Origin of the sequence: uncultured Campylobacter sp. (assembly GCF_938045345.1) — a bacterium.
Classification (GTDB): Bacteria; Campylobacterota; Campylobacteria; order Campylobacterales; family Campylobacteraceae; genus Campylobacter_B.
Genome location: NZ_CALIMS010000035.1, coordinates 1 through 57,546, shown reverse-complemented (window position 1 = coordinate 57,546; position 57,546 = coordinate 1). Strand labels below are relative to the sequence as shown.

55 protein-coding genes (1 of these 55 only partly in view) are annotated in these 57,546 nt (G+C 48.0%); 22 read left to right on the top strand and 33 right to left on the bottom strand.

All coding sequences use genetic code 11. The features are described from left to right. Positions 1–71, bottom strand: the 5' end (the start) of a protein-coding gene (locus Q0144_RS06820; protein ID WP_295152076.1) for a S4 domain-containing protein. 175 nt of this gene lie to the left of the window's left edge; 71 of the gene's 246 nt are visible here — the first part of the coding sequence; its start codon is at positions 69–71; its stop codon lies off the left edge, out of view. Between the two features lie 88 nt (positions 72–159). On the opposite strand from Q0144_RS06820, the gene Q0144_RS06815 reads away from it, so the two are divergent. From Q0144_RS06815 to Q0144_RS06730, 18 genes are all read left to right on the top strand, one after another. Next, on the top strand, positions 160–1,383 hold the full coding sequence (locus Q0144_RS06815; protein WP_298062781.1) for an argininosuccinate synthase: 1,224 nt from the start codon (positions 160–162) through the stop codon (positions 1,381–1,383). A gap of 179 nt (positions 1,384–1,562) precedes the next feature. Continuing rightward, positions 1,563–2,006 carry a 50S ribosomal protein L9 gene (gene rplI / locus Q0144_RS06810; protein WP_295152082.1) on the top strand — a complete coding sequence of 148 codons (444 nt, stop codon included), beginning with the start codon at positions 1,563–1,565 and terminating at the stop codon, positions 2,004–2,006. Further along, positions 1,999–2,547: an ATP-dependent protease subunit HslV gene (gene hslV, locus Q0144_RS06805; protein WP_297904003.1), complete on the top strand. Its 549-nt coding sequence runs from the start codon at positions 1,999–2,001 to the stop codon at positions 2,545–2,547. The genes rplI and hslV overlap by 8 nt, the downstream gene beginning before the upstream one ends. Then, a complete protein-coding gene (hslU, locus tag Q0144_RS06800) occupies positions 2,544–3,863 on the top strand; it encodes an HslU--HslV peptidase ATPase subunit (RefSeq protein WP_298062779.1) in 1,320 nt (439 codons plus the stop codon). Before hslV ends, hslU begins: the two co-directional genes overlap by 4 nt. Positions 3,864–4,362: 499 nt before the next feature. Next, a complete protein-coding gene (era, locus tag Q0144_RS06795) occupies positions 4,363–5,232 on the top strand; it encodes a GTPase Era (protein WP_298062777.1) in 870 nt (289 codons plus the stop codon). Positions 5,233–5,294: 62 nt separating this feature from the next. Further along, a complete protein-coding gene (locus Q0144_RS06790; protein WP_297942316.1) occupies positions 5,295–6,815 on the top strand; it encodes a hypothetical protein in 1,521 nt (506 codons plus the stop codon). Beyond that, positions 6,815–7,468, top strand: coding sequence for a hypothetical protein (locus tag Q0144_RS06785; protein WP_298062775.1), 654 nt, complete (start codon positions 6,815–6,817; stop codon positions 7,466–7,468). The genes Q0144_RS06790 and Q0144_RS06785 overlap by 1 nt, the downstream gene beginning before the upstream one ends. A 23-nt stretch (positions 7,469–7,491) precedes the next feature. Further along, positions 7,492–7,896 carry a hypothetical protein gene (locus Q0144_RS06780; protein ID WP_291937386.1) on the top strand — a complete coding sequence of 135 codons (405 nt, stop codon included), beginning with the start codon at positions 7,492–7,494 and terminating at the stop codon, positions 7,894–7,896. Further along, on the top strand, positions 7,874–9,382 hold the full coding sequence (gene mshL / locus Q0144_RS06775) for a pilus (MSHA type) biogenesis protein MshL (RefSeq protein ID WP_297894751.1): 1,509 nt from the start codon (positions 7,874–7,876) through the stop codon (positions 9,380–9,382). The genes Q0144_RS06780 and mshL overlap by 23 nt, the downstream gene beginning before the upstream one ends. Next, on the top strand, positions 9,375–10,205 hold the full coding sequence (locus Q0144_RS06770; protein ID WP_005870282.1) for an ATP-binding protein: 831 nt from the start codon (positions 9,375–9,377) through the stop codon (positions 10,203–10,205). The genes mshL and Q0144_RS06770 overlap by 8 nt, the downstream gene beginning before the upstream one ends. Then, entirely contained in the window at positions 10,198–11,211 is a 1,014-nt protein-coding gene (locus tag Q0144_RS06765) for a hypothetical protein (protein WP_298062773.1), read from the top strand. The genes Q0144_RS06770 and Q0144_RS06765 overlap by 8 nt, the downstream gene beginning before the upstream one ends. Beyond that, positions 11,208–11,747 (top strand): hypothetical protein, encoded by a 540-nt coding sequence (locus Q0144_RS06760; RefSeq protein WP_177389145.1) that lies wholly within the window; start codon positions 11,208–11,210, stop codon positions 11,745–11,747. Before Q0144_RS06765 ends, Q0144_RS06760 begins: the two co-directional genes overlap by 4 nt. A 5-nt stretch (positions 11,748–11,752) precedes the next feature. Then, complete coding sequence (locus Q0144_RS06755; protein ID WP_177389147.1) at positions 11,753–13,501, top strand: GspE/PulE family protein; 1,749 nt, start codon at positions 11,753–11,755, stop codon at positions 13,499–13,501. Next, a complete protein-coding gene (locus tag Q0144_RS06750) occupies positions 13,498–14,742 on the top strand; it encodes a type II secretion system F family protein (protein WP_298062771.1) in 1,245 nt (414 codons plus the stop codon). Before Q0144_RS06755 ends, Q0144_RS06750 begins: the two co-directional genes overlap by 4 nt. Before the next feature lie 159 nt (positions 14,743–14,901). After that, positions 14,902–17,145, top strand: coding sequence for a DNA translocase FtsK (locus Q0144_RS06745; protein WP_298062798.1), 2,244 nt, complete (start codon positions 14,902–14,904; stop codon positions 17,143–17,145). 226 nt (positions 17,146–17,371) lie between these two features. Beyond that, entirely contained in the window at positions 17,372–17,500 is a 129-nt protein-coding gene (locus Q0144_RS06740; RefSeq protein WP_298062769.1) for a hypothetical protein, read from the top strand. A gap of 848 nt (positions 17,501–18,348) precedes the next feature. Then, entirely contained in the window at positions 18,349–19,509 is a 1,161-nt protein-coding gene (locus Q0144_RS06735; RefSeq protein WP_177389148.1) for an FtsW/RodA/SpoVE family cell cycle protein, read from the top strand. 136 nt (positions 19,510–19,645) lie between these two features. Then, on the top strand, positions 19,646–20,659 hold the full coding sequence (locus Q0144_RS06730) for a UDP-N-acetylglucosamine--N-acetylmuramyl-(pentapeptide) pyrophosphoryl-undecaprenol N-acetylglucosamine transferase (protein ID WP_298062767.1): 1,014 nt from the start codon (positions 19,646–19,648) through the stop codon (positions 20,657–20,659). Positions 20,660–20,910: 251 nt separating this feature from the next. Here the strand turns inward: Q0144_RS06730 and Q0144_RS06725 are convergent, their stop codons facing one another. The 3 genes from Q0144_RS06725 to Q0144_RS06715 are packed head-to-tail and all read right to left on the bottom strand — an operon-like array spanning position 20,911 to position 21,934. After that, the gene (locus Q0144_RS06725) at positions 20,911–21,276 is read right to left on the bottom strand and encodes a tetratricopeptide repeat protein (protein WP_366111373.1); all 366 of its coding nucleotides are present in this window, start codon (positions 21,274–21,276) and stop codon (positions 20,911–20,913) included. Beyond that, positions 21,216–21,548, bottom strand: coding sequence for a hypothetical protein (locus Q0144_RS06720; protein ID WP_298062765.1), 333 nt, complete (start codon positions 21,546–21,548; stop codon positions 21,216–21,218). Before Q0144_RS06720 ends, Q0144_RS06725 begins: the two co-directional genes overlap by 61 nt. A gap of 17 nt (positions 21,549–21,565) precedes the next feature. Then, on the bottom strand, positions 21,566–21,934 hold the full coding sequence (locus Q0144_RS06715) for a hypothetical protein (RefSeq protein WP_297942299.1): 369 nt from the start codon (positions 21,932–21,934) through the stop codon (positions 21,566–21,568). Positions 21,935–22,370: 436 nt separating this feature from the next. On the opposite strand from Q0144_RS06715, the gene htpG reads away from it, so the two are divergent. Further along, positions 22,371–24,212, top strand: a complete 1,842-nt coding sequence (gene htpG / locus Q0144_RS06710; protein ID WP_298062763.1) for a molecular chaperone HtpG — start codon at positions 22,371–22,373, stop codon at positions 24,210–24,212. A 437-nt stretch (positions 24,213–24,649) separates the two neighbouring features. Further along, the gene (locus Q0144_RS06705) at positions 24,650–26,041 is read left to right on the top strand and encodes an OprD family outer membrane porin (RefSeq protein ID WP_298062761.1); all 1,392 of its coding nucleotides are present in this window, start codon (positions 24,650–24,652) and stop codon (positions 26,039–26,041) included. Positions 26,042–26,764: 723 nt separating this feature from the next. Here the strand turns inward: Q0144_RS06705 and Q0144_RS06700 are convergent. The 3 genes from Q0144_RS06700 to Q0144_RS06690 form a co-directional block, all read right to left on the bottom strand. Further along, positions 26,765–27,436, bottom strand: coding sequence for a NapC/NirT family cytochrome c (locus Q0144_RS06700; protein WP_298062795.1), 672 nt, complete (start codon positions 27,434–27,436; stop codon positions 26,765–26,767). Continuing rightward, the gene (locus Q0144_RS06695; protein ID WP_298062758.1) at positions 27,433–27,864 is read right to left on the bottom strand and encodes a cytochrome c3 family protein; all 432 of its coding nucleotides are present in this window, start codon (positions 27,862–27,864) and stop codon (positions 27,433–27,435) included. The genes Q0144_RS06700 and Q0144_RS06695 overlap by 4 nt, the downstream gene beginning before the upstream one ends. A 79-nt stretch (positions 27,865–27,943) precedes the next feature. Next, positions 27,944–29,485, bottom strand: a complete 1,542-nt coding sequence (locus Q0144_RS06690) for a flavocytochrome c (protein WP_298062756.1) — start codon at positions 29,483–29,485, stop codon at positions 27,944–27,946. Between the two features lie 141 nt (positions 29,486–29,626). On the opposite strand from Q0144_RS06690, the gene Q0144_RS06685 reads away from it, so the two are divergent. After that, complete coding sequence (locus Q0144_RS06685; RefSeq protein ID WP_298062755.1) at positions 29,627–30,538, top strand: LysR family transcriptional regulator; 912 nt, start codon at positions 29,627–29,629, stop codon at positions 30,536–30,538. A 347-nt stretch (positions 30,539–30,885) separates the two neighbouring features. Here Q0144_RS06685 and Q0144_RS06680 read toward each other — a convergent pair whose 3' ends face one another. From Q0144_RS06680 to Q0144_RS06585, 20 genes are all read right to left on the bottom strand, one after another. After that, positions 30,886–33,021 (bottom strand): hypothetical protein, encoded by a 2,136-nt coding sequence (locus Q0144_RS06680; RefSeq protein ID WP_298062753.1) that lies wholly within the window; start codon positions 33,019–33,021, stop codon positions 30,886–30,888. Continuing rightward, positions 33,014–33,541 carry an outer membrane lipoprotein carrier protein LolA gene (locus Q0144_RS06675; protein ID WP_298062751.1) on the bottom strand — a complete coding sequence of 176 codons (528 nt, stop codon included), beginning with the start codon at positions 33,539–33,541 and terminating at the stop codon, positions 33,014–33,016. Before Q0144_RS06675 ends, Q0144_RS06680 begins: the two co-directional genes overlap by 8 nt. A 32-nt stretch (positions 33,542–33,573) precedes the next feature. Then, complete coding sequence (locus tag Q0144_RS06670; RefSeq protein ID WP_298062749.1) at positions 33,574–34,101, bottom strand: thioesterase family protein; 528 nt, start codon at positions 34,099–34,101, stop codon at positions 33,574–33,576. Further along, positions 34,088–35,212 (bottom strand): hypothetical protein, encoded by a 1,125-nt coding sequence (locus Q0144_RS06665; RefSeq protein WP_298062747.1) that lies wholly within the window; start codon positions 35,210–35,212, stop codon positions 34,088–34,090. The genes Q0144_RS06670 and Q0144_RS06665 overlap by 14 nt, the downstream gene beginning before the upstream one ends. Then, the gene (locus Q0144_RS06660; RefSeq protein ID WP_298062745.1) at positions 35,205–36,206 is read right to left on the bottom strand and encodes a glycosyltransferase family 2 protein; all 1,002 of its coding nucleotides are present in this window, start codon (positions 36,204–36,206) and stop codon (positions 35,205–35,207) included. Before Q0144_RS06660 ends, Q0144_RS06665 begins: the two co-directional genes overlap by 8 nt. Next, entirely contained in the window at positions 36,187–38,316 is a 2,130-nt protein-coding gene (locus Q0144_RS06655) for an AMP-binding protein (RefSeq protein ID WP_298062743.1), read from the bottom strand. The genes Q0144_RS06660 and Q0144_RS06655 overlap by 20 nt, the downstream gene beginning before the upstream one ends. Further along, positions 38,297–38,818, bottom strand: coding sequence for a DNA gyrase subunit B (locus tag Q0144_RS06650; RefSeq protein ID WP_298062741.1), 522 nt, complete (start codon positions 38,816–38,818; stop codon positions 38,297–38,299). The genes Q0144_RS06655 and Q0144_RS06650 overlap by 20 nt, the downstream gene beginning before the upstream one ends. A gap of 680 nt (positions 38,819–39,498) precedes the next feature. Then, on the bottom strand, positions 39,499–39,777 hold the full coding sequence (locus Q0144_RS06645) for an acyl carrier protein (RefSeq protein WP_298062739.1): 279 nt from the start codon (positions 39,775–39,777) through the stop codon (positions 39,499–39,501). Next, entirely contained in the window at positions 39,770–40,036 is a 267-nt protein-coding gene (locus tag Q0144_RS06640) for a phosphopantetheine-binding protein (RefSeq protein WP_298062737.1), read from the bottom strand. The genes Q0144_RS06645 and Q0144_RS06640 overlap by 8 nt, the downstream gene beginning before the upstream one ends. Further along, a complete protein-coding gene (locus Q0144_RS06635; RefSeq protein ID WP_298062736.1) occupies positions 40,033–40,788 on the bottom strand; it encodes a lysophospholipid acyltransferase family protein in 756 nt (251 codons plus the stop codon). The genes Q0144_RS06640 and Q0144_RS06635 overlap by 4 nt, the downstream gene beginning before the upstream one ends. After that, positions 40,785–41,798: a hypothetical protein gene (locus Q0144_RS06630; RefSeq protein ID WP_298062734.1), complete on the bottom strand. Its 1,014-nt coding sequence runs from the start codon at positions 41,796–41,798 to the stop codon at positions 40,785–40,787. Before Q0144_RS06630 ends, Q0144_RS06635 begins: the two co-directional genes overlap by 4 nt. Further along, on the bottom strand, positions 41,788–43,323 hold the full coding sequence (locus Q0144_RS06625) for a beta-ketoacyl synthase chain length factor (RefSeq protein ID WP_298062732.1): 1,536 nt from the start codon (positions 43,321–43,323) through the stop codon (positions 41,788–41,790). The genes Q0144_RS06630 and Q0144_RS06625 overlap by 11 nt, the downstream gene beginning before the upstream one ends. Continuing rightward, positions 43,313–43,735 carry an excinuclease ABC subunit A gene (locus Q0144_RS06620; RefSeq protein WP_298027820.1) on the bottom strand — a complete coding sequence of 141 codons (423 nt, stop codon included), beginning with the start codon at positions 43,733–43,735 and terminating at the stop codon, positions 43,313–43,315. The genes Q0144_RS06625 and Q0144_RS06620 overlap by 11 nt, the downstream gene beginning before the upstream one ends. Positions 43,736–43,745: 10 nt before the next feature. Beyond that, complete coding sequence (locus Q0144_RS06615; RefSeq protein WP_298062730.1) at positions 43,746–44,975, bottom strand: beta-ketoacyl-ACP synthase; 1,230 nt, start codon at positions 44,973–44,975, stop codon at positions 43,746–43,748. Continuing rightward, positions 44,969–45,703, bottom strand: a complete 735-nt coding sequence (fabG, locus tag Q0144_RS06610) for a 3-oxoacyl-ACP reductase FabG (RefSeq protein WP_298062728.1) — start codon at positions 45,701–45,703, stop codon at positions 44,969–44,971. Before fabG ends, Q0144_RS06615 begins: the two co-directional genes overlap by 7 nt. Then, a complete protein-coding gene (locus tag Q0144_RS06605) occupies positions 45,696–46,124 on the bottom strand; it encodes a hypothetical protein (RefSeq protein WP_298062725.1) in 429 nt (142 codons plus the stop codon). Before Q0144_RS06605 ends, fabG begins: the two co-directional genes overlap by 8 nt. Then, complete coding sequence (locus tag Q0144_RS06600; protein ID WP_298062723.1) at positions 46,121–47,608, bottom strand: beta-ketoacyl synthase N-terminal-like domain-containing protein; 1,488 nt, start codon at positions 47,606–47,608, stop codon at positions 46,121–46,123. Before Q0144_RS06600 ends, Q0144_RS06605 begins: the two co-directional genes overlap by 4 nt. Further along, positions 47,589–48,005, bottom strand: coding sequence for a hypothetical protein (locus Q0144_RS06595; protein WP_298062721.1), 417 nt, complete (start codon positions 48,003–48,005; stop codon positions 47,589–47,591). Before Q0144_RS06595 ends, Q0144_RS06600 begins: the two co-directional genes overlap by 20 nt. After that, the gene (locus tag Q0144_RS06590) at positions 48,002–48,544 is read right to left on the bottom strand and encodes a 4'-phosphopantetheinyl transferase superfamily protein (RefSeq protein WP_298062719.1); all 543 of its coding nucleotides are present in this window, start codon (positions 48,542–48,544) and stop codon (positions 48,002–48,004) included. Before Q0144_RS06590 ends, Q0144_RS06595 begins: the two co-directional genes overlap by 4 nt. An 824-nt stretch (positions 48,545–49,368) precedes the next feature. Continuing rightward, a complete protein-coding gene (locus tag Q0144_RS06585; RefSeq protein WP_298062718.1) occupies positions 49,369–50,358 on the bottom strand; it encodes a c-type cytochrome in 990 nt (329 codons plus the stop codon). 807 nt (positions 50,359–51,165) lie between these two features. Here Q0144_RS06585 and Q0144_RS06580 point away from each other — a divergent pair. Next, entirely contained in the window at positions 51,166–51,354 is a 189-nt protein-coding gene (locus tag Q0144_RS06580) for a hypothetical protein (protein ID WP_298062716.1), read from the top strand. A 215-nt stretch (positions 51,355–51,569) separates the two neighbouring features. On the opposite strand, the gene Q0144_RS06575 is transcribed toward Q0144_RS06580, so the two are convergent. The 6 genes from Q0144_RS06575 to hisS are packed head-to-tail and all read right to left on the bottom strand — an operon-like array spanning position 51,570 to position 57,241. Continuing rightward, positions 51,570–51,758: a hypothetical protein gene (locus tag Q0144_RS06575; RefSeq protein WP_298062715.1), complete on the bottom strand. Its 189-nt coding sequence runs from the start codon at positions 51,756–51,758 to the stop codon at positions 51,570–51,572. A gap of 49 nt (positions 51,759–51,807) precedes the next feature. Next, positions 51,808–52,986 carry a pyridoxal phosphate-dependent aminotransferase gene (locus tag Q0144_RS06570; protein WP_298062712.1) on the bottom strand — a complete coding sequence of 393 codons (1,179 nt, stop codon included), beginning with the start codon at positions 52,984–52,986 and terminating at the stop codon, positions 51,808–51,810. After that, a complete protein-coding gene (locus Q0144_RS06565) occupies positions 52,983–53,462 on the bottom strand; it encodes a hypothetical protein (RefSeq protein ID WP_298062710.1) in 480 nt (159 codons plus the stop codon). Before Q0144_RS06565 ends, Q0144_RS06570 begins: the two co-directional genes overlap by 4 nt. Before the next feature lie 10 nt (positions 53,463–53,472). Then, on the bottom strand, positions 53,473–54,168 hold the full coding sequence (gene cysE / locus Q0144_RS06560; protein ID WP_298062708.1) for a serine O-acetyltransferase: 696 nt from the start codon (positions 54,166–54,168) through the stop codon (positions 53,473–53,475). Further along, positions 54,165–56,003 (bottom strand): biosynthetic arginine decarboxylase, encoded by a 1,839-nt coding sequence (gene speA, locus Q0144_RS06555; protein ID WP_298062706.1) that lies wholly within the window; start codon positions 56,001–56,003, stop codon positions 54,165–54,167. Before speA ends, cysE begins: the two co-directional genes overlap by 4 nt. Further along, positions 56,000–57,241 (bottom strand): histidine--tRNA ligase, encoded by a 1,242-nt coding sequence (hisS, locus tag Q0144_RS06550; protein ID WP_298062704.1) that lies wholly within the window; start codon positions 57,239–57,241, stop codon positions 56,000–56,002. The genes speA and hisS overlap by 4 nt, the downstream gene beginning before the upstream one ends. Positions 57,242–57,546: the final 305 nt, after the last annotated feature.

The following is a 57,546-nucleotide window of genomic DNA, read 5'->3' as shown; positions in this document are numbered from 1 at the left end:
TTGCACATATCTTCGCTGATGGCGCGCCGCTTGGTGATATTTACTGCGTTTAAAAATTTATCGATTCTCATAGGCGTGAGTTTAGCGATATTTGCCTTAAAAGCAACTATTAAACTATTTTTGGTAGAATTTCGCCAAATTTTACGTAAAGGATTTGAGATGGCAAAAAAAGATGTAAAAAAGGTCGTTTTGGCGTATTCTGGAGGACTTGACACTAGCATTATTTTAAAGTGGCTCGGCGATACTTACGGCTGCGATGTGGTGACTTTCACCGCAGATATCGGTCAGAACGAGGATTTGGAGCCGATCAAAAACAAAGCTGTGAAACTGGGCATCAAAAAGGAAAATATCTTCGTAGAGGATCTGCGCGAGGAATTTGTGCGCGATTACGTATTTCCGATGTTTCGCGCAAACGCCGTTTATGAGGGCGAGTATCTTTTAGGCACATCGATTGCCCGCCCGTTAATTGCTAAAAAACTAGTCGAGATCGCGAAAAAAACTGGCGCGGACGCCGTAAGCCACGGTGCGACCGGCAAGGGTAACGATCAAGTCCGCTTCGAGCTTGGCGCATACGCGCTAAATCCCGATATTAAGGTAATTGCGCCGTGGAGGCTGTGGGATCTGAACTCTCGCGAGAAGCTTCTTGCTTACGCTAAGAAAAACGGCATCGACATCGCCTCAAAGCCAGGCAAATCGCCGTATTCGATGGATGCGAATATCCTTCATATCTCCTACGAGGGCTTGGTGCTGGAAGATCCCGCTCATGCGCCTGAGGAGGATATGTGGCGATGGACCGTGAGCCCTAAAAATGCGCCAGATAAGAGCGAGATCATCGAGATCGAATACAAGCATGGTGATCCTGTAAAGCTAAATGGCAAAGCGCTTAAGCCGCACGAGATGCTAGCAGCGCTTAACGAGCTTGGCGCTAAAAACGGCATCGGCAGGCTCGATCTAGTAGAAAATCGCTACGTCGGCATGAAGAGCCGTGGCTGCTACGAAACTCCGGGCGGCACGATCATGCTAAAGGCCCACCGCGCGATTGAGAGCATCACGCTAGATCGCGGCGCGGCGCATCTAAAAGACGATCTAATGCCGCGCTACGCCGAGCTCATCTACAACGGCTTTTGGTTCAGCCCGGAGCGCTTGCTGCTTCAAGAGCTGATAAACAAATCCCAGGAGCACGTAAACGGCAAGGTTAAGCTAGAGCTTTATAAGGGCAACGTGACCGTGCTGGGCAGGGAAAGCAAGAGCGATAGCTTGTTTAATACCGATTTCGTGACGTTTGAAGAGGATAAGGTTTTCAATCAAAAAGACGGCGACGGATTTATCAAGCTAAGCGCGCTAAGATTTATCATCGCGGGCAAGAACGGACGCAAGCTTTAGATGAAATTTTGCCTATAGCGGCAAGGTGTGCAGGCAAATTTCACAAAACGAAATTTTAAAATTATCGGAAAAGCGCGAGCGGCTGCGGGCGAATTTCATAAAATTTCACGAAATTTTAGATCCGCCCGCGCCGCTTATAAAATTTTATAAATTTAAAGCTAAATTTAAAAGGATAATGGATGAAAGTGTTATTGATCAAAGACGTTAAGGGGCTCGGAAAGGCGGGTGAGGTAAAGGAGGTCAAGGACGGCTACGGCAACAACTTCTTAATCGGCAAAGGCTATGCCAAAGCCGCTACGACTGAGGTTTTGCGTAAATTTGAAGCGGATAAGAAAAAGCAGGCCGAGCTTGAAAAATACGAGGTCGCGAGCTTACAAAAGCTGGCCGAGGAGCTAGCTAAGATCCGCGTAAAGATCGTAAAGCAGACGGGCGAGAGCGGCGCGCTTTTCGGTTCGGTTACCAAAGATGAGATCGCAACCGCGCTAAAAGAGCAAAAGGGGATCGAAATCGATAAGAAAATTTTAGAGACCGAGGCTATCAAAACGACTGGGATCTACGACGTAAATGCTAAGCTAAAGCACGGTATAAGCGCTAAATTTGAGATAGAGGTGGCTAGTGTTTGAAGCGACTACCATTTTAGCCTACAAAGGCGCGAAGGGCTCCGTCATCGGCGGCGACGGACAGGTTACGTTTGGAAACACCGTCTTAAAGGGCAATGCGACTAAAATTAGAAAGATCGGCAAAGATGGGGGCGTCCTAGCGGGCTTTGCGGGCAGCACTGCCGATGCGTTTAATCTTTTTGATATGTTTGAGAAGTGCTTAGATGGCGCAAAGGGCGATCTTTTAAGGGCAGTGATAGAATTTAGCAAACAGTGGCGCAAGGATAAGTATCTGCGAAAGCTCGAAGCGATGATGCTGGTGTTGGACCGCAAAAATATCTTTTTGCTTAGCGGCACGGGCGACGTGGTAGAGCCGGACGACGGCAAGATCGCGGCGATCGGAAGTGGCGGGAATTACGCTCTTAGCGCGGCGCGAGCTTTGGATAAATTTGCTAGCCTAGACGAAGAGGAGCTAGTAAAGCAGAGCCTTAAGATCGCGGGCGAGATTTGTATTTACACAAACGAAAACATCAAAACATACGCAATTTGGGACGAAAAGAGATGATGACGCCAAAGCAGATCGTAGAGAAACTAGACGAATATATAATCGGACAAAATAGCGCTAAACGCACGATAGCGGTGGCTTTGCGAAACAGATACCGCAGAATGGCGCTCGAAGATGAGATGAAAAACGAGGTGATGCCCAAAAACATCCTGATGATCGGCTCTACCGGCGTGGGCAAGACCGAAATCGCGCGCAGGCTTTCGAAGATGTTTGGGCTTCCTTTTATCAAGGTCGAGGCGAGCAAATACACCGAGGTGGGCTTCGTGGGGCGCGACGTAGAGAGCATGGTGCGCGATCTGGTCGCCGCGTCGGTAAATTTAGTGCGCGGCGAGGAATTTGAAAAGAACAAAGACAAGATCGATGATTATATCAAGCGTAAAATTTTAGAAAAAGTCCTTCCGCCGCTTCCGCGCGGAGCGAGCGAGGAGAAGGTCGCAGATTACGAAAAAAGCTACGAAAAGATGGCGGCCAAGCTCGAGCACGGCGATCTGGACGATCTTAGCATCGAGATCGAAGTAAGCGAAAATGCGCTTGAATCAAATCCGAATTTGCCGCCCGAGATGGCGAATATGCAGGAAAGCTTCATCAAGGTAATTGGAATTTCGACGCGCAAAAGCAAAAAAGAGATGAAGGTCAAAGACGCCAAGGTTGCCCTTAAAAGCGAGGCTAGCGAGAAAGTTCTCGATATGGAGAGCATCAAAGCCGAAGCCGTTAGGCGCGCACAAAACGAGGGCATCATCTTTATCGACGAGATCGATAAGGTGGCGGTCTCAAGCGGCAATAGCGGCAGGCAGGATCCGAGCAAAGAGGGCGTGCAGCGCGATCTGCTTCCGATCGTGGAGGGCAGCAGCGTAAGCACGAAATTCGGCAATATCGACACCGATCATATCCTTTTTATCGCCGCGGGCGCCTTTCATATCAGCAAGCCGAGCGATCTAATCCCCGAGCTTCAGGGGCGCTTCCCGCTTCGCGTCGAGCTTGATAGCTTAGATGAGGCAGCGCTGTGTGAAATTTTAACTAAGCCAAAAAATTCGCTCCTTAAGCAGTACTCGGCGCTTTTAAAGACCGAGGGCGTCGAGCTAGAGTTTAGCGAGGACGGGGTCAAAGCGATCGCGAAATTTGCGGCGAGCACGAACGAAAAAGTCGAAGACATCGGCGCTAGAAGGCTACATACGATAATGGAAAAGGTGCTTGAGGATATCAGCTTCGAAGCGGATAAGTTTAAAGGGCAAAAGATCGTCGTGGATGAAAAGCTCGTAAGCGAAAAGCTTGCAGGCATCGCAAGCGACGAGGATCTGGCGAAATATATTTTATAAGGCGGCGCGGCAGTTGCTCTTAGAAAACTGCGGAGCCGCGGAATTTTACGGTTTTTAAATTTGCAAAGCAATTTAGAATTTTAAGTATGAAATTTAGCGAAATTTTAAAATGCGCAGAACTTCGTCCTTTTAAATTTGACGATGCTTTAAAATTTTAAGTCTGTAAAATTTCTAGGATGATTGAATTCTGCGCGGTGCGAGCTGTATGTCAAGCCGTAGCGCATGGCAGGATAAAATTTAAAATTTCTCGATCAATTTATGAAGTCGCAAAATCTATGGCGCGCAGAATTTGAAGTAGATAAAATTTTGCGCCGAGGCGAGTAAAATTGAGCGCTACCGTGCAGCTTGAAATTTTAAAATTTCACCTGTTTGCGCGGCGTGGGAATTTTAAAATTTCTACGCTCGTGCGGAGTCGGCCTGCACAAAACGAGATTTTAAAATTTACCCGTAAGGGCTTAGCGCTGCGGTTGCAAGATAAATTTATAAATTTAAGGAAAATATGAAAAGCGGATTTGTAACGCTCATCGGGCGAACGAATGCGGGCAAGAGCTCGCTGTTAAACTATCTCTGCGGCGAGAAAATTTCGCTCGTCTCACACAAGATCAATGCCACGCGTCGTAAGATTAACGGCATCGCGATGAACGGCGCCGATCAGGTGATTTTCACGGACACGCCCGGGCTGCACGAAAGCGCCAAGCTGATGAATAAACTGATGGTCGAAGTGGCGCTCGGAGCGATTGAGGGCTGCGATTTGGTGCTGTTTTTGGCGCCCGTGCACGACGATACCGCGGAATATGAAAAATTTTTAAATTTAAACGCAGGCACCAAACATATCGTGATTTTAACTAAAATTGACGAAGCAAACGACGAAAAGATCGTGCAAAAGCTGCTGCAATATCAAAAATTTACCGATAAATTTGAGGCAATAATCCCCGTTAGCATCAAAAAAAAGGTCTATAAAAAGCAGGTTTTGGATGAAATTTGTAAAATTTTGCCCGAGCACGAGTATTTTTACGATCCTGAAATTTTAAGCGCGACCAACGAGCGCGAAATTTACCGCGACTTCATACTCGAGGCGATCTTTGAGAGTATGAGCGACGAGATCCCGTATTGCAGCGACGTCGTGATGGAAAAAGTGGTGGAAAAACCTGGTCTAACCTCGGTGTATGCGCGGATCATAACGGACAGCAATTCACACAAAGAGATGTTGATCGGCAAAAACGGCGAGGCGATCAAGCGGATCGGAATTCGAGCAAAAAAGTTAATTTCAAATTTTTCTAAGGTCAAAATTTACTTAAAATTAACAGTTTTTGTAAAAAAAAGCTGGAAAAATGACGAATTTAGGGTAAAAACCGATTTTATCTATTGACATTTTATTTTATTTCTATTAGTATTAGCAGCGTAGAAAATTTCATTTGGAAGTGGAGTGTTATGGCAAAGAATAGTAAAAATGCTAGTTCGATTGTTGCGATTAACAAAGTCACGCAAACCATATTCGGTCTAAGTGAGAATGAAGTTTTCGAGCACGACTTCTCAAAAGCAAATCGTGCGAAGGAAACTTACGTCTCATATATTCCGTATAAGGATATAATGACTGCGACGGTTGAGATAAGCAGATCGGTAGAGGACGCGGATCTTTTAGATGCGATCGTCGTTAAGGTGTATGAGGAGCTGGGGCTTGACACCGCTTTGGATTACAAAATCACCTATAGTGAGGTAATAGGCGCTGGCGGCGATGATAGAATTTTCAACGTCTTTGTCGTAGATAATGCCAAACTCACTTCAGAATTCGATGCGATCGCCGCTAGGACGAACTACATCGACTATGTGGCAATGGCTCCATTTTTATACGAGGGCTTGTATAATAGAGGCGTCCTAACTCGCGACGGAATCGACTGCTTCATCTACTTGCAACGCGACGATGCGTTTTTGGTAGTGTATCAAAACGGCGAATATTTTCAATCTCGTCAAGTAAGATACAACCTAAAATTTTTGCATGAAAAATATGTCGAGCTAGTCGGTAGTAGAGTTGATGAAGAGAGCTTTTATAGATTGCTCTCCAAACAGGGAGTAAATTTAGAAAATCCAACCGAACGCGATTATATGATCCAAATTTTTGACGATATGTTTTACTACATCAACGACGTATTGAACGGTATTAGTAAAATTTACAACGTCAATATTCAAAACGTCTATATCGGAACGGATATTGGTAAAATTCCTGCGATCGAGGTTTTTGTAGAAAATAATCTAAAGCTAAGATACAAAGATTTTAATTTTAACGTTGCAATCAACGCAAAAGATTATCCGCTCACTCAGCTAGATATTTTAATGTTCTTGGTGGGTCAAGATTATTTGGTTACTAAAGACGACGATCACAACTACTCGCCGTTTATGAGACCTCCGCCTTTGACTCAAAGATCAACCGGCAAGCTGATAGGCTATATGTTGCTAGGTTGCTTACTTGGGGCTGTGTATCCTGCGTATAACTTCGGCTACGGCTATTATAATAATATGGTAGCTAATGATAAAACTAGCGAATATCAAGGTTTGGAAGATCAGATGGTTCCTGCTAGAGCAGAAAATGCGCGTTTGGATAAAGAGACTAAAGAGGTAAATGCCCAGGCTGCTAAGAGTGGTAAGGAGCTTAACGACAGGCGCGATCTAATTAATGCCATCTTAGACAAGAAAAACAATTACGCTATGAAGGGTGTTTCTATTTTTGAGCTAACCAATATGGTCGTTAAAAATAAGGGCAATATGGTTAGGATCGGTGATGAGAATAGGACTCTAACTGTTCAGGTGCGCACCAAAAACGATAAGCAGATGACCGAGCTTTTAGAGGATATCAGTAAAAAAGAGGTGTACGGCGTGGATACTAAAACAATCGCGCTACAAGAGGGTAATAAAACCGTCTTTTACGATAGTAATATCAGTGTGGAGGTTAAATAATGAAAAAGAAAAGTTCATTAGATCAACTTGATCAATGGTTTGCCTCCAAGGGAAATAGTGCAAATAACTATTTTTACATAGCTTTGTTGTTTGTAGGTGTGGTAGCTTACTTTATTTTGAGTGGCTATGCGGATCCGTATTTAGAGGAGAGCGAAACAAATCTAAGTACTGCCACTACTAAGCTTGAAGGCGCACAAAGAGAGTATAACGAGTTTTTTGGCGGTGATCCTGATGCTTTTGTTAATAATAAACGCAATATCCTCAATGGTGCTAGGACCAACCTTAACAATATCGTTGAAGAGCGTAAGTATCTAGACGGTAAGCTAAAAGAAATTTCAAAGCTTACCTATAATGAAAAGAACTGGGCTAAATTTATGGATAGCCTCTCAACGATCGCAGAGAATAACAATATTAAAATTTATGCTATTCACAGCGATAGAAGAGAGCCTAGCATCAAACAAATTTTTCAGCCTGAAGCTTTGCTGGATATAGATGTGAAATTTGAAGGAGCATTTTCGAACGTCCTTAGGTATATCAACCTTATCGAACAATCGGAGATGATCGTAGATGTAAATAAGATGGATATCAATGCCACTAAAAATGGCAAAATCGGTGGAAGCATCGGTATATCTATCTGGGGAGTAAATTACTAATGAAAAAGTTAATTTTATGCTCTTTGCTACTTTCTACTGCTCTATTTGCTGTAGATAATAATCAGACGGTGGCGCCTAGTAATGGAGCCTATAAAGCTAAGTACGATGCGATATTCGATGATCTTAGTAAGCCTAGAGTGGGTCTTAGCGATGAGCAGATAGCTTCTTTGCAAGATCCGTTTTATCCTAAAGAAGCTAATGCGCCTAGAGAAGCTAATCAGCAGGTGGATCTAGGTTATCAGCTAGTAGGTATTATGGGCGATAAGGTTAAGCTAAACGATAAGTGGTATGGTTTGGGCGAATATGTAGGCTCATATAAGATCGTGCAAATAACGGGCAATAGCGTTATTATTACCAACGACGATGAAAATAAAGTCGAACTAACACTAAAACAAGGAAGTCAAAATGTCATTATTACATATAAGTAAAAAGCTTAGCATAGCCGCTATGCTTGCTTTGTCTGTTACGGCTACTAGTCTATATGCCGCTCCCGCAACTGCAGGTAACTGCGATAGGAAGGCGCTAAATATCAAGATTAACGATACCGTTACGCTAAACGAGATGCTAACTCAGCTATCCGATATGTGCCGCTTCTCGGTGGTAGCAAAAGATGCTATCGCTCAAGAGGAGATGAGTAAGCCACTGCAAGGCGTAAGCATCAAAGACCTTTCTTTACGCGAAGTTTTAGATCTACTCATAAAAGAGAATAATCTAAGCTATGAGTATTCTCATGGCATATTAAAAATTTCAGCGCTAGAGACTAGGACTTTTAAAGTGGATTACATCACTTCTATTAGAGAAGGTACTGCTGTTACTAAATCTTCTGTCGATTCCGCACCTACGAAAGTGGATGATAGTGACGATAAAGAAAATAAAGAAGATAATAAGATCACTACCAAAGAGAAATTTGATTTTTGGGAGAAGATTAGCGAGGAAATCACCTCTGTTTTAAATAACGGTACCGAAAAATACGTCGCAGTCGCTCCTATTATAAATCAAAATGCCGGTTTAGTAACCGTTACTGCTATGAAGTCTCAGATAGCTCGCGTAGATAGATATCTAAGCGGTATGCAAAAACGCCTTAGTCGCCAAGTCTTGCTAGATGTAAATATCATATCTGTCGAGCTAAATAACGAATACACCACCGGTATAGATTGGAGTAAATTTCAACTAGGATTTAATACCTATGTAGGTGGAGATCCGACTAAACTTTCAGGCTATCATATAGATAACGGCAATAGAGGAAAGGCTAGCGATACTCACGGAACTTGGACGATAGGGGCTAATCTAAATTTTAATATCGACGGTTTGATTAACTTTCTAGAGACTAAAGGTAAAACCAAGATTATTTCAAGCCCTAAAGTAACTACGATGAATAATCAGCCTGCTATTATCTCCGTAGGTGATACTATTAACTACGTATTGAAATCTACTACTACAGGTGATTATCAAGGCGGAGATACTCAGTCGGATGATCAGTATTCGATCTTTGTAGGTATTCTTTTGAATATCTTGCCTGAAATTTCAGATGATAATAGGATTATGCTACGAATCAATCCATCTTTAAGTTCTCTTAAATATGCAGAAGATAATGTAAGAAAAGAAAACGGCAGAAGAGATATCGCACCTGATACTTTGCAAAAGAAACTCTCTAGTGTAGTTTGGGTAGATGATGGCGATACTGTAATTTTAGGCGGTTTGATTGGTGCAACTAAGTCCAAGAATAATACTAGGGTGCCTGTGCTAGCCGAAATTCCATTAATCGGAAATCTTTTCAAAAGTACTGCCGATGTTTTGAGCACGTCGGAGCTAATATTTGTTGTAACTCCACATATCATCGACAATACTGGCGCGCCGCTTGCTACCTCGCTTAAAGAGCTAGGTTACTCAAAGTCCATCTACGAAAATGAGTAATAACTATACGGCGATCAAGGAGATTTTTATCGAGGATAACGAAGTCTCAGACTTCGTTAATCTCGATAAATCTACCCTTGCTTATCATAAAATTTTAAATGCTTTGCAAAAGCCGTTAAAACTCATACTTTTTTACGGCAAACCGGGTTGCGGCAAGACATTTTTGCTTAATAAAATCAAGGTCGATCTTGAAAAAAAGGTAAGAGTTGTATTTGTGCCGCAGCCGTTTTTTGATGAGAAAGAATTTTTCTTAGAGCTGTATTCGCAGATTTTTCATTCAACTCCTAGCGAGCCGATTGATAATTATGAAAATTTTATGCGGGTTTACAGAGAGAGATTTGGAATTTCTACTAACGTAGGAGCGGTAGAGCAGGTCGTTATTTTGCTTGATGAGGCTCAGCTGTATCCCGGGAATTTGATAGAAAAAATTCGTCTTATGGCAGATACTAGATTATTTAAATTTTTATTTACGGTTCATAAGACTGACGAGGAAGATCGCCTCGCAAAGGATTATTTTAAAACCAGAATTTGGGAGAGCATCGAGCTTCCTAATTCAAATTTAGGCGAAGTCAAGCTGTATATTGAAAAAAAGCTTGTGCTTCATGGCTTTCAACAATACTATTTTATGTTTAGCGACGATAATTTCGATTTGATTTTAAATTTAACGGACGGTAATATGAGGAATATCAACAAGCTTATGTATAAGATGTATGAGCTTTTTGAGTATTACGAGGTAAATAAACCTACGGAAATTAGTTTTTCGCAGATTAATAATAAAATCATAGAGATGGCAGCGATAGGCTCGGGGATAATAAATGCTTGAATTTTACGAAGTAAACGAACTTGAAAAAAAATGGGAAGAGTATAACAAAAATAGAAAGCAGTTTTCTTTCCTAAAATCTAAGCCGAATTTCGTATTGAGATTTGACAAGACGATTTTAGGGCTTTTGATATTGATCTCGGTTGCGATCGGAGCGATATTCTGGCTGCTTAAAGATAGCGATAGCGTTAGCATGGCAAGTATCAATCAAAATATTGAAGATAAGGGCGGAGCTACAAATTCTGCTAATGATGCCGAGCAGCAGGCGGCAGATCTTGCAGTGCAAAATAATATCTCCAAAGAAGATTATAATATCAGCGCTCCGAAAGTTGCCCGCACCTCTAACTCTAAACACGAAAAGGAACGTCCAAGCTTAAATTTAAATGACGTAGGCGTGCTATCCAGCGAGGATTCCGGTGGATTTAAGATAACCAATAATTACGAAAATGGCGGAAACTATGGCGGGCAGGCTCAGGCGCAGAATTTCGGCGGTCAAAATTTTGGCAATCAGAATTTTGGCAATCAAAATGCTCCTACGTTTAACGTACCTAATACCAATAACGCAGCTTTTGCAAATCAGCCACCTAAAAATGAGGTTATCGATTTTGGACGCGCTCCATTGCCGCCTAAATCAAATTTCTCTGGAGGTTCTACAAATACCGCAAGTAGCACTCCGCTAAGTTCTAGAATTGAGATAAAAACTTCAAATTTAAGCGAAGATAAGCAGAGCTTGGAGAGCAAATTTTACGCGACGAATAAGATTGAGTATTCGCTATCGCTAGCCGAAGAAGCGTATAATAAGAAAGACTACGACAATGCGATCAAATGGGCTCTTACGTCAAATGAGCTTGATAAGGACAACGTCGCCAGCTGGATAATTTTTGCTAAAGCCAATTATAAAAAAGGTCGTAAGGAAGACGCGCTTTACGCTCTTGAGACCTTTAATGCAAAGGCGAAAAATAGCGAAATTTCTAACCTCATTTCAAAGATAAGAAGCGATAAACTATGAAAATTTTATATATTTTAGCTTTTGCGATCGCGTCGTTATTTGCAGTTAGTGCCGATGACGTGCGCAACTGGGATCAGATCGGTCAGTATAACCGTATCTGCCAAGAAAGCGTGCGAAATTTATTCATCGAGGAGCAGAGCGAGGCGCTTGCAAATATGTATGCCAAAGCGTGCCTGAAGATGGACAAAGTAAATGAGCTTGTAGTGCCTACGGTGATGCTTTATAAAACCAAAGAGGCTCGCGAGAACGCTTCTCTTTATTCGACCATAATTTTTCAAAAAAAGATGCTTTATTTGGCGCTTTGCGACGGTGTAGACATAAGCTATATAAGAACGCCTAAAATTAATTATATTTTGTCTGAAATTTTTGATAAATTTACGGAGAGAGCATACGTAAAAAAGAGTGATACGTATGTCTTTACCCTAGAAAACGGCGAGCGCGCCGAGCTTTTTATCAAAGAAGAAGAAGAGGTAAAAAAGATGGTAATTGCAATTTATGCTGGCGATAAGCTTAGCTCGATTAAAATTTATTGGTGATCGCGATGACAAAGATTGAAGAACAGATCGTTGCGATTTTAATACGAAACAATATCCTTACTAGCACCGTTGTTCCGGAAATCAAGGACAAGATGGATATCGGCTTGACGCTAGGAGAGGTTTTAGTCGGAGATAACTATCTAAGCCAGGATGATTTTTGCTCAATTTTAGTTGAGCTGTACAAGCGTCGTCAGATAGCATTTGACGATATAAGCGAAAAATTTTCGATGGATCCAAAGGAATTTTTGCAAATTCTAGCCAAGAAAATGAACCTGTCGTATATGAATTTAGATGATATCGATATAGACTTCAGGCTATCGGAACGCACTCCTACCGCACAGCTTAAAAGATACGGCGTGATACCGGTTAAAGCGGATGATCTGAATATTTACGTTGCTTTTTCTGATCCGTTTAATCTTGAGTCGCAAGATAAAGCGCAGGCTATGTTTAGCAAACAGCTGCTTAAAATCGTAGTAGCCGATCCAAATCAGGTAAATAAATATCTATCTAAGCTTGAGCTTTCAGAGAGCATTAAAGGGCTCGTAGCGGAGATCCGCAAAGAGCTCGCCAACACCGGCGGTAGCGGAAGCAGCGATGATACCTCGGCGATTTTGAAGCTCATTGAGATGATAATTAGCCAGTCTATTAAGATGCGCGGTAGTGATATTCACATCGAGCCTACCGAGAATAACTGCGTCGTACGTACCAGAATCGACGGAATGCTCGCTGAAATTTTTATCTTTGATAAGGATATCTATCCACCGCTAGTAAGCCGATTGAAGCTACTTTCAAATATGGATATCGCCGAGCGCCGTAAGCCGCAGGACGGTAGATTTAGTATGAAAATTTCAGGTCGCGAATATGATTTTCGTATCTCGACACTGCCTATTATCAACGGTGAATCTACAGTTATGCGTATTCTAGATAAATCCAAAGTTATCATAAGCCTGGAAAAGCTCGGCATGCACCCTGATAGCTTTAAGAAATTTAATAACGCTATGAAGGCTCCATACGGTATTATCTTGGTTACCGGACCTACGGGAAGCGGTAAGTCTACGACGCTATATGCAGCGCTAAACGATATTAAAAATATCGATACTAAGGTTATTACCGTAGAAGATCCAGTCGAGTATCAAGTAAATTTAATCCAACAAGTCCAAGTTAACGAAAAAGCGGGTCTTACCTTTGCTTCAGCATTGCGCTCGATCTTAAGACAAGACCCTGACATCATAATGATCGGTGAGATCCGTGATCAAGAGACCCTTAGGATCGCGATCCAGGCTGCTCTTACTGGACACTTGGTTTTCTCGACCCTACACACCAACGACGCCGTTAGTGCGATCCCGCGAATAGTGGATATGGGTATAGAGGCCTACCTCATAAGTGGTGCGCTCATTGCAGTAGAGGCGCAGCGTCTCGTGCGAAAGCTTTGCCCGCACTGCAAGCAGCCTACAAATCTGCCTAAATCGATGCTTGATCAGCTGAAGGAATTTTTGCCTGAAAAATACACATTTTTCAAGGCTGTAGGTTGCGATCAATGCGGTCAGACGGGCTATATGGGGCGTGAGATGATTAGTGAAATTTTACCTATTACCGATAAAATGCAGAGCTTGATCGCTAACGGCGGCTCAAAGGACGATATGAGGGCCTTGGCGAAGGAGGAGGGTTTTATAGATATGTTTGAAGATGGTGTTATACGTGCTGCGCGCGGAGTAACTAGTATAGAAGAAATTTATAGGGTGGCTAAACAATGAAAAAGCAATTAGAAGTTGAATACAACGCCAAGGGCGCAAGAAAGAAGATGTTTTTGCAAGCTAGCGATAAGGTGCAAGCAAACAACCTAATGAAGCAGCGCGTAGGCGGGACGATTGTAAAAAGAGGTGAAACCCAAGTCGTAGCGAATACGGGCGGCGATTTTAAGGCGCAGGTTTCGCGCATGCTAGGTGGTAGCGGAAGAGTTAGAACGCTGCCGTTAGTAGCGTCGATCCGTCAACTTTCGGTTATGACAAATGCGGGAATTTCAATCCACGACTCGATCAAAGAGGTCGCAAGAGCGGCAGAGGATAAGACGCTAAAAGAAATTTTCAGCGCGATGAACGACGATCTTAACGCAGGTCTTAGCTTGACAGAGTCTACGGAGAAATTTAGAGGTCAGCTCGGTGATGTCGTCGTTGCGATGGTAAGTCTGGGCGAAGCTACCGGTAATATGGCAGAATCTCTAGCCAAGCTTGCCGCTATGCTTCAAGAGCTTTGGGAGAACCAGCGTAAATTTAAAAAGGCGATGCGTTATCCGATGATCCTTATGATCGTTATGGCGATTGCATTTTCGGTCTTGATGATGTATGTCGTGCCGAAATTCCGCGAGATTTTTGAGGATTTGGGCGCGGATTTGCCACTACCTACTAGAATTCTACTTGGCATCGAAAGCACGCTTAATAATTATGGAATTTTTGTTTTAGCGGGTATCATACTTACTATTGTGGGGCTTAGATGGGCGTATCGCAATAACGATGAGTTTAAAAAGGGCTTTGACAAGACGATTTTGAAGGTCTACCTATTTGGCAAGATTATATTTTTCTCTACGATGTCACGATTTATGCTTATTTTTACAGAGCTCGTGCGAGCGGGTATTCCTATCGCAGATGCGCTGGATACATCTGTTTTGATGGTGGATAATCATACGCTAAAAGAGAAGCTCTCTACCGTTAAAATCGCCGTGCAGCAAGGCGTGAGCCTAACAGAGGCGTTTAACAATACAGGGCTTTATGAGAGTATGCTTATTCAGATGATCAGTGCGGGCGAGCAGGCCGGTAACCTCGATAAGATGCTCGGTAACGTCACTGACTATTACAAAGAGAAATTCGACGATATCATCGATAATATCTCAAGCTACGTCGAGCCGATCATGCTATTTTTTATGGCGGGCATGGTTCTTCTTTTGGCTCTTGGTATCTTTATGCCTATGTGGGATCTGGGCAAAGCCGTCAAAAACTAACCCCTTTAATTCCGCGCCTGCGAGGGCGCGGAATTTTATCAAAGCATTAAAATTTCATCCTTCAAATAAAATTTTAACCTTCGTTTGGCTAAAATACCGCTTTAAATTTAAGGATCAATCATAGTTAAAGAAATATATTTTATCGTCATATCGGCTATCATAATATTTTTTGGGCTTGCTACTATTGCGCCCGATTCTGCGCTTGTAGGCAGCGCCGGCAATGCCATCCGCTCATTTAATACCCAGCTATTCGGCTATTTTGCATACATCTATCCGCTATTTTTGCTCGCCTTAGCATACGTAGCCTATAAGCATTTTCGCGGTTTTGACTTTAGATTTTTTGAGTTTAGCATCGGCGCGATTTTGCTATTTTTTACCATTTTGATGGTGCAGTCGAGTCTCTTTGGCGCTAGTGGTGGAGCAGTTGGTAGCTTCGCGGTGAACGGACTTAGGCGAATGATCGGAAGCGTCGGCGTATGGATTTTTAATATTACGATTTTTGTGCTTTCGCTAGTGCTTATATTTGAAGATCGTTTTACCGACATCATCAAAAACTGCTTTATTGGCTCAAGAGATGAAAGCTCGCAGGATGAAATTGGAGACGATTTTGCTAGCGACGCAGATGCAGCACAAAGAGGCGGGCTCGCAAGGTATTCGTCTGCGCAAGGCTTGAGAGGTGCGGAAAATTTTAACGCTTCGAATGACGCTTTGAGCGCAGAGGAAAATTCGGCGAAACAGGGTAATTTTATGGAGCAGGGCGCAAGCGAGCGCGGTTTTGAAGGCGGGCAAAATTTTCAAAATTTAAACGATACTCGCGAGCCTGAAAATGAGCAGAATTTTGGTGACGCGCAGGGTCTGCAGGCTTCCGCTGAATGCGAGCTTAAAATGCCGCAAAAGGGAAAGCCGAGCAGGCTAAAAAGGGTCGAGCGCCTAAGCGAGGTCGCCGAAAATAAAAGGCTTTTGGATCAGCTCGATAAGGGCAGGGTGGCTAAGCCCAAGGATTTTAAGCTGCCGCCGCTTGATTTTTTAAACCCGCCGCCGAAAAAGAAAAGCAATATCGACGAGAGCGAGATCGATCGTAAAATTTACGACCTGCTCGATAAGCTGCGTAAATTTAAGATCGACGGCGACGTGGTGCGGACCTATTCGGGCCCGGTCGTTACGACATTTGAGTTTCGCCCCGCCGCGCATATCAAGGTAAGTAAAATTCTCACGCTGCAAGATGACCTGGCGATGGCTCTTAGGGCGCAGACCATCCGCATCCAAGCGCCGGTTCCGGGCAAAGACGTCGTGGGTATCGAGATCCCGAATCAAAATATCGATACGATCTATCTGCGCGAAATTTTAGAAAGCGACGTGTTTAAAAGCGCTTCCAGTCCGCTTACCATCGTGCTTGGCAAGGACATCGTGGGCCAGCCTTTCGTTACCGATCTTAAAAAGCTGCCGCACCTTCTCATCGCAGGCACCACTGGAAGCGGCAAGAGTGTGGGCATCAACGCCATGCTGCTTAGTCTTTTGTATCGCAACTCGCCCAAGAGCCTGCGCCTAATAATGATCGATCCGAAGATGCTCGAGTTTAGCATCTACAACGACATCCCGCACCTGCTAACGCCCGTCATCACGCAGCCTAAGCAGGCGATCATCGCGCTAAGCAACCTTGTAGCCGAGATGGAGCAGCGCTACTCGCTCATGGCGCAAAACAGGACAAAAAACATCGACAACTACAACGAAAAGATGCTGCGCGAGGGGGGCGAAATTTTGCCTTACATCGTCGTTATCATCGATGAGCTCGCGGATCTGATGATGACGAGCGGCAAGGACGTGGAGCACTATATCGCGCGTCTGGCGCAGATGGCGCGCGCCAGCGGTATCCATCTCATTGTGGCGACGCAGCGCCCTAGCGTGGATGTCGTCACGGGGCTGATAAAGGCGAATCTGCCTAGTCGCATCAGCTTCCGCGTGGGCTCGAAGGTCGACAGCAAGGTGATCTTGGATCAGATGGGCGCGGACAGCCTGCTCGGGCGGGGCGATATGCTCTTTACGCCGCCTACCGCGCCGGGGCTCATCCGCCTACACGCGCCGTTTACGACCGAGAATGAGATCAACAAGATCGCGGAATTTTTAAAAGCGCAAGAAAGCGTCGTTTACGACGAGCGATTTTTGATCGAAAACGAGGGCGCCAAGCAAGAAGGCGGTATAATCAATCCGCAAAATATTGTGCTTGACGAGCTTTACGACGAGGCGAAAGCGATCGTTTTGGAGGAGGAAAAGACCTCGATCAGCTACCTGCAGCGCCGCTTACGTATCGGGTACAACCGCGCCGCGACGATCATCGAGCAGCTAGAACAGATGGGCGTTTTAAGCGAGATCAACGCCAAAGGCCAGCGCGACATAATCAAGTAAATTTCAAAATTTTGATAAAATTTAAGCAGCGAAATTTTGAAATTTATTGGATTTGCGGCGTCGGAATTTTTGAAATTTGATCGGTCTGCATCGGTAAAATTTTGAAATTTATTGGATTTGAAGCGGTGGAATTTTAAAATTTCAGTACCTGTTGCGAATTTTAAATTTTTAAATTTGTATGTCCATGCCCCACAGCTCGCACTTGTATCTCTGCGGCTGAGGCAAAATGGCGACTTGCGCGGATGTGATCGAGGTTTTTTACGGTATGGCGGGGCGCTTTAAGGTAGTGCTCGGCAGGTACAAACAGCGCGTTTTACAGCTCGTTTGCGGTGCACCCGTTTTAGGACGCATTTGAAATTTAAGCGCGGTTTAATTGCGCGCTGTGTTCTTGGCGCTAAATTTGAACCGCGGCGCTAAATTTGAACCGCGGCGCGAAATTTTAAAGTGCAAGCGGAACGAAAATAGAGCGAACTTTAAAAATTTAAAAATTGAGCACTAAAAATTTTGCGATTTTAAATTTTATAAATTTATAGAGCCCTGCAGAATTTAAAATTTTAAAATTTTGCTTCTTTTTGGGCTTTAGAATTTTAGAATTTTAAAATTTTAAAATTTGCTGCAGCGGACCTAAATTTTAAATCGCATCGTGCCAATATGAAATGTCTTGCAACTGCGCAAGCGGGAGAAACTGCCGGAGTATTGGCTTGCCATGCGTGGCGGCTGATTTGCGGCACGAATGCCTATGTGCAATTTTGCATAGTCGCGGTTTACGACCATGCTATAGCGTGCCGAAAGCCGCCGCGATACACCTGCCGGAGCTAGAATGCACCCGCCTGTGTATTAAAAGATAGTGCGGTTGCGCTCTACGGCGTGGCAGCGTGTGTCGAAAGACTGCGCGATGCGCGAGGGTAAAATGCGTACTTGCAAGGCGACGTAGGACGTGCTGTGCTTTACGGTGCGCTATCCCGCAGCGTACGCCGCAAAGCTGCCTATGTGCGAGAATAAAATTTGCGCCACGCGTCAAAGACGCATGATCGCATTACGTGCCAAAAGAGACAATAGGTGGTCGTACCGTACGCTTTTTAAAAGGCGGTGCCACGATCGGCGCCGTGCGGCACGGGTGCGATGCGAGGTTTGAGTCTTGCGTAGCAGACAAAGCGTGCACGGCGCGCGTAAATGCGAATAAATTTTAAAACGGAGAGATGATTGAGAACCGATAAATGGCTATATTACTTCACCTGCGCGCTCATTACGATCGGCATGATATTTTCGCTGTCGCTGAGCTCATATACGGTGCTTCTGCTGGGCGCTACGCCACTGCATTTTTTTTATCGTCAGTGCGCGGTAGGGATTGCCTGCATCGCGGTGATGTGGATCGTCTCGCGCGCCGATCCCGATAAATGCCTAACGCCGGTGTGTATGTCGCTTTTTGCGATAATGGGGATTTTGATGCTCGCGATGGGCTTTTTGCCCAAGTCCTTGGTCGCCGACGTTAACGGCGCGGCGCGCTGGATCAGACTGCCGTTTTTTAATCTCGCGCCAGTGGAATTTTTCAAAGTGGGCTTCATCTACTTTTTGGCGTGGAGCTTCTCGCGCAAGCTTGATCACTCCAAAAAAAGCATCGGGCGCGAGATCGCGACGTTGCTTCCTTACGTAGCACTTTTCGGCTTTGTGGTGATCCTAGTCGCCATCGTGCAAAACGATCTGGGGCAGGTCGCGGTGCTGGGGCTTACGATGATTTTTATGTCGCTTTTTGCGGGCACGAGCTTCAAGCTCATCGGCTTTAGCTTTATGGGGATTTTGGGGCTTGCTTACGTTTTTATCGTCACGAGCGCGCACAGGGTCGATCGCGTGCGTTCGTGGTGGGGCGGCGTGCAGGATTTCGTGCTATCGTTTATGTCGCCCGAAACAGCCGCCGGGCTGCGTATAGAGGACGCTAGCGCGCCGTATCAGGTCGGACACTCGCTAAATGCGATAAACAACGGCGAGTTTTTTGGGCAGGGACTTGGGCTTGGAAGCTTTAAGCTAGGATATCTGAGCGAGGTGCATACCGACTTCGTGCTTGCAGGTATCGCCGAGGAGTGGGGGTTCGTCGGGATTTTACTCATCGTGGCGCTATTTTATGCGATGCTATTTCGCATCTTTCAGACCGCGAGTAAGTCGCCGAGTAATGTAAATTTCCTCTTTTGCCTCGGTATAGGCTTTATGTTTTTCTTTTCGTTCATTATTAACTCCTACGGCATTACGTCGATCTCGCCGGTTAAAGGTATCGCCGTGCCGTTTCTAAGCTACGGCGGCAGCCACCTGCTCGCGGCGTCGTTTGCGGTAGGGCTCGTTTTGATGGCGTCGAAAAGGGCGAAATTCTAAGGCTTTTGCAGGCTTTGAGGCGAACGCGATTTAAATTTAGACGTAAATTTAGAGTCGAATTGCGCTTAAAATTCTACGCCGAAGCGCGCCGAGGCTTAAATTTAAGCGCGAAATTTTATAAATTTAAAGGAAAAGTATGGTCATAGCAATCAGCGGCGGCGGCACCGGTGGGCATCTGATTATCGCTAAAAATTTAGCCGCCCATCTTGCGAAGCAGGGCATCAGAGCGATCTTTATCGGCTCAAACCGCGGGCAGGATCGCGCGTGGTTTGAAAATAGCGAGCTTTTTGCGCACACCTATTTTTTGCAAAGCTCGGGCGTCGTCGATAAAAAGGGCTTTGCCAAGCTAGCCTCGCTGCTAAATATCCTGCGCCTCTCGCTTGCGGCGCGTAAAATTTTAAAGCAAAACGGCGTCCGCGCGCTCATCAGCGTGGGCGGATACAGCTCGGCGCCCGCATCCATCGCGGCGATCCTTTCTCGCGTGCCGTTTTTTATCCACGAGCAAAATGCCGTTTGCGGGCGGCTCAACCGCCTGCTAAGGCCCTTTGCGCGCGCGTTTTACAGCTCCTATGAAAAGCCCGCGTTTGCTTATCCGATCGCGGATATTTTTTTCGAGACGGCGCGGCCGCGCACGGCGCTTAATACGGTCATCTTTTTGGGCGGCTCGCAGGGGGCGAGCTTTATCAACTCGCTTGCCGTGGAGCTTGCACCTAAGCTCTTGAGCCTCGGCTACGGCGTGATCCATCAGTGCGGCGAGCGCGAGTTTGAGCGCATCTCGCATATCTACGCGCAGCAGGGTCTGGATGTACAGCTCGTGGGCTTTTGCAAAAACATGCACGAGCTTATCGCAAGCGCCGATCTTTGCGTCGGGCGTAGCGGCGCCAGCACGCTGTGGGAGCTCTGCGCAAACGGCCTGCCCGCGATATTCGTGCCGTTTCCGTTCGCGGCGGCGGATCATCAGTTTTATAACGCTAAATTTCTTAAGGAGCGCGGGCTTTGCGAAATTTTACGCCAGCAGGACGCAAGCGGCGAGCGGATTTTGGGCTTGATTCAGAGCTTCGACGTGGCGCGCGCGAGCAAAGGACTGCTTGAGCTTGCGGATCGAAACGGCGCACAAGCGATCATTGGCGACGTAATGAGTAAAATTTAAGGCGCCTCCGTTTTTTATGCCCATACTTTGCGCGTAATTTCATCGCAGAGCAGGGCGAATAAAATTAAAATTTTCTCTTTCGCGCGCTCTGCTACGCGGCAAATACGGCTAAAGAGGACAGGATGCGACGTTTTAATAACAAAAAGCAGCGTAAGGATCGGCGAAAACGAGAGTGGCGAAAATTTAAATTTGATTTGGGAAAATTTGAGCGGGTTTACCCGAACGCAAATTCAGCTCGGGTAACTTTAAGTCTATTTTAATTTTTTATACAATTCACAAGTGAGTTGCCAAAAATCTTTATTGCTTGGATTTTGTGCTTCTGAGTCGTTTTTACCCAACTCGCAAGCCTTTTTGTAATATTTAACAGCCGTATTCTTATTGCCTAAAGCAATCTTATATGCACCAAGACTCGAGCATCCTCGCCAATTGTTTTTATTGCAAGCGTATTTATAGCAAGATACGGCTTTTGTTATATCTTTTTTCACGCCATATCCATTATTGTACATTATCCCAAGATTGTTACATGCCATAGGGTCTCCAATATCGCAAGTCACTTTCAATAAGCGAGCCGCTTCTTTATAATTTTGTTCGATCCCGGCAATCCCCTTATAATACATAGCTGCGAGATTTCCGCAGCTTTCAATAAAATATTCATTTTTTTTTGAACAGCTTTGTCCATTTTGCAAACTTTTTCAAAATAGTATTTTGCTTTTTTGTAATCTATCCTTTCTCCGCCAACCATAAAGTAATATTCACCGATTACAGTGCAATACTTTAAATTTCTACCCTCGCACTCTTTATCGAAATATTCGATTTGAGCTTGTGTTAATTCTTCAGCAGAAAACGCCAAATTCGCTAGAACTGCCAAAACCAAAATTACTTTTTTCATTCTTTTCTCATTTGAAATTATTTGTGAATGCAATATGCTAAACACGCAAGTAGAGCCATTATTATGAGCAAAAGAACAATCAGAATAGGAAATCCTATCTTTTTATCTAATTTCTTATCGTGCCAAGTTATTGTTGCATAGACAATAAAGCCCGCTACAGCTATAGTTAATACATTAATCCATAAATCTTTATCTAATATATTAGCCCATGCGCCGCCTACTATACCGCCCAAAATCGATAAAGAAACCTGGACAAAAGCTTCATTTTCTTTATCTTCATTTATATTTTTCGTTTCACTTTCTTTCTTATTGTTGTTCATGCCGTTTTGGGTCAAGGCTTCGTTCCCGTTAATCTTATCCTCAGCTATATTTTTCCTTTCAACCAAAAATTTAGCGCATTCTATCCCCCCCCCCCTTAAAAATCGATAAATTTCATTCTCGTTTTTTTAAGAGATAAATTTTTGATTTTTCCTCTCCGGAAGGAAGCTTCGCTATGATGCGTCGAAATTCTTATCGAAATCCGCGCTTGAAATTTTTGCGGCTTTTGCGATTTTTGCGGATTTTTCGGTTTTCGCGGCGGCGCCTTTGTGTTTGGCACGCCTGAAAACTAGAAGCTTGACGCGCGTAGAAAGTCAAAATTTTACGTCGAGCGAGCGGCTATTTCGTAGGTAGCAAATCGAGCAAAATTCCACGCTAAATTTTAAAACGCACCTCTAAATTTCCAAAACTTGATAGGATTCATATCAAGTTTATTTATTCTTCTCTTGACAAGATTAGCACTCCATGATATAATCTGCCAAAATTTTTAAAAAGGACCGCATAATGGCAAAGAAAAAATTTAAGACCGAAGTGAATGATCTGCTAAATTTGATGATCCATTCGCTTTATTCAAACAAGGAGATTTTCCTGCGCGAGCTGATCTCAAACGCAAGCGACGCGCTGGATAAATTAAACTATTTGTGCCTTACGAACGACGATTACAAGGCGCTTTCGTATGTGCCGCGCATCGATATAAAGATCGACAAAGAGGCCAAAACGCTAAGCATCGGCGACAACGGCATCGGTATGGACGAGGCCGAGCTCGAGAGCAATCTCGGCACTATCGCACGCAGCGGCACTAAGGGCTTTATGGCGAGCCTTAGCGGCGATGCGGCGAAGGACAGCAACCTCATCGGGCAGTTCGGCGTCGGGTTTTATTCGGCGTTTATGGTCGCGGATCGTATCGATGTTATCAGCCGCAAGCCGCTCTCGCAGGACGCCTTTAAATGGAGCAGCGACGCGAGCAACTACGCAGTCGAAAAGGCGCAAAAAGAGGACTTCGGCACGACGATAATCCTGCATATGAAAGATGAGGAATTTTTGGACGGCTACAGGCTCGAAGGCATTATCAAAAAATACTCCAACCACATCCCCTATCCGATCTTTATGGATAAAGAAGAATACGTGCCTGCGCAAAAAGAGGGCGAGCAGGGACATAGCGAAATCAAAAACGTCCAGATCAACCGCGCGAGCGCGCTTTGGCAGCTGCCAAAAAACAGCCTAAAGCCGAGCGATTACAATGAATTTTACAAGCAGATCAGCCACGATAGCGGCGATCCGCTGTTTTATATCCACACAAAGGCCGAGGGCACGCACGAATACACGACGCTTTTTTACGTGCCGAGCAGCGAGCCTTTCGATCTATATCGCGTCGATTATCAAAGCGGCGTGAAGCTCTACGTCAAGCGCGTTTTCATCACCGACGATGCCAAAGAGCTGCTGCCTAGCTATCTGCGCTTCGTACGCGGCATAATGGACATCGAGGATCTGCCGCTAAACGTAAGCCGCGAAATTTTACAAGAAAATCGAATCTTAGCCTACGTTCGCGAACAGAGCGTGAAAAAAATTCTATCCGAGCTGCAGAAGCTTTTGCAAAGCGATCGCGAAAAATACATAAAATTTTACGAATTATTCGGCAAGGTTTTGAAAGAGGGGCTTTACGGCTTCGGCGCAAACAAAGAGGAAATTTTAAAGCTTTGTCTTTTCAAATCAAACCTGCGAGACGGGCTCATCACGCTTAGCGAGTATAAGGAAAAAATGAAAGAGGGTCAAAAAGAGATCTATTATATCGCGGGAAACAGCGCCGCGATGCTTAAAAGCTCGCCTCTGATCGAGAAATTTAACGCCGAAGGCACGGAGGTGCTACTCTGCGACGATGAGATCGATACGATCGTGATGCCGGGCGTTTTTGAGTTTGATAAGACGCCGGTTAAAAATGCGACTTCGATCAAGCAGGAAGCTGCGAGCGACGACGCCGCGACGCCGCAAGCCAAAGAGATCGCCGCAAAGATCAAAGAAATTTTAGGCGAACGCGTCAAGGATGTTAAAATTTCATCGCGTCTAAGCGGCTCGCTTTCCTGCCTTGTTTTTGACGAGAACGACCCAGATTTTGCGACGCAGCAGCTGCTTAAGCAGATGGGAAACCGCAATCTACCGCCAATAAAGCCGATTTTGGAGATCAATGCAGATCACGAGATCATCAAAAAGCTGCAGGCCGATAAACTGATGCTGCCGCAAGTAGCCGAGATAATCTACGATCTGGCACGCCTTAGCGAGGGGCAGGAGCTGGAAAATCCGAGCGGGTTTATCAAAAACGTAAACGAGCTGATCGCAAAGGCTCTGTAGATTATCTAAATTTAGAGCTTCAATCTGCTAGCAAAATTCCGCGCGGCTGCATATATCTATGTGGCCGCGTTTTAAATTTAAAGAGAAATTTCTGCAGGCAAACTTCACGAGCTTTTTAAATTTTAAAATTTAAAAGCGGCGGAATTTCACCCTTTGATTTCGGTAAAAATTTTATTTGGCGGCTCGGTTCGGCGTTTTTGAAATTTTAAAATTTTGATCGCTTTTATCTTCGAGCCGAGGTTGGAGCGCGAGCCGAAAATATCCGTCAAATCATGAAATCATAAATCGGGCGATAAATTTCACTATTCATTAATTTAATCTTTACAAAGTTGCGTAATTCTATTTTAAATTTCCCCCTTTTTTATCGTAAACAGCGAGATTGTTTGATATAATTGATTTTATAAATATTTGTAAATCTTTATGAAAGGAGATTACGAATGAAACTCATCAAACTAAGTTTAGCTGCGGCGGTTTGCGCATGTGCGGTATCCTCGCTAAGCGCGGCGGATAGCGTAGCCGAGGCGATCACTAACGGTAAGCTTGGCGGAACGGTAAAGACTACTTACGCCAGTAAAACCGTAGACAATAGAGGCGAAGCCGCTACGGGCGATAGCGACTACGAGGCATTCGGCGTGGGTCTTGAGCTCGGATATGTTACCGATCCTCTTTACGGCTTTAGAATAGGGCTTACCGGGCAAGGCTGGTTGATGCCGTATCGCGTAGGCTCAAGCAATAAGATCGCCTACGATAAGGAGTGGTATACCAAGGGTGCGGTATTATCTGAATTATACCTGGGATACGGCATAGGAAATACCGATATAAAAGTGGGTAGACAATATGTCGTTACTCCGCTGGTAGCAGGCAACTATACGAGGGCGTTTAAAGAGGCTTTCGAGGGCGTAGCGATATCTAACAAAGATATCCCCGATACTACCTTGTGGGGCGGATGGTTTTATAAATTCCAAGGAAGGAGTAAAACCGCTATGGGCGCTCCAGCCGGCGAAGGAAAGGCTCCTTTGTTTAAAGATAGGGTGATTCTGGGTAATATGACCGGTCCGGTCGCCGTAAAATTTGAAAATATCTTCTCCGCATATGTTCAAAATAAATCCTTGCCTTATACTACTTTAACCGGCGCTTACGCAGCGGTAACGGACGTAAAACCTGCTAACGCGTTAAAAGACGGCGACGTTAACCTGTATCTTGCCGAGGCAAATGTAAAAGTGCCGGTAGGCGAGGTTTTGAAGCTGGGATTTGATCTTAACTACAAAGGCTCGCGCGTAGACGGAGGGCTGGAGCCAAGAAGGCTTGACGGCGATATGTTCGGCGCAAGAGTCTCGGTTAGCGAGTTTTTCGGATTCGGCCTATCGTATGCCTATACGACCGTTAGCGATGACGATGCCGTTATTTTAGGCGTCGGCAACGGCCCTGGATCATACACCGCGCTACCTATCCGAGGTCCGTTCGTCTTCACGGGATATGCGGGTATGGATACGCACAAGATCGTGCTTGATTACGACTTCGGCGCTATCGGTCTGGACGGCTTCAAAACTGCGCTACACTACGTAAAGGGCGATCAGGACAGAGTAGGCGGCACGAATAATATCAATGCTAGCGGGGCTGCGGGCCAAAAGGTCGGCACCAGCATGGACGTAGAGGGCTGGGCGGTAACGGCAAACTACGCTCCTAAGGCCGTTAAGGGGCTAAGCTTGGGCGTAACCTACACTGCGCTTGAGAGAAGCGATCACTACGCTAGCGGCGTAAATAGAAAGTTCGACGAGAACGAGATATGGTTGCAAGCTGCGTATAAATTTGATCTAAGCGGCAACTAAAGCTTTAAAGAGCGGAGTTTTTCCGCTCTTTCTTATCTGCATTATTTTGCCTCGTATATGACGCAAAAAAAGGGCGTTAAACCCGAAAAATTTACTCTTTCCCGTCATGCATTATCAAGCGAGCCCTTGCTCGCTAAATGCTTCAATCCAAACTCTCTAAATTTACACGGACTCTTAAATTTAATGAAGCAAGGACGAAATTTAGACGATAAATTTAAATGATAGATTCGGCGAAACCTAGAGAGATGAAATTTTAAATTTGCCGATCCGATCCGCGAAATTTTAAAATTCCAAAGCCTCGCTATTAAATTTAACGCAGCTATTTAATCTAGTAAAATTTCAGCAGCATTTCGTAGAATAAGCACACTGTATATCTGACATTGGCAAACTGATGTTTGTCTTTAAGCCCTTAATATAGCGGGCATTGACTGCGCCCTAGTATACGGCGCTAAGATATCAAAAAAAAGCGATGATTTTTGCACGGCTTCTTTCGATGAAATTTTAAATTTGGATAAATTTTAAAGCTCGCCCGTAAAGCGTAAAAGAGATGAGAAAGGATAAAATTTTACTTGCCGGATCAAGCGGAATAAAAGCGAGATGAAATTCTACTCGGCTAAATTTAATCGCCGCGGATCAAATTAAGCCCTAAATTTAAGCTTTAAATTTAATCCGCGGCGGAGCATGAATTGAAGCGTGAATCGAACGCTTTATAATCTCAAAGCGTTATTTCTTCGCGCTAGAAGCGTCCATAAAGGCCTGCTCTTCGGCGCTCGGTTTGTACTCGTCGCCGAAAAATTCCTTTTTCGCCTTGATCTTCTCCTGCATCATCTTCTTTTCGTAAATTTTATACGTCGGTCGCCAGTACTCTAGGTAGTTGCGAAGCCCGATGCCGTGCCCCGCGCTTACGTGGCAGCTCGCGCATTTGAGCTCGCGCTCGGTGCCTAAGAGCTTTTTGTAGTGCGCATGCATGCGCTGCGCCTGCTCGGAGGTGATCTTGCTGTCGATCACGGTGGCGTGGCAGCTCGTGCAGCCGTTGTCAAACACATAGTGCTCGCGGTTTTTGCGCCTTGCGCTCCAGTCGTATTTTTCGGGCTCGTCAAAGAAGTGCGAGTAGCCCTCCAACACGCCGTTTTTGGCCTTTTGATAGACGTATTTTACGATATTGTCGTGCGGTAGGTGACAATCGACGCATTTGGCTTTGACGCCCGTTTTGCCCTTGCCCGAGTGGACGTCGTCTTGATAGGCGATCACCATCGGATCCATCTCGTGGCAGACGTCGCAGAATTTATCGGTGCTAGTTTTTTCAAGCGCGTAATGCACCGGCACGACGACGAAAAACCCTATAATGCCGCTTATTAAGATGATAAGCGCTAGTAATTTTTTAGAAATTCTCATGGTGTCACCCCCATCCATTGCGGCACTTCGTGCTCGTGGCATTCCGTACACATATTCGTAGATGCCTTGTGCTCGTTGTGGCATTCGTCGCAGTATAGCGTAGGACCGTCGTGGACGGAGTTATGCGGATTGGCCTTAAGCGTATCCATAAATTTAAGCCTCAAAGCGAGCTTCTTTTTGTCGCCGTGGCAGCTGATACAGCCCTTGTCGCCGATACTTTTAAATTTAGACGGATCGCTTCCTTGATTTACGTGGCAATCGACGCAGTCAAACGCCAAATGCTCGTGATGAGGTTTGATTTTGTATTTTGCCCGAAGCTCATCTGAAACGACTATGTTCGTGGCGTTGGCGTCATTAGCACTCGGCGCGCCGAACAAAGTCGCGATGATACAGCACAGAAACAGCGCCGTAAAACTGAAATTTTTCATTTACAACCTTTTATAAAACTGCCTTGCCGGTCCGCTTTCGCTACCGGCAAGGCTTTAAAGAGCTTACGCTCAGACCAAATTAGGCGATCTGCTCGCCCGCGATCATTCCGAAAACTATGCAGTCGGTAATCGCGACGGTGCCTAAGCGACTTGCTCCGTGAGTTCCGCCGGTGATCTCGCCCGCAGCCCAAAGCCCAGGGATCGGCTTATTGGTTTTAGAGGATAGAACCTCTGCCTTTTCGTTAATCTTTAGACCGCCCATCGTGTGGTGAGGCTTCGGTGAGAGGCGGATGACGTAGAAAGGCCCCGCTTCGTTGATCTCGCTAAGCGCGCTTTCTTGCTTGCCAAACTCGTCTTTTTTTGCCTTAACGCCTTCGTTGTATTTTTTGATGCTCTCTTTTAAGGCATCCGCAGGCACGCCGTATTTACTGGCGATCTCATCTAGGCTCGCGCATTCGCCCACTAGCTTGCCACTTGCCATGCCTTTAGAAATAACCTCTTCGCTTAGGTCTTTAAACGCCATTTTGGTATCGGCGAAGGTTATCGGATAGGCTTTCGGATCCTCGCGTAAAATTTTAAATTCCGCATCTGCGCGAGTCTTGCGATCTGCAAGCTCGTTCATAAAGCGCTTGCCGTTGCGAACGTCCACGGCGATACCGTATTTAAAGGTGCCTTGCTGAGTTAGGATAGGAGCGGTACCGAAGCCCTTCTCATCTGGGCTCGCCCACGGACCGAACTGGATCCAATCGACCTGCACCGGATACGCGCCGATCTCAAAGGCTTTTAACAGCACGCCCGCGGTAGCTCCCGCGTGATTTGTGCTATCGACGTCATCGGGGATGCGCGGATCTTGAAGCTTGCGATAAATTTTATCGCGGCAAAAGCCGCCCGCTGCGAGCACTACGCCTTTTTTGGCTTTGAGCGTCTTTTTGGTGCCGCTTGTGTTTTCAAGATCGTCGCTGTAAAGATTCGGATCAAATTTATACTCCTCGCGGATCACGACGCCCGCTACTCGCTCGCCGTCCATTACGAAATCGTCAAATTTCGCGCGGCGGCGAAGCTCACAGCCCTTGTCTTTTAGCGCTTCAAATTTTTCAAGCATCGGCTGGATGTAGCCAGAGCCGCTATCATTTGTAGTTAGCATCGAGCGCGCGACGCTGTGTCCGCCGAAGTGCGCGCAGTGATCCATCTTAAATTGCACGCCACTATCGACGAGGAATTTAAACGCGTCCAAGCCGCGATCGGCTAGAGTGCTTAAAAGCTCTGGGTGGTTGATGCCAAGACCCGCCTTTAAGCAGTCGTTCATAAATAGCTCTTTGCTGTCTTTGATGCCCGTTTTTTCCTGTACAGGGTTCATTGGCACGCTCATACCGCCGCCGTTGATGACGGAGTTTCCGCCGATGCGGCCCATCTTTTCGAGAATCAAGACTTTGTTGCCTTTCTCGGCTGCTTTTAAGCCCGCCGCAAGTCCAGCAAAGCCGCTACCGATGATGATTACATCCCACTCTTCGTCAAATTTGACGTCCTTTGCGTCTACTGTGCTTGCTTGCGCATTTACCGCGCTAAGTGCGAGTGCACCGGCTCCTATCATACCCATTTTCAGTATGTCGCGTCTCTGCATATTTTGCCCCTTTACTTAGAGATTTTTTAATCTTAAAGATTAATGTCGTAATTTTATATTAAATCTTTATGTAAGTCAAATGTTATTTGGTATATAATTTAATAGCTAAAGGCTATAAAATTTCAACCGAAGGGGCAAAATATGAGCCTGCGACATATGGAATTTGCGGTAAAAATTTCGGAGCTTAAAAGCTTTACAAAAGCGGCAAGCGAGCTTGGAATCGCCCAGCCGTCGCTTTCAAAGAGCATTATGCTTTTAGAAAAGGAGCTCGGGATCGAAATTTTCGATAGGAAAAATGGCCTTGAGCTTACCTATGCGGGCGAAATTTACATCGCCAGAGCGAAAAATATGCTTAGGCTCAATAAGGAGCTAAATAACGAAATCCGCGGGCTTTCGTCAATCAAGACGGGCAAGCTCGTAATCGGCGCGACCTCGACCAGCTTTAAATTTATCGAAAAGATCATCGCGATGTTTTACAGTAGGTTTTCTAAAGCCGACATCAGGGTCGTGCACGCTCACTCCGAGCCTGCGCTCATCGAGATGCTAAAAAGCGGCGAGCTTGATATCGTCTATGCCGCGCACTTTGGCGAGCTTTTCGCAGAGGGGCTTGAGTGCGAGTTTATAAAAAAGCGCAGGCTGCTTCTAAGCGTCTGCTCCTCTCATCCTGCTGTTTCGCGAGCGAGTATAAATTCTACCGAGAGATACCCCAAGATCGCACTTAGCGAGTTCAAATCCGATAAATTTGCAATCAGCAGTAAAATTTTAAAAAGCGAATCGAACTTCAAAAAGATCTTTGAAAACGCCGGCTTTACGCCTCAAATTTTCTGCGACACCTCCTATCTGTACGTGGCTAACGCGATGGTCGCGGCGGGGCTTTGCGTCAGCTTCAGCTTCGCGCGGTATATTTTTGAGACGCAAAAGGACTACATCACGCTCTTTGACGTCGCGGATGAGCCGCTTTTGGACGTGTCGTTTTCGGTCGTGTATAAAAAACCATCCAAGCTCGCAAAGGAATTTATAAAGATGATAAAAGCGGGCAAAAGCGGCGAGTAGGGCGGATCGGCGCGCAGATTTAAATTAATAACGCGCCGCAAGGGTTTAAATTTAAAAATACACTACATAGGTTCAAATTTAATAGCATGCTTCGAGACGCTGCGCCAAAGATCAACTTTTAAAATTTATCCCGCAACCTTGTTTTTTAAATTTCGGTTCGCAGCTTGCTTGGTCGAAATTTTATCTAAAATTTTATTTCGCGCTAATCAGTTAAATTTTATCTCGCGGCGCATTAGACTAAATTTTCATTCGTCGCGGCTACGTAAATTTACGGCACACTTTTTCATAAAATTTTATCTGCAAGCGACGCAAATAGCGTCTATTTAGTACTTTCGGCTCCCGCTTGATTAGCTTTTCTTGCTCGCCGCCAAAACTTGCGCTAAGATCGCCGCTAGCGCGATGTTAAGGCTGACGCAGAGCCCAAACAGCGCCACGGCTTTAGTGGAGCTGAAAGCGAGCGTAAAAAAGGAGATTATGCTGGTTAAAGACGCGAGCGTGATGCCGAAAATTTTATCGCTAAGCGCCATCTTATCGTTATTTGCAAAGATCATATAATCGATCCCCACGGCTCCCGAGAGGATCAGCGCAAAGATCGCAAAAATATTCACGCTCACGCCGAATGCGCTAAGTAGGGCAAGCACGGCTAAATTTGTCGCAAAAACGCAGATGACGATCAGCCACGCCGTCCGCGCGCCGAAAAACGCCCACAGCAGTGCGAGCGCGAGCGCGTATGCGGCGCATTTTAGATACAAGGCGTTGATTTTGATCTGCGAAAACGCCTCGCTTATGGCGCTTCGCATGTTTAGATGCAGCGCGCCCATCTGCGCGGCAAGCTCGCTTACGGCTGCTTTATCGCGCACGCCGCGCAAAAAAGCGATGTGCGGATCGATGCTCGGCATCGCGGCAAAAAGAACGGAGCTTCTCGCCTGCTCGTAGCTTAAAATAGGCGCATCTGCGATCTTAGCAAAGTTTGCGTCCACGAGCTCGCGGCTAAGCCCGAGACGCAAAAACGCGCTTCTATCGTAGTTTGCAAAGGCCTGCTTGATAAAGCTCTGCGTAGCGGGATCCAAAATCGGCGCGCCGGTGTATGAGTCCGCAAGACCGCGCGCCACGACCTCTTTGGCTACCGCGCTTGCATCGTTGCCCACGATCAGATCGAAGCTGGAGCCTCCGATGCTTGCGAGCTTGGCGCTCATCGCGATCAGGTTTTTATCCAGGCTCGCGTATTCGCTGACATCGTCCTTAAGCTCCATTTTAAAATACAAAAACGCAAGCAGTACCGCGCAAACGATGGCGAGCGCTTTTAGGCTTAGGTTTACCTTGCAAAGAGCCTTCGCGTAGAGTTCAAGAGCTTTTGCAAAGAGCGGGGTGGGGCAAAATTCCGCTCCTTCAAGAAGTAGCGGCAGGGCGAAGTAGCTAAAGCAAAACGCCCCCGCAAGTGCGGCTATGGCAAAGATCGCGATCTCTTTGAGCAGGAAAAACGGGCTAAATAAAAATACGAAGTAGCCTCCTGCGGTGATGAAAAACCCTAGAAGCAGGATGTTTCGCATACTTTTTATCGAGCGAGCTTCGATGCGGCGCGAGATGTTTGCGCCGAGCCAGTGCACCGCGTAATCCAGCATCAGCCCGATTAGGCTCGTCGAAACCACGGCGCTTAGGATGTGGATCGAGCCGCGGATCGCCATCGTAGCCGCTACGCCGCAGGCAAGCCCGAAAAGCGCTGGCAGCAGCAGGCAGAAGATCCGTACGCGCGAAAATGCCGCCAGCAGCAGCGCTGCGCACAGGCTAAGCGATACGGCGCCCGCTATGGAGCTTTCGCGCACGCCCGCGCTTTTACCCAATGCGCTAAAAAGGGCGGTGCCTGAGATTAAAATTTTGCTCTTTTGCGCCTTGTGCACCAGCGCGCTAAGCGCGTCGTCGTTTGCTTTCGGAGCGAGTTTGGCCGTAGCGAGGTAGTGCGGCGCGCCGTCAATGGCCGCGATGAAGCGGTTTTGCGCAGGATCGAGCTTAATCGCGCCGCGAGCGCCGAGGCGCGAGTGAAGGCTAAGCGAGAAAAAGTCCTGCGAGAGGCTAAGCGGACGAAATTTTGAGTAAAGCTCACGCGCGCTACGCTCAAAAAAGGCCTGCGGATCGCTTTTTAAAAGCTCCACGCTCGCATCATCGAGCATCGCGGGCGCGAAGCGCGCAAGCTCGCTCTGATACACGCTCGCGTCTTTGACCTCGTAAATTATGCTCTCAAAAAGCCCGCTTTTTTGCATATCCGCAATGAACGCGTCAAAGCTCGCCCTCTCCGCGCTTGCGACGATTATTTGCCTCGCGATCTCGCGGTTGAAATCCTCGACGCTCTGTTTCTGCTCGCCCGAAATTTCGATGCCGCTCAGCTCGTAAAAATCGGAATTTACGCGGTTTAAATTTAACGCTATAAAGGCGCAAAGCGCGATGAATGCCGCGCCGAATGCCGCTAAAATCGCGCTCTTACTCATCTAAGCTCACGACGTCCGAAAATACGTTTTCGCTCACGTCGCCGTTAGCGCTGCTAATCCGCAGCACCCTGACGTAGGCACCGCCCTCGATCACGATATTTTTAAAGATATTTTGCAGCATCCCTTTGGGGCTTAGCTCGGCGCGCCACGCATCTTTGCTGCCGCTTAGCGCGATCGAGAAATTTTTGCTAAGTCGCGCTACGTCCAGGCGCGAGATCGCCAAAAAAGTGTCCTTATCAAAAAGCGAATCGGCGCTTTTGACCCACGCTTCGCCGCTACGCTCAAAAACGCCGTCCGCGCCGATTTTTAGCTCGCTTCGCACCGGCTTTAGCGTCGTCCAAAACAGCTCGCCGCCTTTGATCCTAAACTCGCCGCTGCTTCGCACGGGCTCGGCAAAGCCCTCAATGCTGAGCGTTTCGCTAAATTTGCCGCCGATATTGTCGGTCTTAAGCGCCAGATCGCTTACTTCAAGCGCGCTCGTAAGTCCCAAAATCGCTAAAAATAAAGCTAAAATTTTCATCGTAGTCCTTTAAATTTTATGCTCGCTAAATTTCACTGCTCGTTATCGCTAGGCAAAATTTCATTCGCCGCGGCGTTTTGAGGGCGGTTTTGCTCGGACGCGGATTTATCTGCTGCTGAAATTCTATCTGCCGCTGAAATTTTACTCGCGGAATTTTTCTTTGCTAAAATTTTATCCGCGCACGCCCTTAACTGCGGCGGTATCTCATACAGCGTCCTTTTGGAGTCAAGCTCCACCGCAGCTTGCGACGTGGTTGCCTTGGCTAGGAGCGCGCCCGATAGGCTTTTGATGCGGTAGGAGAATTTTATGATCGTGTCGCACTCAAGCAGCTCGATGCTCACCGCAACCTCGTCGTCAAAAAGTATCGGCGCAATAAATTTAAACTCCATTTTGATAATGGGATATATAAATCCATCATCTCTCATCTGCATATATGTGTAGCCCGCGTCGCGCCAAAACTCGCATCTAGCGTCCTCGCAGAGCTTTACGTAGTTGCCGTGCCACATCACGCCCATCGGATCGGCGTCGTAAAATCTGGCGCGAAATTTATACTCTTTCATTTTTCTCTCCGCTATGAAATTTTTCGTCTTGCGAGGCGGATTTTGCAGCGCTCAAATTTGAATTATCTAAATTTAGCGCAGTATCCGAGCCCGCCATACTTTTTAAATTTGGCGCCGTATTTAAACTCGCCGTGTCATTTAAACCCGCTGCGCCATTTAAATTTGACGCAGTATCCGTGCTCGTCTCGCCGAAATTTTGCGCGCCGTCGCGCTTCGCAGCGCTCGCATTTTTCCCTTGCGCCCAAAAATCAAAGAAATTATACCATTGAGAAGGAAATTCTTTGGCATAAAGCTCTAGCTGCCGCACGTAGCATTTAAGCGACGGCGCGACCGATCGCGCCTTATCGCGGTTCTTTAGCGGCGCAGGCAGCGGCTGCAGCCGCAGCTCGTGGCCGCTGCGCCCTTCGTAGCACCATAGGCTAAATAGCGGCGCGTCCAAAATTTTGGCGAGCAGATACCCGCCGATCGGGAAATTCGCGCTGCGTCCTAAAAAATCCTCGCTTTGAAATTTATCCGAGCCCACCGGCATGCGATCGCCCATTACTGCGATATGCTCGCCGTTTTGCAGTAGCTCTTTGATTTGCAGCATCTCGCCGATACCGAGCTCGCCGACGTATAGAATTTTCACGCCGCCGCCCATTTTTTCAATAAATTTCATAAAATTTTCGCTGTGCTTGCGAAAGATCAGCACGTTGATTTTTATCCCCGCCGTGTTTGCCGAAAGGGCGCGCGCGATCTCGGTGTTGCCGAAGTGCGAAGTGATTAAAATTTTACCCGTTCCGTCGCTTAAAAGCTCCTTCATGCCGCTTTGTACGCGAATTTGATCCAGCGCGATCTTGCCGTTCCAAACCGCGATTTTTTCGCACAGACTGAGGGAAAATTTATAAAAATTCGCGTAAATTTCGCGGGTCTTGGGCTTGCGATCAAGCGCGCGCCGCAAAAACTCCCTGATCGCGCGTCGCTCATTTTTAAGCAGCGCAAAATAGATCGCCGAGATAAAAAGCGCGGTGCCTCGCATGCAAAAATCGGGAGTGTGAAGCGTGATGAAGCGGGCTAAATTTAAAAGCGCCGCGCCCGCCTTTTCGTTGTTTTCGCTCCAGTGTTTAGCCATCGCGTCCGTCCTTTCCGGCGGCATGTTGCGACGAGGCTTTTACGAGCGGGCTTTGTGCTGAATTTTCCGCCTGTGAGCTTTGTACTGCGGCTTTGTCGCCGCATTTTTCGGTACCAGCTTTTTCGTCTGCGCCGCCGCCCATCTCTTTTTTCACACCTTTGCAACTATCGCGCCGCGCGCTGCTGCAAAAGCTTTGCCCCGCTAGCCCTTGCAAAATTTCATTCGCGCTCTGCCGCGAAACATCCTGAAAGCCGCGCTTTTTAAATTTATCGCAGGCGCGCTCTAGCGCTCTTTTTGCAAGCCATAGCGGAAGGCCGCAAAATAGCCTCGCGTGCATCAGCGAAATTCCGAAATTATCCTGAAACGGCGCGAAGTGGCTCACCCCGCCCGCTTCGTAGCGCACAGCCAGATCGAGCCATTTTATCTCTAGCCCCGCGCGCACGGCTAGGATTAAAATTTCGGCATCAAAGCCCATCCTGCGGCTTTTAGTGCGAGGCAGAAGCGGCACGATCCCCTCTAGCGGGTAGATTCTGAAGCCGCACATCGCGTCTTTTATGCGGTGCGAAAGGGTATTTATCACACACCAAAAATTCATTATCTTGCGTCCATGCAGGCGGGATTTGGGCGCGCTTTCATCATACACTGGCGTGGCGCAGATCAGCGCGGCGGGCTGCTTTGCCGCAAGCGCCAAAAACTCCTCGCATCTGCCTACGTCGTGTTGAAAGTCTGCGTCGATCTGAAAGGCATGCGTAAATCCAAGCTCCTTCGCCCACGCCAGCCCGTCGCACACGGCAGCGCCTTTGCCGCCGTTTTGCGCGCGGGCGTAAATTTGAGCCGCAAGCCCCTTTAGCGCGCTTTTGCTCGCCTCATCGCTACCGTCGTCCACGATCAGCACGGGCGCGATGGGCGCCAGGGCGTGCACGAGCTCGGCGATACGCGCGGGGTGGTTGAAGTAGGGCAGTAAAAACGCGGGCTTAAAGGCAAATTCTTCCACTGGCGCAGACCTTGTCGTTTGAAATTTCAAAGCGGAGTTTGCCGCTTGCCTCGGTGATTTTGATTGAAATTTCATCGCCCGGGCGGATGAAATTTTTAAATTTTAAATTTTCTATCTTTTGCATGCCGTCCAGCTCGTAGCCGAGGGCTTTTGCGCAGATCAATACGAAGCGAAGCTGCATAAACGCGGGCACCAGCGCAAATTTCGCAAAGTGTCCGTCAAAATAAAAGTCGCTAGCGCGTACCTTCGCGCGAAACTCATTCTCCGCGCTTTGCTCGAAAACGGGCACCTCGTAGCGCTGCAGGGCGCTTAAAAAGTCCTTTTTGCTTAACTTTCCCTGCTCGTTAAAAGGCAGCTTGCTTGCGATTTTAAAGTAGCGCAAAATCGCGCCGAATTCGGGCTTTAAAAAGGCCTTCAGTTCGTCCGTGACGCCCTTTTTGCCTCCTGCGCGAAACGCCTGCTCGCCGCGCTCGCTAAGCTTGATAAGAGCTACGGCGCGGTCGCGCTGCGGGTGTAGATCGATCCTGCATTCGCCGATAAATTCGTGCGAGCGGAGTTTAGCTTCGAGCAGATCGAGGCTCACGCGGTTTTCGTTGATTTTGACGGTGCGGTCGCCTCGCCCCAAAAGCGTGATCTCGTCTGCGCGCACATAGCCGAAATCGCGGCTTTCGAAGCGCTCGCACCAAGGAGAGCTGATCGTAAACTCGCCCGTTTGCGAAAATTTGTCGGAGAGCTGCTTTGCCCCAAATTTATCGCAAAGCCCCTCTGTCTGCGCAAATTTATCGTCGTGTTTTGTCGCAGAGCTCGGTGCGGAGCTGTTTTCTGTATCGGTCGCGGTTTTATCGCTAACGTCTGCATTAAATTTAGACGCTTGCTTGCCCAAGCGGTTTGTGTCTTGCCCGTCCACACGGCTCGTTTTAGGCTTTGCTGTAGAATTTTGGCCGCAAGAGCTTGCTGCAGGATCGAAAGGCTTATTCTCGCATTTTGCCGCGCTGCCGCTATCAATATCTGCGCGAATCTGCACGCTAACTGGAGCGAATTTTTTAAGTCCTGCGCCCTCGTTGCAGGCGATCACTCCCGTTTCGCTCGAGCCGTAAATATCGACGATGCGGGCATTACTAAGCGCTGCCAACCTATCTCGGATCGCAGAACTTAACGGCGCGCCCGCGCTAAAAATAGTGCCCAAAGGCGCTATGTTTGCAGCATCTGCGTGTTCGCATAGCGCGCCTAGCACCGTGGGCGAGCTGATCAGCACGGCGCCCGCAAGATCGGCTGCGAGGATGATTTCGGGGTAGTTTAGGCCACCTTTTTGCGTGCGCGAGCCGCAAAGCAGCGGCACGAAGATGCTAAAGGTAAGCCCGAACATATTTTGGTGCGAGACGCCCGATAAAAATCGATCGCTTGCGCAAAGGCCAAATCTTTCTACTAAAAATTCCGCTTCCAAAACCATATCGCGCAGGCTTTTTTCGATATTTTTCGCCTCGCCCGTGGAGCCCGAAGTTTTGATATATAATTTTTGATCCGCGCGCAGCAGATGCAAAGAGACAGCCTCTTGCTCGCACAGCGCGTGATTTTGCGGCGCGTTTTTAGATGAAATTTTAAGCGCAGATTTTACTGTATCGCGAGACGAAATGTTTTCTAAATCATGAGGGCTGAATTCGTCTAAATTTTGCGCTGCGGCGAGATTTGGAATTTTCACGTCGCCGCCTAGATGAAATTTGCCGCTAAATTTGGGCTCTCGCAGCAGCACGGGCGCAAAACCCGCAATCAGCGCGCCGAAAAAAAACGCAATGAACTCTGCCGCGTCTTCGCCGTAAATTTCGATCATCGGCGCACTTTTTTGCTCTTGCGTCTGCGCCATTTGCGGGACGCGCGCGGCACCTGTGCCGTCGCTAGAATTTTCCGCATCATTGAGATTTGCGCTTCTGTTAGAATTTTCTGCGCCTTTTAAATTTACGCTTGCTGCGCTACTTTGGAGTTTGTCCGCGTCTTTTAAGCTTGCCGCTTCGCTCTGCTTGCATCCAGTTTTTGCTAAATCTCTCGCAAGAGCCGCCGCGGCAAGGATTTCGCGCTCGTAAGGCTTCAAAGAATTAATCAAATTTTTTAACATAAAATTTCCTAAAAATCATCTCGCCGCCGATCAGCGCGCCGATGAGGACGTATGAGATCGCGCCGCAGTAAACGCTCCAATAAATTTTATCTCTCGGTAGCAGCAGCGCCGCGCTAAGTAGGCCGTTTAGCACGAAAAATCCGAGCCAAATTTCGGTCAGCTTGCGCGTGTAGGCGCGGCCGTGCTCGTTGAGACCTGGCTGCTTCAAAAGCGCTAGGCGCGTGATAGCGGGCGTCGATCTTAGGCTGAGCGCAAAAAGCGCCGCGAGCGAGAAATTTATTATGAGCGGATACAAATATGCGAGCGTTCCGCTGCCAAAAAGGGCGCACAACGCAAAAAATGCCGCGCTCGCGCCCTTAATAGCGCGATCTTTACTTTCAAAAACGGCTCGCGCTCCCCATAGCGCGCTCATCGCCGCGAGCAAGCAGACTCGCGCGCCGCCGTGTAAAAAATAGAGGCCGAAAGGGTAAAACACGCTTAAAATTATGGTAGCTGTTTTCAAAAATATCGCTCGTCGCAATCTTTGCAATCCTTAAATTTAGCCGCAAGGGCTTAGTTTCTGCTGCGGCGGTTTTTGTTTTACCGCGGCAGGCTAGGCTTTGCTGCGGTGGCGGTTAGGCTATTGCCGCGGGCGCGATCGGCGCGATTATTACCGCGCTTCGATACTTTAAATTTAGCCTTGACGTTCAAATTTTAGGCGCCATGCTTTTAAAATTTAAATTTAGCCTTGCTCGCCGCATTTAAATTTCAGCAGTGCCGCTTTTAAATTTAGCTGCGTCCTAGTTTAACTCGCACCGCCGCGCTCGCGATCAGATCCGCTAAATTAAATTTAGCCGAAATTTTAAAATTTTGAAATTTTATGAAAACAGCGGCCGCAAAAGAAACAAAGCCTTTTAAAATTTCAAAATTTTGTTCAAGCTCGTGAATTAAAATTTTAAAATTTAAATCTACAAAGCGCTTTACATGCTAGCTCAAAAGCAGCAGGCAAGCGAGCTTTGTGCCGTGCCGCCTAAGCGCTAAGCCCGTAAAGCCGCTCGCTTCCTCATGCTTTAATAAAACGTTCGCCGCACGCCGTCAAATAAACGACGCCGTGCGTTGTCCGCTCGCCCGTCGCCCCGTGCCGCCGCAAAGTAAATTACCGAGCCGTCGCACGCGCGATCTTGCTGCGCCGCACGGCGAAATTTAACTCTCGCCGCCTGTAGTCTCCCCGCTCGCGCCTTGATCGAGCTTCGCCGCTACGGCATCCACGATGTCGCCAAGGGTTTGGATGTTTTTAAAATCATCTGGCATCAGCTTATAGCCCGTGTTTTTCTTGACGTAATCGACCAGATCGATCGCGTCGATGCTGTCGATCTGCAGATCCTCGTAAATTTTAGCCTCCGGCACGACCTTGCTCTCGTCGATCTCGAAGAGCTCCACGAGCGCCTTTTTTAAAATTTCAAAAATTTCATCTTTACTCATTTTTACTCCTATTTTCGGCGATATATTGCGCCAAAGACGCAACGGATGAGAAAATTTGCTTTAAATTTTGGGTTTTTGAGTTAAGCACGATGCCGTATTTTTTCTGTACCAAAAGCCCGAGCTCCAGTGCATCGACCGAATCGAGCCCCAGCCCGTCGCTAAAAAGCGGCTCGTCGTCATTTATGTCGCCTGGTGCGACGTCTTCGAGGTTCAGCCCCGAAATGATCAGCTCCTTAAGTTCCAAAATTTCTTCGTTCACAGATTCTCCTTTTCATATAGATTTGATATTTTTTCATAGAGTTTGCGCACTCGGATCGGGTTTGGACGATCCGGCTCGAAGCCCGTTAGATCAAGCGCGCACAGCTCGTAGAGGTCGTATTTCATCCGAACCTCGGGCGTATCGTACCATACTTGTCCTTTTTTTAGGCTTTTAGGATCCATTTTTATCGCGATGCAATTCATATTTTTTGCGAAATTTATCGCGATGTAAAACGCCGCTTTGTGCATGGCGATGCGATCCGCGGTGCGCGTGCCCTCTGGGAAGATGATTAGGCTTTCTCTTCGCGCAAGGGCGCTTCGGCACGCATCTATCATCGCTTCCGAGCCGGTGTTTGGGATGTAGCCCGCAGCTGCGATGGCAGCGGAGAGGAAGGGGTTTTTGCACAGGCTTTCCTTGACTACGCAGTTTGCGCGCCGTACGTGGGCTAAAAAGATCACCACGTCAAGCAGGCTGGGGTGGTTTGCGATGATGAGAGCACCGCTAGGCGGGAGCTTGCAGCGCCAGCTTACGCCGATGCTGCCGTAAAGTCGCGCTAGCAGCAAAAATATGCGCCACGAGATCATTATAAAATCGCGCACGAAATTTCGTACGACCTCTATGCGGTTTAGCCGCAGCAGCGCTACTGGGAGGAAGAGTAGGTTGCCCATCATACACAGCGCGCCGAAGCTTGCGAAGGATAACGCGATGCCGATCTGTTTGAGCTTGCGCCTTAGCGGATCTGTCTGTTTCATCGCTCGGCGCCTCTTTCGGCGGGGATTTCGCGGTTCTCGTTGGAGATTTTGCGGCTTTCGGCGGGGATTTGATGGCTCGTCATGCGGGCAGCCCCGATAAAATTTCTACGGCTTGCCGCTCGTCGCATCGCAGCGGAGTTTTTGCGGCTTTCTGTGCGCGATATTTCGGCTTGCGGCATGTGTCGAGGCAATAGAGCTTTTATGGTCTGAGCAGAAGCTCTGACGATCTCGACGCCGCGTATATACCGAGGCAATAAAATTTTTGCGGCGCGCGGTAAACTGCGATTTTGTAGAATTCTTGCCGTTTGCCGTGCGTATTGCCTCGGTGAAATTTCTGCGGCTTGCCGCATGCTTCGTCGTGCGTGCCATTGCGATGGAATTTCTGCGAAGCGCCATATACGCTGCTTTGGCGCCGCCATACGACGCGCCGTCTGATTAAATTTATAGCTCGCGGCGCAGTTAAATTTAAAATTCATCGCAACGCTTTGTCGTGCGCATCTTACCTGAGCGGCTATTCGGTTCATCACGCGGCTAAATTTAAACTCGTAGCCCAAGCTTTGTTCTGCTAAATTTATAAAATTTACAGCCTGCTGCGCGTACTGTTTTGGCTCGACGCATCTGTCTTTATAGCGGAATTGCGCGGTGTTTTCTACGCGCCGCTGCGGTAAAATTTTTATGGCTCGCAGCTCGCATCGTTTAGGCGGATTTTTTTTGGTTCGTTGCGTATGCTTCGGCGGCGTATTTTCGCAGTGCGCCTCATTGCAACGCGATTTGGGGGCGCACGGCACGCGCCCTTTCGGCGTGCTTTTAAGATGCGCCGTTTGGACGAGCTCTTGTTTGATAGCGCGGCTAAATTTAAAATCTTCACTATATCCGCGTTTAGCGGAGTAGTTAAATTTAAAGCTAGCCGTTCGCGCCGTTGCGGCTCCGCGTGACCTGGGATTTTGATCAAATTTGCCCGTCTCGCCGCGCTTGCTCATGAGGTGGAATTTTACCATTTTAGCGCTCACGATCTTGCCTCAAAAAAGCTGCGATCTTGGCGGGATCTTTGACGCGCCAAAGATAGTCCAAAATCCCGTCGCTGCTGCGCCATTCGCGCTTCCCGGAGAGGATTTTAGCCAAAAATTCCACCGCGGTATCTAGCGGGATCTCGCCGTCCCCTTTAAAGCTTCGTAAAATTTCGTTCTCGGCTCGCGGTTTCGGATTTTGCGCCTCTAGGCTCTGTGCCGTCGCGTCCGCAACGTGCGGCGAAATTTCGATCTGCACGTCATCTCCGCGCTGAAGCACCAAAAGTAGGGCGCAGGCAAAGTCGCAGCGCTTCAGATAGTTGTTATTTGCCTCCTCAAAATAGCAGAGCAGGGCGATTTTATCGTTATCCGATTTGCATTCGCCGTTTTTGCCTGCTTCGTTCGCATCCTGTGCGGAGCCGGAATTTTCCGCGCTTTCTTTCAGCCTCGTAGCTGCGATTATTGCGCCGTTTTCGAGCGCACACGCCGCAGAGATCGTCGAAATTTCGGCATGATTTTGCGTAAAAATCGCATTTTGCGCCGCAATCGCGTTGAGTACGCTGACACAAAAGCTCGAAGGCGAGACGCTTTCGCTCATCGAGCCGAGCAGGCCAAAACAGCGGTTGATCTCGCCAAGGCGCGAGCAAAAAACGAGCGGTAGCCCTTTGCGCTGTGTCGCGGCATCATCGACTGCTTTCAAATTTTGCCTTGCCGAATTTAAGGAATTTTCATTTGAAAAATCCTGTGGCGTTGAATTTAAATTTTGCGACACTAAATTCAAAGAATTTTCGCTTGAAAAATCTTGCTGCTGCTGATTTTGCACAGCGGCACGGCTTTTGCTTGCATCTAAATTTTGAGGCGCGAGATTTAAGGAGCTTTCCTCGGCTAAACTTTCCGGCGTATTTTGCGAAATTTCGCCTAAAAGCGAGATGCAAAGTTTTGCCCCGAGCCCCAAGCGGCGGCGCTGCAACGACGGAATGTGCTCAAGAGCCGGCTTTTTCTTCAAAGGCTCTAAGGCTAAAATTTCATCTTTTAAGCGGGTATTGGCAGAAATTTCTAAATTTTCTTCGGAGCTTTTTCGTAAAGCTTCATCATCGCGCGCGACGAAATTTTTATAAATCTCCGCCGCCCCCTCAGAGCTGCAATTAAAACCTTGCGAGGCGCTAAATTTAGACCCGTTCGCTTCATGATCTAATCTCCGCTGCGAGCCGAGCTTGGTAGAATTTTCATCAAGACCTCCTGCGGCAAGGTCGCGCCCCGCGCTTTCGCTATTTTCGAACGCTGCAAAATTTGCGGGATTTGTGGAATTCTGCTCGCAGCCTGGAATATCTGTAAAATCTTGCGTAGAATTTGACAAAAAATCATACGTAAAATTTTGATTTGCATCGCAAGCGAGATCGGAATTTCCGCCTAAATTTACTTCGGAAATTCCGTCCGAGCAAGCGGCGAAATTTTTATAAAACTCCGCCGGCTCGCCCGAAATTATCGCGCTTGCGTAAGCTACGCCGAAGCTTAGTTTATTTTGCAATATAGCCTCTTAGCGTGACGCCGTTCATTATCGAGCCTACGCCGCATTCAAACTCCTTGTCGCTCACGAAAACGTTTTTGTAATAGTAGCTCGTGATGTTTACGACCTTGTTGCCACCCTCTTTTTTGGCTCGGTCTTGAAAGCTAAGCAGTGCCGACAAAAACGCGCGGTTGCATGCGGCTTGATCGGTCTTGTTGATGCTGTTTGTTTTTTTGTTCGAGCTTAGCTGCTGCGTGATCTTTCTGCCTGCGGATTTGTTGCCGAAGTAGAATTTTATGTTCGGATCAAGCTTGGCTTTGGCGTCGGGCTCTGCGAGTGCCGCGGCGATAGGGAAGCGCATGATGTCGTTCTTGGCATAAGCCGAATTAGCGACAAAAAGCGCCGCAACTGCGAAAAATAGAAATTTTTTCATTTTCTCTCCTTTAACCGATAAATTTTTTAAAAATCAAAGAGGTGTTTACGCCGCCGAAAGCGAAGTTGTTATTCATAACGTAATCCGTCTTTATCTCCTGCGGCTGCGTGAGGTATCTAAGCGGAGCGCACTGCGGATCGATATCGCGCAAATTTAGATTTGGATAGAATAGCCCCTCGTTCATCATCATCACCGAGATGAAGCTCTCCAGCGCCCCGCACGCGCCCAAAGTATGACCTAAATAGCCCTTGTAAGAGCTCACTGGCGTTTGCGAGCCGAAAATTTCATGCGTCGCCGTAGATTCTGCGACGTCGCCCTGCTTGGTCGCCGTAGCATGAGCGTTTACGTGCCCGATGAGATCCGGCGAGATGGCGGCGTCTTTGAGCGCCAGCTGCATCGCCGCGCGCATAGTTTCGCTCTGTGGGCGGGTAATATGCGTGCCGTCGCAGGTCGTGCCGAATCCCACTATCTCGGCGTAAATTTTAGCGCCGCGCGCAAGTGCGCTTCTGAGGCTTTCCAGCACAAACATAGCACCGCCTTCACCTAAAACCAGCCCATCACGCGCTATATCAAAAGGCGCAGGGCTGAGAGTAGGGGTGTCGTTTTTGCAGCTTGTCGCGTAGAGCTTATCAAATACGAATGCCTGGCTCGGGTGCAGCTCGTCCGCGCCGCCTGCTAGCATCATATCTATCAGGCCGAATTTTATCGCTTCATAGGAGTAGCCTATCGCCTGAGACGCGCTTGTGCACGCAGAGCCTGTGGGGATGAGCCTGCCTTTTAGCCCGTAGTAGATCGCGATATTCGCAGCGACGGTGTGGGGCATCATCTTGACGTATGAGTTGGCGTTGAAGGTGCTATCCTTGCCGTGCAAAATATCTATGACCTCGCCCGTAGCCTTCGCATCGCCGCTACAGCTACCCGCTGCGACGCCCATACGGCCGTCCTTTATGCGCTCATCCTCTAAAAGCCCCGCATCCGCCAGAGCTTCGCCCGCAGCATCAACGCCGAACATCGCTACCTTGCCCATCGAGCGGGTATCTTTGCGGTTCCAGTGCGCGGGCGGCGCGTAGTTTGGTATCGGCGCGCCCAGCCTAGTGTTTAGCTCCTCGCCGAAGATATCCCATTCGCTCATATAAACTACGGCGCTTTTTTGCTGCGCCAAATTCTGCTTGATGCTTGCCCAGTCCCGCCCGAATGCACAGACGTTGCCAAAACCCGTAATGACTACTCTATTTAACATAATCCACCGTCTATTTTAATAACCTCTTTTGTGATGTATGCGGAATTTTCGCTTAGCAAAAACTCCACCAAATGCGCTACCTCGCTCGGCTCACCGATGCGACCTAGCGGGATCGCGCTTAAAATTTGCTCGCTTGCGGCTTCGTTTATACTCTCGCTCATCGCCGTTTTGATGAGCCCGGGAGCCACGACGTTTACCGTGATCTTGCGGCTTGCAAGTTCTATCGCTAGCGATTTTGCCGCGGCGATTAGGCCTCCTTTGCTAGCGGCGTAGTTGCTCTGGCCGCGGTTGCCGGCAATTCCGCTAACCGAGCTCATCACGACGATACGCCCGCCCTTTTTGGCGCGGATCATCGGCATCAGCGCGGGCTTTATGACGTTATAAAACCCGCCTAAATTCGTATCTATCACGCTTTGCCAATCCTCGCGCTCAAACCACACGAAGGAGTTATCCCGCGTGATGCCCGCGTTTAGCACGATGCCCCAGTATGCGCCGTTTGCCTCTATGTCTGCTTCGATCCGCTCCTGCGCCGCGGCAGTGTCTGCGACATCAAATTTTAAAATTTGAACTTCCGCCGCGCCCGCGTCCAAACAGCGCTTCGCTACGTCATTAAGCTTTGCTTCGTTGCGCCCGTTTAACGCCAAGCCGTAGCCCTTTTGCGCTAAATTTAACGCGCACGCCTCGCCGATACCGCCGCTTGCTCCGGTAATTAAAATTCTCTTAGCCATTTATACTCTTTATCATTTCGTCGCTCGCGCGCATTACACTTAGCGTGGCGCTTGCGATATGTTCGCCGCCGCAGCGGATCTCGCAATCGAAGATATATAGCCCCTCGCCGTCGCTCACGCTCTGCCTCGCCGTCGTAATCACGCGCTCGCCCACCTTTAGGCTTGCGCGCGAAATATCCAGGTTTCGCACGCCCAGCAAAAACCCGAGCCTCGCCTCGCCGTCGTTTCTGTAGCCCGAATACACGCCGATACACTGCGCCATTATCTCCATATACGCGTAGCTGCCGAGCTTGCCGTCTTCGGTAAACGGCGAGTCCTCTTTAACGCTAAACGCACAGCTCGCATACCCGTCGCTAACCTCTAAAATTTCATCCGCGAAGACCATATATCCCCTCTGCGGGAGGATGCTAGAGGCTCTCATACGCGTCCTATTATGGTTACGGCGTTGTCGCCGCCGAAGGCAAAATTTAGATTCATCGCGGTATCTACGCGCGCTTTTTTTGCTCCACACGCGAGATTAAATTTAGACAGCGCCGCTGGAATTTCGCTCGTTTGCGAAGTTTGATCCGCGGCGTCTTTTAAAATTTTATCGTCCGCGCCTTGCAAAGCTTTAGACGCAGTCAAAATTTCATTCGCGCTGCTTTTTGAAATTTCACTCTGCGCGTTTTGCAGAATTTCACTGCCCGAGCTGCATAAAATTTGATCGCTTGCGCTGTTTAAAATTTCATCGTTCGAGCCGTGCCCCGCCTGCGCGCCACGAAAAATTTCAGCCTCCGAGCCGCGCCAAATTTTATCGTTCGTAAAATTCGGCGGGATCACGCCCTGTTTGATCGCCTCGTAGCACACGGCAAGCTCGATCGCTCCCGCAGCGCCCAAGGTGTGTCCGGTCGCCCATTTGGACGAGCTTGCGCGCGCTAAGGGCAGGGCGGCGCTCATAGCCAGGGCCTCCATCGCGTCGTTGGCCGCAGTGCCGGTGCCGTGCAGATTTACGTAGTCCACGCTTTGCAGTCGCGCTGATTTTAGCGCGGTTTTGATTGCCGTGATCTGCATGCGCGCGCTAGGATCGGGCTTGGTGATGTGGTAGGCGTCGGAGTTTGCGGCGTGAGCCAAAAGCGCGACGTCGCTTATGCGCTCGCGCGAAAGCACGAATGCGCAGGCTCCCTCGCCTAGATTTGTGCCTGATCGCGCCTCTGAAAATGGCTTTAGCGGCTGCTCGCTTAAAATTTCAAGCGCGCTAAAGCCCTGCAGCGTGAGCTCGTCTAATGCGTCGGCGCCGCCGAATACGACCGCGTCGCAAAGTCCCGCGCAGATGAGGCGCGAAGCTTCGATGAGAGCTTTGTTTCCGCTGGTACACGCACTCGAAACTCCGATCGCGACGGATTTTAGCCCGAAGCGTTCGCGGATAAAATTTGCGGGGTTTGCGTGGGAGTTGCGCTCAAAGCAGAAGTTTTTAAATTTATCGTTTGCATTTTTTGAATTTTTGGTGAAATTCTCGCCGTTTGCAGTAGAAATTTCACTGCGCGGCGTGGGATTTTCGCCGTCTTGCGAGATAAAATTTCCCGCGTCTTTGCTGCAAGCGAAAAATTCCGCATAGTTTTCCTGCACGCCTGTATTGGTGGTCGCAAACACCACGCCTACGCGGTGTGCGCCGAATTTTTGCACGGCTTGCTCGATCTGCCCCTGCACGCCGAGGCAGGCGTAAAGCGCCAGAGCGTTCGTGCGCGTAGCGTAAGCGCGATCTTTGATCTGCGGCAGCGGCGTATCCACGCGCCCGAAGATGAAATTTTTGCCGCAGACGCTAAGTTTTCGCAGCGAGGATCTTTTTTTGCACAGCGCGCTAAAAAGCTCTGCGGCGCTGTTTGCGCCCGCGCAGATGAGACCGGGGCTACTTAGATACTGCGTCATATCGGCGCCCCTTTGCGTTTATGGTGAAATTCGCTTTATCCGCATTTTCAAGCAGGGCTAAAAATACTCGCTCGCTTTGCGAATCGGGCGGCAGGAAGCCGTCGTTGCTAAATTTTGCCTCGCTGCCTTTGATCGATAAAATTTTACGTGCGATCGGCGCGCCTAACATATCGAGCCAGACGAGCTTGTAGCGGCTCTCCTCGCCGCTTGCGGGCGAAATTTTTGAGATCAGGGCTCTGCTTTTTACGCCGTTAGTATCCGTCAAGATGAACTGCTTTTGGCTAAATTCCGCTATTTGCTCAGGCGCCTTGCGCGCACATCCGCTTATAAAAAACGCGGCGCAAAGCAGAACGAAAGCCGTTTTAGAAATAGCGTAAAAACGATAAACAGGTCTCAAAAATTCTCCCTAAAAACGAGCGAAATCAAAATCTCGCCCTCCAAAATATAGCTCTTGTGCGACCACGCCCTGCCGCGCTCATCAAGCGCCAAAGCCTCTCCATCTGCGCCGCGCGCCAGCCCCACGCGATCAAGCGCGTAAAAACCTAGGCTTCGCGCCTTAATCAGCGCCTCTTTGATCGTGTAAATTTTATAAAAAACGAGCGCTTTTTCGCTCTCGTCCGCCGCCGCCAAAAGTTCGCGTTCAAAGTCGTTGAAACAAAACTCGCTCGCCGCGGCAAAATTCCGCGGTTTTAAAATTTCAAGATCGAGCCCGAATTTTTGCCTCGCTAGAGCCACGGCGACGATCGTTTTGCCCTCCGCGCTTTTGTGCGAGATGCAAAATTTGCCGCGCTTTTTAAAGCGCGCTTTAAGCGCCCGCGAAACGCGAAACTCGCGCAGATGGGCTCGCGCTCGTGCCAGCTTCTTATCGCGCCTGCTCAAAAGTCGCCTCGGGGCGCGCAGATCCTCGTCGGTGATTAAAATTTTTATCTCGCTCATAAAGCTTTGATTTTACTAAAATAGTCTTTATAAAAATATAAAATAGTGCCGTAGCGTTAGAATTCCGTTTAAAATTTATTTGATGCGATTGGGCCCAAAGGCGCACTAAAACATAAAATTTATCGCGTTTGCGCCAAGGCCTCGCCTCGGACGCGGTAAAATTTTAAAATTTAGCTCGTTTTCGATCTGCGCCGCCCACTTTTTGGTTCGTCGCGTGTCGCTTTGCGGCGTCGATTGCGTTCGTTACGCTCGTCTTGTTCGTCGCATCTCGTGCGATTGCCTATTTGGTTAAATTTTAGTGCGGCTGTATCAAGAGGCAGGCAGCGCAGGTTTTGAAAACATCGGCGCGGAATTTTAAAATTCCGCGATAAAATTTCTACCGCGGGCGGCGTTTGCGCCGGAGCTTTTGCGACGAAATCCGGATGCGTCGTGCGATGAGCTTTAAAATCCTGAAGCGAAATTTAAAATCGCGAGCAGCGTAAACGCAGCAGGCGTCGTAGTATAACAGCGCAAAATTAGCAGCATTTTAATAAAACGGCATAAAATTTAAGCGCTCCTGAATACGGCAGCTCGAAATTTAATTAAAGCGGCACGAAATTCAATCGTGCTTAGCTAGCGCAACCGCATTAAATCCCGAGCCGTTCTGCGCTGCGCCGAGCAGAATGCTTTAAGATCAGTGCCACATCACGCTATTTGTATTAAATTCTGTGCCGCGTCGCACTAAATTTGCTATTGAGCCGCATTAAATTTTATGTAGAAATTTCGCTGCTAAGCCGTGACAAATTTACGTCAAAATTCCGCCGTCGCAAGGACGGCGTTTGATTTTATTTTTTGATCATGCGCTTATACGGGCCGAAGCGGTGATCATTCTCGTCAAATCCGTCGTTGTAGGGCCCCACGTCCATATCCATCTGCTTGACGTCTAGATCGGGGAAATCTTTCTTCCTATCGGGTTTGATCTTGCGCGGTTTTGAGTTTATATACGCCGTCACGTCGAAAGCTTCCTCCCAGCTTAGCGAGGCGTCTCCTTTAGGCATAGTGGCTTTGACATACCTCGCCCCTTCGATGAGCCTATACATACCGGCGCCCGTATTGTAGCTGTCATCGCCCCAAAGCGCGGGGAATGTGTAGTAATCGCCGCTTTGAGCAAACCCCTCGTTTTTTATCCCTTCGCCGTTTTCGCCGTGGCAGGCGGCGCATTTTGCGGCGTAAATTTCGCCTCCTTTTTTAGGATCCGCCGCGCGGTCTAAAAACTGCGCTTTCGGCAGCCCCTGACCTTTTAGCTTGGCGCCGACCTCATATCCTGCGGAGAGCCAGTGCATGTAGGCGATCATCGCGCGCATCTCTTTGGAGTTCGTAGGGATCGCTCTGCCCGCCATCGAGCGCTGAAAACAGCCGTTTATGCGGTCTTGCAGCGTGACTAGCTGATCCGATCTCGCGACATACTGCGGAAATCTCGCGTAGATACCCACGAACGGGCTTTGATCGGGCACGACGCCGCCGCTCGTATGGCAGCTCGAACAGGAGAGGTTGTTGCCCGCAAAGCGCATTTTTTCATTCTTCGCCTGCGGTCCGAGATATCTCGTCGTCTCGTTGATGAGCTTCGCGCCGTAGATGACGGTCTTTGCATAAGGCGAGTCGCCGAGCTTTGCCTCGTCTATGACGCCGTTTTCGTCGATGCCTACGGGTAGCCTAAATTCCTGCGTCTTTTGCTCGTACGGCACGGCTTTTTTGGCGTTGAGTTTGGCTACATCAAAGCCTAAAACGGGCGTAAAAAAGAGCGGAAGCGCTAAAACAAGGGTGGTTTTTCTCATATGTTCTCCTTTAAAAAGTAAAATATACATTTGAAATTATTGAATTTTTTAGTTAAATGTGCGTTAAAATTTTAAAAAAGAAGCTATTGCAAGGGCTTGCGCGTATCAGAAATTTAAAAGAGCCTAAATTTTAACTTAGCGCGACGATGAAATTTAACGCGAATTTTTAAAATTTGAGCGAGCGATTTTAGCCGGACCTGCGCGATTAGACTACTTGATTTCGTCATGCGATAAATTTTGGCAGTGCGGCGAGCTACGCAGAGAAAGAAGTCGAGCCGTGACGCAACGGATTTTTTTAAGGCTTGCGAGAGTAAAATTTAAAGGACGCTTTTGCTCCCGCCGCTCGTTTCGTCTGCACCGCTCGGCCGTTTCCTGCACCTCTGTATTTCGCGCCACTGCGTTTTTGCGTCGCAGATGCTGTACCGTATATCAAAATATCAAAGCGCGATTGAGCCCGCGCGTGCAAGCGCCCGCGGGAAACGAACGGATAAGATAAACGGGCGAATTTCGCTCATTCGCAAAACCGCGGTATGTCGCTCGCGCAGGCTTCGGTATCGCCGCCGCAAAACGAGCTATTCGCAAAAGCATACCGCTGTATGTCGCCGAAATACAAGTCGCAAATTGGTATTTCAAGTGCGAGATTTGCAAAAGCATGTCGCGGTGCGTCGTAGCAGGATCGCCGGCACATTTGAAATTTATCTAGGTCTGCCGGCGCGATAGGGCGAGGCGGATCGTCTCGTCTATGCGCCGTTTGGGCGGCGCGCGTATTTATGCTCTCCCCGCACTCGCCTTAAACGGGCTCTAGGTTTGAAATTTAACCCGAGCGGGCTTGGAATTTTAAATTTAAGCGGATTTAAGCTTTGGCGGTCGGATCGCGCCTGCGCGCCGCGCCGAACCATCCGCGCTAGAAATATCGCCGCCGAGATAAAATTTCGCGCGACAGGCTCCGTAATGCGGCGGTATGAAATTCTAACGCCCCTAAATAAAACGGTATGAAATTTTAAATGCTCTTAAATTAAAACGGCGCGAAATTTAACCGCACCGAGCCGCCGCATTAAATTCTAAAAATTCCAAGCCGCCTCAGGCGGCACAAAATTTAACCGCGCCCGGCGGTCGATAAATTCCGTCGCTAAGCCGTATCGTGCGGAGCCGCATCGCGTAAGATCAGCGTTAAGCTCTACCGCCGCGCCGCGCGGGATTATGTTAAAATTCTACCGCCGCGCCGTGCTAAGCCCGACAGGATCTACATCAAATTTTGCCGCCGAGTTGCACCGCACTAGATTTGTTTTAAATTTTGCTGTCGTGCGCACTAAATTTACGGTCAAAATTTCGTCGTCGCGCTGCGCTAAATTTACACAAAATTCGCCGTATCGTCGAGTCAAATTTGTCTCAAAATCCATTACTACGGCGAGCTGCGTTAAAATTTAGATCAAAATTTCGCTGGCATGCCTATCTGTGGTAATTTTTTACGAATTTTTCTATGCGCTCAAAGCCGCGTTTTAGATTTTCCATAGAGCATGCAAAGCTTATGCGGAAGTGCCCATCCATACCAAATCCGCTTCCTGGCACCGTGGCTACGAGCCCTTTATCTAGCAGTTGCATGCAGAATTTCATACTATCAGGTTCTACCTGGGAGCAATCTATGAAGAAATAAAATGCGCCATCTGGTTTTACGACACTAAGCCCTGGGATCGCACCTATCGCGTCTGCGCCAAAATCGCGCCTGCGCTCGTATTCGCGCCTCATCTCCTCGATATAATCATCCGCCTCGCCCCGCAGCACAGGCATAGCGCCTGCCTGGACGATGCTTGCTACGTTGCTGACGCTTTGGCTTTGCAGGTTTATCATCGCCTTATTTAGCTCATCGATAGCACAGGCGGTGTAGCCGAAGCGCCAGCCGGGCATCGCGCCGCATTTGCTTAGCCCGTTAATCGTCACGGTGCGCCTAAACATATCCTCGCTGATGCTTGCTGCGGCTATGAAACTCTTGCCAAAGACGATTTTTTCGTAAATTTCATCGGCAATTACCAAAATTTCAGTGCCTTTTAGCACTTCCGCAAGCTCTTGCAGCTCCTGGCGCGAATATACGGCGCCTGCGGGGTTGCTTGGGTTGAAAAGGCACAGCGCCTTCGTGCGCGGCGTGATCGCGGCTTTGAGCTGCGAGGCGGTGATTTTGTATCGGTTTTCCGCCTTGGTGGCTACGATGACGGGCTTGCTGCCGCAAAATTTTACGATTTCGGGGTAGGTGACCCAATAAGGCGCTGGTATTATGACCTCATCGCCTTCGTTTAAGATGCAGTTAAAGGCGTTAAATAGCGAGTGCTTGGCGCCGACGTTGGTGATGATCTGATCTGGTCTGTAATTTAGGCCGTTATCGCGCTTTAGCTTCTGCGCGATTAAATTTAAAATTTCAGGCGTGCCGCGGACTGGAGTGTATTTGCCGCAACCCTTAGCCATCGCCTCGATAACCGCCTTTTTAGCGACTTCTGCAGTATCGAAATCAGGCTCGCCCGCGCTTAGGATCACGACATCTTGCCCCTGAGCTTTCATCTGTTTGGCTTTAGTGCTGATTGCGATCGTTAGGCTTTCACCGAGCTTGCTTACGCGACTTGAAAGTGTTAATTTCATTGATGCTCCTTGGATTGGTTTAGACAATTTAAAATTTGATTTTTGACGCTAAAAGCCCTGCTATCGCTCGGGTTTTGGTTGTAGATATCGTCGATTTTATAATCGTCTCCGCTACGGACGAGTTTGTAGATTATCGTCTGCGTGCCGTAGGGGCAGGTCTGTGTCACTACAACGGTATCGCGCTGCCCTAGCTCAAAATCATATTTCGCGTCGTCGCAGACATCTTGACCGCCGATTATCGGATCATAGTCCAAGCAGCCTACCTCACCTTCGCCAGCAGATGCTTCATCCTGCATAAGCGCAGATTTGAAAGAAGCCGATAAGACATTTTTGTGATCGCCGAAATAGGTATCCTTGATGTATAGACTTTTTACTAGGCTTATTCTGGCGTCGTTCGCAGAATTTTTCGCGCTATTAGTATCGCTGCTGCTTGCCGATAAAATCGCACAAATCGTAAAAAATAGAGCTTTTTTCACCTTAAGCCTTTTATTTTAATGATTTCAGATACTCTTCGTAGAATTTATTTAGATCCTCGTCCATTGCGGCGATATCTTTTCTGCCGCTGCAGATGCACTCTTCCAAAATTTCGATACGCTTGATGAGATATTTGATAAGCTCCTGGCTGATGTCGGGAATTTTATTATGCGCTAAAGGATCGCTCTCGCAGCTTCCTAAAATTCTAGCGGGCACGCCCACGGCGGTGCAGTTTGGCTCGACATCCTTTACGACGACGGAATTTGCGCCGATTTTGGAATTTTCGCCGATGGTGATGTTGCCTAGCACTTTGGCTCCCGCGCCTACTACGACGCCGTTTTGCAGCGTCGGATGGCGCTTGCCGTGCTCTAAGCTCACGCCGCCGAGAGTGACGCCCTGATAGATCAGACAGTTATCGCCGATGATAGCCGTTTCTCCGATGACAAGCCCCGTAGCGTGGTCGAAAAACACGCCCGAGCCGATACGTGCGCCCGGGTTTATATCTACGGCTGTGATTATGCGAGTAAGTCCGCTGATCGCACGAGCTATAAGCTTAAAACCTCGCTCGTAGAAAAAGTGCGCGAAGCGGTAATTTATCAGCGCCCAGACGCCCGGATAGCAGAAAAATATCTCAAATACGCTGTTGCATGCGGGGTCTTGGTGCAAGGGCTCGGTGAAGTCCCGTTTTAAAATTTGCCAAAAACTCATTTGATCGTCTTTAGATAGCTGTTGTCGTTTAAAAACAGATATAGCTCGCCCAGGATATGCTTTTTCTCTTTTGCGTCTATGAGGTCTGATTTTTCGATCCGCTCGTTTAGGCTTTCGCGGATATCTACGACGTCGTAGTCCATATCCTCCAAGATGTCGATGACCGATTGCGATTCGATGAAATCCTTGATCTCAAAGCCGCCGTCATCGCGCAAGATCACGGTCGCTTCAGTGGGGTGTGCAAAGAGGTTGTGGCTCATGCCAAGCACCTCCTGATAGGCTCCGACAAGGAAAAAGCCCAAAAAATACTCCTCTTTTTCGGGATCAAAATCGTGCAGAAAGAGCGGATTTTTTTGACTATCGAATTCTATCTCTCCGTCGCTATCGCAGGTGATATCCCAGATCGACGCCGATAGCGTGGCGCGCTCATCCAGCCTCTCTAGCGGCATGATCGGGAAGTGCTGCTTGATGCCCCAAAAATCGGGCAGGCTTTGAAAGATCGAGAAATTTACCAAATAGCGTTCTTGAGCGTTGCCTAGGGAGTTTAAGAAATTGCTGTATTCTTGCTTGTTGCCTAAAATTCCATACGCCTTTCGCATTATTAGATGAACCAAAATTTCGCCGTTTGAGCGGTCGATTAGATCGACGTATCCCAGATCAAAAAGGGTAAGCACGCTCTCCATGTGCGACATAGCATCGTGCAGATATTCTAGCGCGTTGGAGGGCTTTAGAGTTTTATACAGATCGTATAGTTCGGCGACTACCGGCGGATTATCCTTTTTTAGGGCGAGTTTTTCTTCGGTGTATTCTTGGGTAAAAAGCTCCAAAATCGGCGCTACGAGCACTGCGTGGCTGGCGGCTACGTATCTGCCGCTCTCGATAAAGATATCAGGCTCCGCCTCTTTTTTATCCTCTGCGATTGATTTTAGCAAAAAAACCACGTCGTTGGCGTATTCTTTTAGCGTATAGTTGCGGCTGGAGCTTTCTTTGGCTTGGGAGTATTCGATAGCGAGCCCTCCGCCTAAATTTATGGATTTTAAATTTTTCGCACCCATTTTGCGAAGCTCGGTGTAGATATTGCCCGCCTCGATGAGGGCTTTTTTGAGCGGATGGATCTCTGTAATCTGCGAGCCGATATGAAAATGAATCATCGTAAACTGCTCGATGAGGTCGTTTTTCTTGAGTAAGTTTATCGCCTCTATAAGCTCGGTCGAGGTAAGGCCGAATTTAGAATTTATCCCGCCGCTTTTCGCCCACAGTCCGCTTCCGGAATTATGCAGCCTGATGCGAAGCCCGATGAATGGCTTTGGCGCAAACCGCTCCTTAGCCGTTTCGATGATGGTTTCAAGCTCGTTTAACCCCTCGATCGTAAGCGTTACGTTATGCCCCATCTCTGCGGCGATGAAGCCGATATTGATGAGCTCCTTATCTTTAAAACCGTTTACGGTAATCGGCGCGCCGTAGTTATTATACGCCATCGCTAGCAGCAGCTCGGGCTTGCTGCCGGCCTCGAGTCCGTATCCGTAAGGCTCGCCGATATCGACTAAATTTCTAACGAAGCCCGGGAATTGATTTACTTTAAGCGGATAGACGGCGTGGAATTTTCCCTTGTAATCAAACTCCTTAATAGCGCGGTTAAAATTTGAGTAAATTTCGACGATCTGCTTTTTGATGAGATGCGGGAAGCGCAGCAGTATCGGGCCTCGCACGCCGTCTGCGCGGATCTCTTTTATGATATCCACCAAAGGCTGCTTGAAATCGGAGTTTAGGCATAGTTTGCCCCCGTCTATCGTGAAGTTGGAATTCCCCCAAATATTTAGTCCGTAATCGCTCATGCTCTATCCTTAAAAAACGCTTCGACCTCTTTAAATTTAATCGCAAAGGTGGTTTGATCCTCTAAATTTTTACACCACACCTCGGCGCGATCAAACTCGTCCTGCCCGATACAAAGGCAAAATTTAGCCTCCGCCCCGTCGGCTGCTTTTAAATGCTTGGCTAGGCTCTTGGGCTCGTATGAAATTTGAGTTTTACAAAACTTTCGCAGCTTTAGCGCAAACGAAAACGCCATGCTTACGAACGCCTCGTCCAGTGCGCCGATATAAAGCCCCTCACGCGCTTGTGGGGCTTCGCGCGTTTTTAAAATTTCGGCTATTCGCTCGATGCCGATCGCAAAACCCACGCCCGCCGTCTTTCTGCCGCCTAAAAACTCCACGAGTCTGTCATAACGCCCGCCACCGCCTACGGCACTTTGTGCGCCAAGATCGCTTGAGACGAACTCAAAGGCGGTCTTGCAGTAGTAATCAAGCCCGCGCACGAGCTTCGGATCTATTTCAAATTTTTGCCCGTTTTGGGTTAAAATTCTTTGCAGCTGCGTAAATTCCGCGGCGCAGGCGTCGTTTAAATTTTCAGTTATAAGCGGCGCGGCGGCTAAAATTTTCTGGCAGCTTTCGTTTTTGCAGTCCAGTACGCGGATCGGATTGGTGTCGATGCGCCTTTGGCAGTCCTCGCAGAGCCTGTCTTTGCGATCTTGTAAGAAATTTACGAGCTTGGTTTTATACGCAGGCATGCACTCCTCATCGCCTAAAGAGTTGATTTTAAGCGTTGTGGCGACATTCAGCTCGCGTAAAATTTGAGCTAGCATCAAGATCACGCTCGCATCCTCATAAACGCTATTTTCGCCGAAGCACTCGACGCCGAATTGATGAAACTCGCGCAGACGCCCCTTTTGCGGGCGCTCGTAGCGAAACATCGAGCCTTGATAATAAAATTTATGCACGCCGCCGCTTCGGTCTAGCTTTTTTTCGATAAAGGCGCGCACGACACCCGCGGTGCCCTCGGGACGCAGGCAGACACTATCGCCGCTTTTATCGCTAAACTCATACATCTCTTTGCCGACGATGTCGCTGCTCTCGCCGACGCTGCGGCGAAATAGCGTGGTCTGCTCGAGCTTGGGCGTTTCGATGAGGCAAAAGCCGTAATTGCGCGCCACGCGCTCGCACACGCTTAAAATTTGCGAGTAGATGCGCGCCTGCTCGCCTGAAATATCGTTCATACCGCGAAGTGCCTTGATCATCGATAAAATCCTTTGTGAAATTTTAAAATTTTCAAATTTTTGCGGCGATTATAGTTAAATTTTCCTAAATTTTAAGCCCTGCCGCTCGCAGCAACGTATCGGTTCTGCTTATTTACATCGCGCGCCGTTTCGGCTTAGGCGTGTATTTTAAACCGGCTAAGCTCGGCGGTAAAATTTCTACCTCGCCGCCTTGAAGCTCAAGAATTCCTCGTAGCGGCGATCGATGATCTCTTTGATCTCGGCGTAATTCTGCGGCGAGTTTTCTATGTAAAAATAGGCGTTGTCGAAGTTTTTCTCGCCGAATT

What these genes read in the sequence shown, in the direction of transcription:
- Q0144_RS06680 (WP_298062753.1), bottom strand. Translation starts at nt 33,021, where the DNA reads ATGAGTAAGAGCGCGATTTTAGCGGCATTCGGCGCGGCATTCATCGCG.
- Q0144_RS06670 (WP_298062749.1), bottom strand. Translation starts at nt 34,101, where the DNA reads ATGAAAGAGTATAAATTTCGCGCCAGATTTTACGACGCCGATCCGATG.
- Q0144_RS06615 (WP_298062730.1), bottom strand. Translation starts at nt 44,975, where the DNA reads ATGTTAAATAGAGTAGTCATTACGGGTTTTGGCAACGTCTGTGCATTC.
- Q0144_RS06765 (WP_298062773.1), top strand. Translation starts at nt 10,198, where the DNA reads ATGCTTGAATTTTACGAAGTAAACGAACTTGAAAAAAAATGGGAAGAG.
- Q0144_RS06790 (WP_297942316.1), top strand. Translation starts at nt 5,295, where the DNA reads ATGGCAAAGAATAGTAAAAATGCTAGTTCGATTGTTGCGATTAACAAA.
- era (WP_298062777.1), top strand. Translation starts at nt 4,363, where the DNA reads ATGAAAAGCGGATTTGTAACGCTCATCGGGCGAACGAATGCGGGCAAG.
- mshL (WP_297894751.1), top strand. Translation starts at nt 7,874, where the DNA reads ATGTCATTATTACATATAAGTAAAAAGCTTAGCATAGCCGCTATGCTT.
- Q0144_RS06620 (WP_298027820.1), bottom strand. Translation starts at nt 43,735, where the DNA reads ATGAAAAAATTTCTATTTTTCGCAGTTGCGGCGCTTTTTGTCGCTAAT.
- Q0144_RS06730 (WP_298062767.1), top strand. Translation starts at nt 19,646, where the DNA reads ATGGTCATAGCAATCAGCGGCGGCGGCACCGGTGGGCATCTGATTATC.
- cysE (WP_298062708.1), bottom strand. Translation starts at nt 54,168, where the DNA reads ATGAGTTTTTGGCAAATTTTAAAACGGGACTTCACCGAGCCCTTGCAC.
- Q0144_RS06705 (WP_298062761.1), top strand. Translation starts at nt 24,650, where the DNA reads ATGAAACTCATCAAACTAAGTTTAGCTGCGGCGGTTTGCGCATGTGCG.
- Q0144_RS06605 (WP_298062725.1), bottom strand. Translation starts at nt 46,124, where the DNA reads ATGAGAGCCTCTAGCATCCTCCCGCAGAGGGGATATATGGTCTTCGCG.
- Q0144_RS06690 (WP_298062756.1), bottom strand. Translation starts at nt 29,485, where the DNA reads ATGCAGAGACGCGACATACTGAAAATGGGTATGATAGGAGCCGGTGCA.
- Q0144_RS06600 (WP_298062723.1), bottom strand. Translation starts at nt 47,608, where the DNA reads ATGACGCAGTATCTAAGTAGCCCCGGTCTCATCTGCGCGGGCGCAAAC.
- Q0144_RS06655 (WP_298062743.1), bottom strand. Translation starts at nt 38,316, where the DNA reads ATGTTAAAAAATTTGATTAATTCTTTGAAGCCTTACGAGCGCGAAATC.
- htpG (WP_298062763.1), top strand. Translation starts at nt 22,371, where the DNA reads ATGGCAAAGAAAAAATTTAAGACCGAAGTGAATGATCTGCTAAATTTG.
- Q0144_RS06645 (WP_298062739.1), bottom strand. Translation starts at nt 39,777, where the DNA reads ATGAGTAAAGATGAAATTTTTGAAATTTTAAAAAAGGCGCTCGTGGAG.
- Q0144_RS06695 (WP_298062758.1), bottom strand. Translation starts at nt 27,864, where the DNA reads ATGAAAAATTTCAGTTTTACGGCGCTGTTTCTGTGCTGTATCATCGCG.
- speA (WP_298062706.1), bottom strand. Translation starts at nt 56,003, where the DNA reads ATGAGCGATTACGGACTAAATATTTGGGGGAATTCCAACTTCACGATA.
- Q0144_RS06585 (WP_298062718.1), bottom strand. Translation starts at nt 50,358, where the DNA reads ATGAGAAAAACCACCCTTGTTTTAGCGCTTCCGCTCTTTTTTACGCCC.
- Q0144_RS06575 (WP_298062715.1), bottom strand. Translation starts at nt 51,758, where the DNA reads ATGGATTTTGAGACAAATTTGACTCGACGATACGGCGAATTTTGTGTA.
- Q0144_RS06590 (WP_298062719.1), bottom strand. Translation starts at nt 48,544, where the DNA reads ATGAGCGAGATAAAAATTTTAATCACCGACGAGGATCTGCGCGCCCCG.
- rplI (WP_295152082.1), top strand. Translation starts at nt 1,563, where the DNA reads ATGAAAGTGTTATTGATCAAAGACGTTAAGGGGCTCGGAAAGGCGGGT.
- Q0144_RS06755 (WP_177389147.1), top strand. Translation starts at nt 11,753, where the DNA reads ATGACAAAGATTGAAGAACAGATCGTTGCGATTTTAATACGAAACAAT.
- Q0144_RS06760 (WP_177389145.1), top strand. Translation starts at nt 11,208, where the DNA reads ATGAAAATTTTATATATTTTAGCTTTTGCGATCGCGTCGTTATTTGCA.
- Q0144_RS06740 (WP_298062769.1), top strand. Translation starts at nt 17,372, where the DNA reads ATGGCGACTTGCGCGGATGTGATCGAGGTTTTTTACGGTATGGCGGGG.
- Q0144_RS06685 (WP_298062755.1), top strand. Translation starts at nt 29,627, where the DNA reads ATGAGCCTGCGACATATGGAATTTGCGGTAAAAATTTCGGAGCTTAAA.
- Q0144_RS06750 (WP_298062771.1), top strand. Translation starts at nt 13,498, where the DNA reads ATGAAAAAGCAATTAGAAGTTGAATACAACGCCAAGGGCGCAAGAAAG.
- Q0144_RS06785 (WP_298062775.1), top strand. Translation starts at nt 6,815, where the DNA reads ATGAAAAAGAAAAGTTCATTAGATCAACTTGATCAATGGTTTGCCTCC.
- Q0144_RS06725 (WP_366111373.1), bottom strand. Translation starts at nt 21,276, where the DNA reads ATGTATTATAAGGGGATTGCCGGGATCGAACAAAATTATAAAGAAGCG.
- Q0144_RS06770 (WP_005870282.1), top strand. Translation starts at nt 9,375, where the DNA reads ATGAGTAATAACTATACGGCGATCAAGGAGATTTTTATCGAGGATAAC.
- Q0144_RS06815 (WP_298062781.1), top strand. Translation starts at nt 160, where the DNA reads ATGGCAAAAAAAGATGTAAAAAAGGTCGTTTTGGCGTATTCTGGAGGA.
- Q0144_RS06635 (WP_298062736.1), bottom strand. Translation starts at nt 40,788, where the DNA reads ATGAAACAGACAGATCCGCTAAGGCGCAAGCTCAAACAGATCGGCATC.
- Q0144_RS06675 (WP_298062751.1), bottom strand. Translation starts at nt 33,541, where the DNA reads ATGAAAATTTTAGCTTTATTTTTAGCGATTTTGGGACTTACGAGCGCG.
- hslU (WP_298062779.1), top strand. Translation starts at nt 2,544, where the DNA reads ATGATGACGCCAAAGCAGATCGTAGAGAAACTAGACGAATATATAATC.
- Q0144_RS06700 (WP_298062795.1), bottom strand. Translation starts at nt 27,436, where the DNA reads ATGAGAATTTCTAAAAAATTACTAGCGCTTATCATCTTAATAAGCGGC.
- Q0144_RS06720 (WP_298062765.1), bottom strand. Translation starts at nt 21,548, where the DNA reads ATGAAAAAAGTAATTTTGGTTTTGGCAGTTCTAGCGAATTTGGCGTTT.
- Q0144_RS06665 (WP_298062747.1), bottom strand. Translation starts at nt 35,212, where the DNA reads ATGGCTAAACACTGGAGCGAAAACAACGAAAAGGCGGGCGCGGCGCTT.
- Q0144_RS06570 (WP_298062712.1), bottom strand. Translation starts at nt 52,986, where the DNA reads ATGAAATTAACACTTTCAAGTCGCGTAAGCAAGCTCGGTGAAAGCCTA.
- hisS (WP_298062704.1), bottom strand. Translation starts at nt 57,241, where the DNA reads ATGATCAAGGCACTTCGCGGTATGAACGATATTTCAGGCGAGCAGGCG.
- fabG (WP_298062728.1), bottom strand. Translation starts at nt 45,703, where the DNA reads ATGGCTAAGAGAATTTTAATTACCGGAGCAAGCGGCGGTATCGGCGAG.